Genomic DNA, 57,671 nt, shown 5'->3' on the forward strand with positions numbered 1-57,671 from the left:
TTGGAAAGCACAAAAGATAAAAGAGATAGAAGACATTATTACTGCTTGCGCCGGTATATGGATTGACGTATCGACAAAAGCGGACCAGTATCCTCTTAACAAAGATTTTGATGTCTTGTTGGAGGTAATAGCACGACGTCCCAATCTTGCGGTAAAACTACTTAAAACCAGCTTGGGAGAAGTTCAGGAAAACCTAGCAACAAATGTTAACTGGTCCTTATCAAGACAATACAAATTTGCCCAAATAACTCAACCTTACTGGCTTTTAAAGGGACATTCCTTAGGTAAATTTGATGTCAACCCCGCTGATGTAGGATACCCTACCAATCCCAACCCTCCGAGTGTCACCTTTACATTTGAAATCAATGGCAAGATTCTGAGCAGAAATCAAGAGATACAATACCGGGTCGTGGATCCTGTGCGCGGCGAAATACACAGCCCTATAACCATAATACCGACGCTAACGGCAGAATTGTCTTCCTCCCTTTTACTAAGTACAAATATGGAACAGAAAACAATGGAGGTCACTTTCTATCGTCACGACGAAAGCCAAAACAATTTTGTTGTAGATATACCCCAACCTGAAGGTTGGCAAGTCTCTCCTAAACGTATCAATCTAGAATTCGGAAAAGAAAATAGCCTTGTCAAGCAGATTGCCGTAAAACCGGATAATTCAAACAGTGCTAGTGGTTCAATATCCTTCCAATGGAATGGTGAACTTCTGAAATCGATAAAAACAATAGATTATGACCATATCCCTCGGATCACCTGGTTTCCGTTGGCTACAGTGAGTTGTAAGAGCTTTGCGCTAACAAACCCGGTGAAAACTATAGGCTATCTCCCTGGTGCAGGAGATATGATCCCGCAATCGCTAAACGAGATAGGTATAGCGGTAACCCCTTTGAATAACCGTCCATTGTCGGCCTCTTCATTAAGCCAATACGACGCCGTCATAGTCGGTATCCGCTACTTCAACATCAATCCACAGGCTTCCTCTACACAGAAGCTACTTATGGACTACGTAAATCAAGGAGGTGTCGTGCTCGTGCAATATAATGTAAACACGAAGCTTTTTGTCGACCAGATAGGTCCCTATCCGTTCGCTATCTCGAGAGATAGGGTCACTGAAGAGCATGCAAAGGTCAACTATGATTCGAAAGACGTCGCCTTAACCTACCCGAATAAGATCTCAACGCTCGATTTTGATGCATGGGTACAAGAAAGAGGTCTTTACTTTGCCGATAAGATCGATAAAAGATACCGTACTCCACTACGGATTAACGATAAAGATGAAGAATCGAAAAACGGCTCACTCTTGATAACAAATTATGGAAAAGGCAAATTTGTATATACCTCCCTTTCCTTTTTCAGACAATTACCGGCCGGAGTTCCCGGAGCTTACAGATTATTTGTAAATTTGCTCGCAAAAGAAAAAGTAAATTAACATTATATATGGAAAATCAAGTAAACGATGTACAACCTCTTAACGTAAAAGGTTTAATTTTATTAATCGGATCTGTATTGGGCGCACTAACGGCTTTTGCTTCTTGCGGATCATTTTTAAGTCTTATTGGGGGGCTAGTAGGCGGGTTTATTTTCGCAGTTTTCTTCAATACAGTGCTTTTACCACAAAAACCTCATGACAGATAAGGGACTCCCTCCTTTAGTACGTAGTTGGCGCCAGTTCTATTGGATATTGGTGATCTGGCTATTGTTATGTATTGTATTTATGTATTTATTTACGGTGCATTACTCATGAGTCCTATCGATTGGATAGTACTTTTCTCTACCCTGCTTTTGATTATCACCTACGGTATATTCAAAAGCAGGAATATTCGTAACATAGACGGCTATTTATTAGGCGATCGCGAATTGCCTTGGTACAATGTGGGGCTCTCTGTAATGGCTACGCAGGCCAGTGCAATCACTTTCCTATCCGCACCAGGCTTGGCTTACACCTCGGGAATGAGCTTTGTCCAATTCTACTTTGGACTGCCTTTAGCCATGATTGTGCTCTGTATTACTTTTGTCCCTATCTTTCATCGGCTTCGGGTATTTACCGCTTACGAATTCCTTGAAAAGCGATTTGACATCAAGACGAGAGCATTAACGGCTTTCCTATTTCTTATCCAACGTGGCATATCTACCGGGATTACTATTTTTGCCCCATCCATAATACTATCTACTATTTTGCATATTGATGTTACCTATACCACTTTGGTCATGGGAAGCGTGGTGGTACTCTATACAGTATATGGGGGGACCAAGGCTGTATCTTATACGCAGTTACTGCAAATGGGAATCATATTTGCAGGGCTTCTAGCGGCTGGTTTTATGGTTATCCGACTTCTCCCGGAGGATATTGGATTCCGTGAGGCGCTACATATTGCAGGTAAATCGGGTAAAACCAATGCTATTGATTTCACGTTGGATTTAAACAACCAATATACCGTATGGACAGGCTTGATCGGAGGTTTTTTCCTTCAATTGTCTTACTTTGGGACGGATCAAAGTCAGGTCGGGAGGTATCTAACAGGGTCTTCTATCCGTGATAGCAGAATGGGACTTCTGATGAATGGATTGTTAAAGGTACCCATGCAGTTTTGCATTTTATTGATTGGGGTATTGGTATTTGCGTACTATCAGTATCATACCCCACCTTTATTTTTCAACTCGATAGAGACCAAAAAACTGGAAAACAGCAGCTATAAGGCTGAATATATGGATCTGTTGCAGCAACAGGAATCTCTCGGCGAAAAAAAATCGCAAACAATCCACGAACTTACGAAAGCGCTATCGCATAATGACAAAGCAGGAATAGAACGTAAAGGCGAAGAATTGAATGCGCTAAACACAGCGTCAACATCACTAAGGGAAGACGTAATCAAACTCATCAAGAAAAATGATGAACACGCCGATGTAAATGACAATAACTATATCTTTTTATCGTTTGTGACCTCCACCTTTCCAAAGGGCTTTATCGGTCTGCTGATAGCGATCATCATGCTTGCCTCGATGGGCGCTACCGCCAGTGCAATAAACTCGCTCGCTTCGACGACCGTAATCGACATCTATAAGCGATTTATCAATAAGCAGGGTTCTGAGCGCACTTACTTAAAGGCTTCGCGTCTCTTTACGCTGGGCTGGGGCATATTCACGGTAATTATTGCACTATATGCCAATAAGCTTGGTAATCTTTTGGAGGCAGTTAATATATTAGGCTCTTTATTTTACGGTACTATCTTAGGAATATTCCTTGTTGCCTTCTACTTCAAGAAAATCGGAGGGAAAGCCGTATTTTGGTCTGCTATAATTACCGAAGTTATAATCATTGGTATTTGGAAAGCGGATATAGTAGCTTTCCTATGGCTCAACCTTATTGGGTGTATACTTGTTATTTTATTTGGATATCTACTACAGCAAGGAATAAAGAACAATGATTGATGGTTAATGGTTTATTAATAGAGACCATTCATTCTCAAATCTCTCATCTCTTAACTCAAATCTAATCCCTAATAATACTTACGGTACAGATCATAAAGTACAGCTTGATCATGCGCTGTCAGCACTCCATTTACTTCCTTGACAATATACTTGCGCTTAAATGCGCGGATTGCCCCTTCGGGGTTACGCATATCATATCCCATGATCTTCAGCGCGTCAATAGGGTTAAAATTCGCTGGGGGCGACATCAAATAATCTTCATTATACCAGATACCAAAGCCGTTTTGCGCCAATGACTTCCATGGGAACAAAACATTGGGATCGTCTTTTCGCATAGGGGCGATATCTGCATGACCTATAAAATTGAGCTGAGGTATAAGATATTTTGTCTTCAATGTATCCAAAAGGATGAGTAAGGCGTTGATCTGAACATCTGGAAACGGCTCCTTGCCATTGTTGTCTAATTCGATCCCGATAGATACTGAATTTAGATCATCAATGTTTCCCCACTTGGATTTACCGGCGTGCCAGGCACGATCATAATCATTAAGCATCTGGATAAGCTGTCCCGTCTTACTGATGACATAATGTGCGCTAACTTTTGAATGTGGAACCTGAAATGTCCGAACGGTCTGAGCGACACTATTCTGCGCGGTGTGGTGTATAATGACAAAATTTGGCTTACGAAGATCGTAATGTATCGCAGCGGCCCAATCGGCACCTTTGTACACACCAGTTCGTTTTTGTTCAATGATCCGTTCCTCGGGTGTTAACTCTCGGGGGACCTGAACAAGTGAGCTGTCCATTGCATTGTCTATAACCAATTTGGGTGCTTCAATTATTTTCGCTACCGTATCTAGCTTTACCTGATCTATGCTAGAGACGGTCCTTGGCGACATCAAGGTCTTCTTTGATGTACCGCAGCCCACAAGTCCGAATAAGCATATCCCAATAACAACACCCCTCAACCGCATATCAATTCCTATCTTGGCAATGCGTATATAACCCCCAATGTCAGCGCCTGACTATACTGCACCTTTGACGATTCATCTGAATTATAAACAAGAATACCAGTAAGGCCTACGTTAACCAAACTCGTTACTTTAGCACTTAATGTTGCATCTAAACGGTGATCCGGATCCGAAATATCTTTATAATCTGCAAATAAGTTATAACGAGCTTTCAGATTAAGATTTTGAGATAGGTTACGATCTAAATTAGCTGTCACCTGAAAAGCGAGGTCATTTTTAAATTTTTTCCCCGGCTCAACACCGTAGACAGGTTTAGTTGCTTCTATCGGCGGAGCAATTCTTTTATCTGCAATAATAGTCTGCCGAGCAGTACCTGTACCCAATCGTAATGAAAATGTCTTATCTGGTTTATATTCGAAACCGAATGACTCTGTAAAATATCCCGGCGCCAAAAATGCGGAGACCGTATCGGTAATATTTTCTCCCTTTGCATCGTACTTATAACCTATATCAAATTGAGATTCGAAAGTAAATGAAAAATAAAGCGCCCAAGTATCCGTAAACTTGTAGGCTAGCTTATTATCCCAAAAAAGCCTATCCAAATTTTTCTTAGCCAACTGATCTTTATTCCAGATTTTCCCATATTTGAAATCAAATTCGGTAACAAAATTGAATCGATCTTTATTATAATCAGACTTATGCCAAAACGTACCTCCTATAGCGACAGAATTTACCCCTCCCGCATTCCAGTTTTCACTAAACGATGCTTGATTTGCATTTATACCAAATTTGGTCCAATGCTTCCAATAATCCACTTCTAATCCGAGCTTAGGTATCGGAACATTAATTTGTTTGATCTGAAGGCCTTTTGCTGTATCTGCAGTCAATTTTTCGGTATTAGGTTTCTCTCTCAGGTCCTTTAGATTTGCTTGAGAAAACACCTTCGCGCTGACGGACAGCAGCACAATGCTTAAAAACAAGGGTAAACGTTTCATCATAGACTATAACTAATCGTTGTTACTAATATCAATTTTATTCAAATCTGGTAAAGGCTTAATATAAGGCACATATTTAAAGTACTCATACTTCGACTTTATATAACTTACCAGTTGATAATGTGTTGCCAAAGATACAAAATCATACGAAGGTCTGTACCTTACCATAAAATTGTCTAGCGGTTCGCCTTCTAATCCTATAACCGACTTGACTAACTCTTTAGAAAAACGCATATCGACAATATTTTCCTGATATTCCCTTTCAAAATACCTGGTCAACCGCCTCGCATTTTTCGCTTCTTTACTGAAGAGGCTATAAATCGCATTAATACTCAGACCTGCACCTGTCGGCCCTACGCTTAGGTAACTCCCTGGATCGGCCAATTTATAGGCTTTATCATAGTCCCTTCGACGTTCTGCTAAAATTTGCTCCGGTGTCTTACGCCCAAGAACCGTTACAGGATCTATATAAATAGAAGTTTTCTTTAAATTAAAAATCAACACGCTTTGACCTTCATAAGTCAAGGTATCGCTAAAATACTGCTCTCTTTGCGCGATAATCTGATCGCCGGGAGACATATCTAAAGCAAACTCTCCTCTTGAATTATTAAAGATATTTGCGCCGCTGGTCTTATTAATCATCAATACACGACCAATCCGCTGCTTCGTATCCTTATCAAAAATCAGGCCTTCCACCTTTTGCTGCGAATAAGTCGGCATACAAAAAGAAAGAAAAAACAATAATGATATTATGTTTAGATTGGCATTCACAACCGTAAAGCTACATTATTACCAACAAAACGCCATATTTTTAACAAGTTTTAATATCACTTGGTAATTACCAAAAGCTGCCCTATAGCGATCTCATCTCCAGAAAGACCGTTCAATTGTCTTATTTGATCAATTGTAACATTGTATTGACGACTAATACTGTATAATGTCTGTTGAGGTTTTACTTCGTGAATAATCATCGCAACCGGTGATTTTATCTGTTCCGGTTTAGCAATAGGCTCTGACTCTACTTTCGTTTCAATAGCATGTACAACCTGCTCTTCTCTTCTTTCCTTTTCGACATAGGTCTCTGCCCGATCATATTGATATAGAGCATATCTTTCTATCAGGTCAATAAGTAAATCTGGATAACGCGGATTAGTCGCATAACCCGCCTCTTTTAGACCTTTGGCCCAGCCTCTATAATCATCTTTGTCAAGCGCAAACAACTTCTCATAGCGCTTACGTAATAAAAATTGGGAATGATCCTTAAACGACTGTTCGGGATTGTCGTAAACACGGAAACAGTCATTCGGGTTATCATCAGCCCTTCTTACACTTTTTCCGGTCCAGACGCCACCACACTTTATTCCAAAGTGATTATTCGCTTCGCGGGCTAAATAAGAGTTTCCATTGCCCGATTCTAAAAGTGCTTGCGCTAATTTAATACTCGCGGGAATCCCGTATTGATTCATCTCTCGGATAGCGATCCCTTTATACTGTTCAATATACGACAGACCTGTACTAGAGACCCCTCCTTTGGAAGGTGTTTTTTTTGAGCCATAAGAACTGGATGAATTGGGATTGGACAACACTGTGCCTCTTTTTGAAGCACAAGAGCTCAACAGTCCTAAGAGGACAAAAAGCAAAAAAACAGATCTCATCAAAAAACAAAAAGTATATAATGTATTATTTTACATCCAGATCATCCAGATCATAACGATCGATAGTCCCCAGAACCTTGCGACTCCAGTCGCGGGTTGCTGAATATCCCGACCGTGCAATTCCTTTGACCCAAGCGCTGTAATCTAACGGAGAATACTTATCAAATAATCCCTGCGTTGATTTCCTCCGCTGCAGTAAATCTACAAAATCATGGTAAGATGCCAAAACAGATTCATAGCCTTTGTAGGCAGACCTGATGGTCTTACTATTGTTTTTTCCCTTAATTCCGAAATGATTGTTCAAGTTTGTTGCAATTCGGCTATTACCATAGGCACTTTCATGAATAGCGATTGCTAAGATCACAGATGCTGGCACACCTGTTTCGCGCATGAGTTGCTGTGCAACGCTCTTGTGCTGCTCGATGTAACTTGAAGGACTAAATTTCTTTTGTCCTAACAGTGTCGTTACAGAAGCAAAACACAATACTAGTATTAGCAACATTTTGCTGCATAAACATTTTTGCATTTTCTACTTTTTAGTTCAACAATTACTTTTTGCGCAATACAAAAAGCCCGTCTCTAATCGGCAAAATCAACTTTTCTACACGGTTGTCTTTTGCCAGGGTAGCATTTAATTCCAAAACCTGTTTTGTCTGGCTATCTGGATTCTCTTCAAAAACCTTTCCTTTCCACAAAACATTGTCTATCAAAATCACTCCCCCTGAAGGAACACGATCTATTAACATCTCGTAATAAACCAAATTCCTTTTTTTATCGGCATCGATAAAAACTAAATCAAATTCTCCTGCGATGGCAGGTATCACTTCAAAGGCATCCCCAATGTGATATTCTATGTGAGCAGCGTATGCAGACCGCTGAAAATAACCAGAGACTCGCTCTTCCTGCTCTTCATTAATATCTATGGTATGTAAGATACCGTCTTCTTTTAACCCTTCTGCTAAACATAACGTTGCATAACCTGTAAAAGTACCTATCTCTAAAATTTTTCGGGGAGACAGCATCTTACTGATCATGGACAGTACCCTTCCTTGGTAATGACCAGACAACATATGCGGCATTGTTTCTTTTAGATACGTCTCTCTGTTTATCGTACGGAGCAACGAATTCTCTTCGTCACAAGTACCTTCTAAATAACCACTTACCCGTTCTTCATTTTGAAACATAACTGCAAATCTACGGAACTAATTCAAAAAAAAAACTTTTTTTACGCCTCCACATAGACATCAGGATGATAAAAAGGTTTAATAAATAACTAAAAAAGCCCTGTTTCCTATCGAAAAACAGAGCTTTTTTTGAATTCTAAAACCAGATTATTGATTAATCTAATGAGGCTGTAATTAACCTTAAGAACTCAGATCTTGTAACATCATTTTGAAATTCACCGGTAAAAGCCGACGTTGTCGTCACTGAACTTTGCTTCTGAACACCACGCATAGCCATACACATGTGCTTACACTCCATCACTACGGCTACGCCGGCAGGATTCAATGTTTCTTGAATACAGTCCCTAATTTCATTAGTCAATCGTTCCTGGACTTGTAAACGTCTAGCGAAGGCATCTACAATACGTGGAATCTTACTCAATCCTACGATATGTCCGTTAGGAATATAAGCGATGTGTGCTTTCCCAAAAAAGGGTAACATATGGTGTTCACACATCGAATACACTTCTATATCTTTAACAACTACCATCTGGCTATAATCTTCTTCAAACATCGCGCTACGTAATACTTCTGCAGCATCAACATCGTAGCCATGTGTTAAGTATTGTAAAGCCTTAGCCACCCGTTCTGGAGTTTTGATCAAACCTTCCCGATTAGGGTCTTCACCTATGGCAGATAGAATATCGTTGTAGTGTGAGGCTATACGGTCTACCTGCTCTACATCATACTGTTCTACTTTTTTATAGCGATCCAATTCTTCATTGAAATCCGTAGAATTACTCATTTTAGCTAATTATTTTATGTGATTAATCGCCGAAATACTCGACGGAATTATTTTCTGTTTCGTATAGCTTTACGCTATGTAACTGAACCTGCTCTTGTTCAAAATGAGGCTTCAATACTTTAAATATCTCCATAGCGATCACTTCTGTGGAAGCCATTTTACCCTGCATAAAATCGACATCTAAATTTATATTCTTATGATCCATTGGAGTAATGATGTAGGTATTTATAATACGCTTCATCAACTTCAGGTCGATCAAAAACCCAGTTTCTGGATTTACCTCTCCTTTTACCGTAACATACAATTCGTAATTGTGCCCATGCCAATTGGGGTTTGAACAATAACCAAAAATGGCTTCGTTTTTCTCTTCCGACCAATCTTCGCGATGCAGCTTATGGGCGGCACAGAATCGCTCTCGCCTTGTAATGTATATCATATACGCAAACTTAGATAAAAATGCTTTGATAAACAATCCTATATATCCCATTTGTACAGCATAAAGCTTATTACACACACAGTCCCTATTATTGGGTGTTTTTTATGACAATAATATCACGCAAAAAACTCTATTTTAGCAACTACAAAGCAAAGTATACCTGCATTAAAGTTAAAACACAGAAAAATGAAACCTCTAGTCGTCGCCGCTACCGAAGGGGAAATTGCCCCGAGTTTGGACTTGCTATCGCAGTTACAGATCCCTTATTTAATTACGGGGGTCGGAATGACAGCTACCGCATACCAGCTGGGAAAGAGGATCACGCAGTCCCGCCCTGATTACATCTTAAATATTGGAATAGCGGGTTCATTCTCTAAGGATATTGCTTTAGGAAGCGTAGTCAACATTGTAGAAGACCATTTTTCGGAACTCGGAGCAGAAGATGCGGAGCAGTTTCTCTCTTTGGAAGATCTTGGGTTTGGCAACAGTATGTTCCGTTCTTCACCCCCTCCAAATATTACGATCTCCCTCCCACAAGAAACAGCGATCACAGTCAATATGGTACATGGACATACTCCATCAATTCATGTCCTGAAAAAAAGATTTCCCGGAGCAACAATTGAAAGTATGGAAGGTGCGGCCGTGCTTTTCGTCGCTACCGAAGAAGGCTTACCTTGTCTTCAAATACGTGCTATATCTAATTATGTCGAAAAGCGAAACAGGGATAATTGGGAAATACCGCTAGCAATCCAAAATATAAACAAATGGCTGCAAGATTTTCTAATACAAAACAAATAACCCAGGCAAAGTACACGAATGGGGACAGCAACATTACCTATCGCACGTGTGAAATATCCATATAATGTAAGCCGCGCAAATACGGATTAACACGAAGTAGTGCGCACACTAAAAAAACGTGCGTAATATCGCTTGGATACGCAAGCTACCAGATCGCCTCTAAAAGGCAGTTTATATGCATATGAAATATCATTATTAAATAGTATTTTTGCATATCAAAGGTTAATTAAAACGATTTCAAAACTAATGAGAGAAATTCAATTCAGAGAAGCGCTTCGTGAAGCAATGAACGAAGAAATGCGTAAAGATGAAACTATATTTTTAATGGGCGAAGAGGTTGCAGAGTATAACGGTGCTTACAAAGTGAGCCAAGGTATGCTAGACGAATTTGGCCCAAAACGTATTATTGACACTCCTATTGCTGAATTAGGTTTTGCAGGTATCGCTGTCGGAGCCGCAACACATGGCTTGAAGCCAATTGTGGAATTCATGACATTCAACTTCTCATTAGTTGCAATAGATCAGATCATCAATTCAGCAGCAAAAATCCGTCAAATGTCCGGTGGTCAGCTTTCTTGTCCGATTGTATTTCGTGGCCCTACAGGTAATGCAGGACAGTTGGCAGCACAACACTCTCAAAACTTTGAGAACTGGTATGCGAACACACCAGGATTAAAAGTAGTAGTTCCTTCCAACCCTTATGATGCAAAAGGTTTATTAAAATCATCCATCATCGATCCAGATCCGGTTATCTTCATGGAGTCTGAAGTCATGTATGGCGATAAAGGAATGGTACCTGAAGAAGAATACTATCTTCCTATCGGAAAAGCTAATATCATACAAGAAGGAACTGACGTAACGGTTGTTTCTTTTGGAAAAATGTTACCAAGAGTGGTAATCCCTGCGGTAGCAGAGTTAGAAAAAGAAGGTGTTAGTGTAGAATTAATTGATTTACGTTCTGTACGTCCTATTGATTACAAAACAGTAGTTGACTCTGTTAAGAAAACGAATAGATTAGTTATTGTTGAAGAAGCATGGCCATTGGCCTCTATCTCTTCCGAGATTTCTTTCCATGTTCAGAAAAATGCTTTTGATTACTTAGATGCTCCTGTATTGCGTGTAACATCTGCAGACGTTCCTTTGGCATATGCACCTACTTTGGTAGAAGCGACTTTACCAAGCGTGGCAAAAGTGATTAATGCAGTAAAAGAGGTAACTTATAGTAAAAAATAATTTGTACAAAATATACAAATCAAAGGAGTCCTTTAGGACTCCTTTTTTTATACCCTATAATATGGAGCAATAATCTGAATAAAAAGAGTTATTTTAACATAATCATTGCTAAACGCTGTAACAAAAAGCTTGGTTCGACGACATATCATAGTCCGAGTATTCAACAGATTTTTGTTATACCTAGTAAGACTTATACACAATCAACAATTAGAACTATATGAACAGACTTTTCACTACATTATTCATTGCTGCTACAATCACGCTAAGCGCACAGGCACAAGAGAAGATCACCTTTAGGTTAAACCCAGAAAAAGGAAAGGTCATCCCCATTGAAATGATTATGAAGTCGGATATTGAAGGTGCGCAAAACATGATCATGGATATGACTATGCGCATGAATATGACAGCAACAGAAGTTACGGAATCATCGGCGAAGTACGAAGCTAAGTATACCCAGGTCAAGACCGATATCAATGCCGGAATAGTTACTATCTCTTATGACTCTTCCAAAGAACCTTCCAACCAGATGGAGGAAATGATGTCTACACAGCTGAAACCTCTCTTGGAGAATAAGCTTAGTATCACAATGGACAAAAACGCCAAGGTATTGGAAATGGATTTTCCGAATGTTCCGGCAGAGGCCTTTGATCGATCTAGCATTCAGGGAATGTCCGTTGCCTTTCCGGATAAACCTTTATCTATCGGAGACTCTTGGGAAAATGAAATCAGCTTGGCACAATTAGGAGCAAAAGGAAAGAATGTAAATACCTTTGCAGAGAAGACCGCCGATGGCTATAAGATTAATGTGACAGGTACTTATACCGACAACGCGGGCACTAGTATTGGAACATCTACAGGTTACTATATCCTAGACCCCAACACCTTTTTTACCAAACACTCTGTTGTCAACACTACCATTGAAGTACAAGGAAATAAGATATCTTCCAGCATAGAACTAAAAGAAATAAAATAACAGAAAAGTCCCTCCTAGGAGGGACTTTTCTGTTATTTTATATACGCAACATTATAGACTAAGCGTTAATTTCAGATTTATAAGCATCTGCTGTCAACAAGGCATCTATGTCTGCTGGATTCGTTAATTTTACGCGGATGATCCAACCTTCACCGTATGGATCAGAGTTCACTAATTCAGGAGAGGCATCAATTGCATCATTCACGGCCAAAACTGTTGAGTTTACGGGCATAAACAAATCAGACACAGTCTTTACTGCTTCGATAGTACCAAACACTTCATTCGCAGTCACCTCTTCCCCTACAGTGTTAATATCAACAAAAACAATATCACCCAACTCGCGTTGAGCAAAGTCTGTAATACCGATTACGGCTTCATCGCCTTCTACACGAACCCATTCATGATCCTTTGTGTATTTCAATTCTGTTGGAAAATTCATTCTTTGTTCTTTTTTTCAAAAATATCATTAACAATTGACATTACCAAAAGCGATTATATGTATTTTTAGAATATGAACAGCCAAATTGCAAAGCTTTACGAAATAAGCCGAAAGGAAAGTCGGTTAATCATTGGTCTTATGTCTGGAACCTCTTTAGATGGTCTCGATATTGCACTCTGCAAAATTCGAGGGAGTGGCTTTGACACTGAATTGGATATTCTTCATTTTGAAACATTACCTTATGAAGACCAGTTCAGAACATATATCCGAAAGATCTTTGCAAAGACTGAAATAAACCAACAAGATCTCTGCGGCATCAACCCTTATGTGGCGATTACGCACTCGAAACTTATCAATCAAGCGTTAACCCAGTGGGGAATTGATACAATGGAAGTTGATCTGATAGCCAGTCATGGACAAACTGTATATCATGCTCCTCAAATACTAACGAAGGACTATAATCTCCCAAACAGCACACTTCAGATCGGAGACGGGGACCACATAGCTGTTCACACCGGAATCATTACCTTATCCGACTTCCGACAGAAACATATTGCGGCAGGAGGAGAAGGAGCTCCTTTAGCAGCCTATGGTGATTTCCTTTTATTCACTGATACAACTGAAACTCGAATATTACTCAATATCGGAGGCATTTCGAATTTCACTTTCCTTCCCAACAAAGGTTCATCGAGCCAAGGATTTGCAAGCGACCTCGGTCCTGGAAATACGATGATGAATCAATATATGTTTAAAAACTTCGGTGTAGAAATGGATGCAAACGCGATGAAGGCGCAGTCAGGAAAGGTCAATGACAGGCTACTTCTTCATTTGTTAAAAGAAGATTTCTTAGATCTAGCTTTTCCAAAGACAACAGGTCCAGAACTCTTCAACCTCAGCTATCTCCAAAGAAAAATAGAGGAAGCAAATTTAGACAAGCTGTCTCACGAAGACATCATGGCTACACTCAATATGTTCTCTGCCAAAGCTATCGTTCAAGGAATTAGGAAGGTGTCCACAGGCCTAGATAATATCGCCGTATATGTAAGTGGCGGAGGCATACATAATCCTCTTTTGATGAAAAATATCCGTACCGAATTGCAGACTGTAAAAGTCGCTTCAATGGATGAGATAGAAATGAATCCTGATGCCAAAGAAGCCTGTCTGTTTGCCATATTGGCAAATGAAACTGTTGCAGGAAGCCCCGATCATGTTTCTTGGCTAAAAGACTCGCCCGCTGTATGCATGGGTAAAGTTAGTTTCCCCTACTAAAGCTCTACATCGATTGCTTCTTGAATGAATTTCTTAAGGGGATAAATTCTTTTGCAAAACCCTATAACCTGCTGTAGAGCATCTGCTTGGGTGAGATCCTCATTTGCTAGTGATTGATGGATGATAAAGCTTTTCAGCTTGAGAACTTCAATATTCGGATCTTCTGACGAATATCCTGCGGGAGGTCTACTAAGCTTGTCTTCTTGGGAAAGATCAGAAATCTTCCATTGGCCATTTTGCAACGCCTCCTCCAGCGCTTTATAATTATAATCAATCTCTTGTCGGATCGCATCAAGATGTTCCTTTTTAGGGCGCCAATATCCAGCAGCTATAAACGAATTCTGAGGTTCAATATGAATGTAGTACTCCGGGCCCTCAAGCTTCCTGCCATCTATAGAGATACCGGCTGCAAGCCAAGACTTATAAGGAGATTTATCTTTAGAAAAACGTACATCTCTATAAATCCTAAACATACATTTAGCTGCTTTAATATCCGTATTGATCAATGGATCGAACTTTGACAACTCGGCAATCATTGCTTCGATGAATAACTTTACATTCTGCAAAGCCTCATCGTAATGATCTTTATGTTCCTGAAACCACTCTCTTGAATTATTTGCTTTAAGTCCCGAAAGAAAATCGATTGTTGTTGCTGAAATATTCATATGTAGATAATTATCTTAGACGAGCTCGCAAGCTCGGTTTGACTTTTAATGGTCATATGGAATATCCAAAGTATATTATGCACGTTTTTGTGCAGTTCTGCTACATGGATATTTCATAACTATTGTATCATTAACAGAAACAAAAACACCAAAGGAGCAGCCATCAACAGACCATCGAAACGATCTAAAAACCCACCATGTCCCGGCAAAATATTACCCGAATCCTTTACCCCCAAACTACGCTTTAACATAGACTCTACCAAGTCACCTAACGTGCCGAATACACCTATAATCAACGCCATAAATGCCCACTCCCATTTAGCTAAGGAGCCAAAATACTGCTCCAGGTTGAAGGCAATAGCCATAGCAAATACAACTCCACCGATAAAACCTTCCCAGGTTTTATTAGGAGATATCCGCTCAAACAACTTACGCTTACCAAAGCTTCGACCAGCAAGGTAAGCACCTGTATCATTAGACCAAAGGATCAACAAGAAACCAAGAGGAATATAATAGTTAAAAGTTCCTTTCACAAAGCCCAATGCCACAAAAAACAAAAATGGGATCCCTGCATAAATAATCCCTAACAAGGTATATGCAATATCATTAAATGGAAATAAACGCTTTTGGAACAAAGCGGCAATAAACAATGCCGAGAAAAAAGGAACAAATAACCAAACTTTGATAAAAGGGATCAACCCTATGCAATGCAAACCTACAAGGCCGGCCAAGATTGCCATAGCAAGAAGACCTAATACCACCATCGGTTTTACTTCTTCTCTACGGACTATACCGTAAAATTCAAATAGACACCAAAGTCCGATCAAGGAAAAAAAACATACAAAAACAGCTTGCCCTAATAGATGGGCTCCAATCAATACTGCTATAAAAAAGAAACCTGTAATTGCTCTAGTTAACATCGTCTCCTACTGTATTAGCTCCTTCACCAGCTTCAATTAACTTCAATGCTTGCTCCTCCAAGTCCTCATGGACATACAGTTCTATCCTGCCGAACAAATAAGAAGAATCCTGCTTATTCATCGCGACAGACGGTATTTCATTTTCCACCAGCATCTGCTTCACGATCTCTGCTTCGATAGCACTACTGTATATCTTAATCTTTTTCCAACCCTTCTCCATTATACTTCTTTATTTTTTGAAATTTTATAAAACCATACGCCCAACAATATTGTTAGCATCAAGCTGCCAATATACACAAATATTGTATAGCTCTCGTATGTTTGCAAATCGGCATATGTCTTCCCTTGTCGTGTATAAACAAAGGCTATTACAGCAACAGTGGCATTATTAACAAAATGTGCCAATATAGGAATCCAGATATTCTGCGTCCAAACAAACATATATCCAAAAAATACACCTAAGAGCATACGCGGAAAAAAACCAAAAAACTGTACATGTATAGCGCTGAAAACAAGAGCTGACACCCATACGGTAAGGTGATAGTTTTTTGTCAATCGCTGGATCATATGCATCAAGGATCCACGGAAATAATATTCTTCTGCGATAGCAGGCATCGCCGCCATGACAATGATATTGGCAACTAGGAACTCCCAACTATCGACCATAACTATCCGCTCTGTCAATACAGCCATGCTATCTTCCTGCGTTCGCATCCACACTTCTATTTTATTCCAACTCTCAGGTAATGTCATCGTCATGTTTGCTTCGCCAATTAATTGCATGATAGGACCAAAAGCAAATAACAACGCAGCAGCAACAACATATGGCAACCAGACCCTTTTATTCTCAGTGGGAAAATAATTAAAATAGGGTTCAAGTCTCTGCAACACAAGGGCAGGTAATAAAAAGGTTCCGAAAGAACTGGAAACCAATAGGGCGTATAAAAAAAAAGGGCGATCAGCAAAAGAAGATAAATCTCCTCCACTGTCTAATATTTCTCCCCCCCACCCATTTGAAAAGACACCAAGGATAAGCACTAATAACTGGACAACAACACTACATCCTAGTGTAAGTCCCAATAAAATCACGAAAGAGCTCCATGGTCCATTGGGTTTACCAACATATTGATTCATGGGCTAAAGTTACTTATTATTTAGAATAAGAAAAGGGGGCTAGGCCCCCTTTTATAACTTTTAATTAGCACGGTTTGGATCCGCTGGCTTTTTGACTTCTTGATATGGATAAGTCTTGATCTCATCTAGAAGAATCTTAACTGTTCTCTCTAACTGAGGATCTCTTCCTTCCAATAGATCCTTTGGCATTTGTTCGACAAAAACATCAGGTGCAACACCTTCATTTTCGATAATATAGTTACCCTTCAGATCGTATACTCCAAAATTGGGAGAGGTAATGCTACCACCGTCCAATAGTGGCGGATAGCCCGAAATACCAACCAATATCCCCATTGTCGTACGACCGACAAGCTTACCTAATCCTTTGAAACGGAACATATAAGGCATCATGTCTCCTCCAGAACCTGCATTTTCATTAATGATCATTGCCTTTGGTCCATAAATACCATTTCCAGGTGTTGTAAATGATCTTCCATCACGTATACCCCAGCCAGCGATAAGCTCTCTAGACAATAAATCAATGACGTAATCTGCAACAGAACCGCCTCCGTTGTTACGCTCGTCCAACAAAAGTGCCTTTTTGTCCATCTGTGAGAAATAATATCTATTAAAATTAGTATACCCCTCTTGGCCCGTGTTCGGCATGTAGACGTAGGCAATCTGCCCATTACTTAATTGGTCTACTTTTTTACGATTCGTTTCGACCCAATCCATACGGCGCAATTCAATCTCATTCGCAAATGAAATAGGTCTCACGATAACCTCTTTAGCGCCGTCAAAAGAAGGCTTCGTGTTGATTTTCAAAACAACTTGTTTGCCTACTCTATTTTCCAATAGCTTGTATATACTTACAGCCGACGTAAGCTTTACCCCATCTACTGCGACAATATAGTTCCCCTCTTTAATATTTAATCCAGGCTCGGCCAATGGTGCCTTAAAGGAAGGATTCCAATCTAAACGGGTGAAGATTTTGTTGATCTTATAGTATCCATCTACTTGCTCTAAGTCGGCACCTAATGCTCCTGTACTCACGGATGGTGATGATGGCTGATCTCCGGGGTAAATATATGCGTGCCCCACGACCAACTCGCCCATCATCTCATTCAATAGGTATCCTAAATCTGAACGGTGATTGACGTAAGGTAAAAATTTCTCGTATTTCACCTTTACAGCATCCCAATTTGCGCCGTGCATATTTTCTACGTAGAAAAACTCTTTCTGCATCGACCACACCTCATTGAATACTTGCTTCCATTCGGCAGCAGGATCTACTTCGAATTTAAAGTTATCGATATTAACCTTTCCTGAACCTGGCGCTGGCTTTTGCCCCGCTGCAACGATAAAATAATCCCTGCCGGTTGTGTACATCATCTTTTTGCCATCTGCACTGATACGGAATCCCCGCGCATTCTCTACAAGGGCTTTATCCTCCATTTTGGAGAGATCGAAAGCCCCAATAGTACCTCCCCTCTGGTAGGTCAGCGTATTTTCGACACTGCCATCCAATCTGTAGAAGTTGGCCGGAAGCGGTAAAGCCACAATACGATTATTAATATCACCAAAATCTACTTCCAACTTCTTCTCTACCGGTTTTGCGGCCGGCTTTGACTCTTTTTTAGTTTCTGGTTTTTTCTTATCTTTCTTATCAGCGACCTTCTCTTCTTTTTTAGGTTCTTCTACTTTATCTTCTTTTACTGTTTCCTCATCACTCTCGTTTTTAAGTAATGACGGTGTTTTTTTGGATAAGATAAATGCATAGACATTATACTGTGGATTGCGCTCGTAGGCAGACATATGTAGACCAGAGTTCGTCAGCCCTGTATTCGTACTTGCGGTAAAGAAAAGATATTTCCCATCCTTACTAAAAGTAGGTTGTGCAGCGGCACTCATACCATCTGTAATCTGATGTGTCTGTTTGGTCTTCAAGTTATACATAAATACAGCGCGGACACCATTGTTAAGACTCTTTACGTAAGAAATCCAATTGGAATCAAACGACCAAGATGGTTCAAAATGGTTACGTGTACGCCCGGTAATAGAAGCCAATTTATCAGAATCTACCAACACCACATTCTTTGTAACGATATCGACATAATATAGATTTAAATGGGCATCATTGAAGAATAGCTTTTTACTATCTGGCGACCATGTGGGTTCAAAAAAGAATAAACCAGTACCTAAGTTGATATAAGTCGGTTCATCTACGGCCTTTTGGTCACGGAGGACAAGCTGATACTTACCGCTTTTGTCCGAAAGATAGGAAACCCATTTTCCATTTGGAGACCAAGAAGGGAATCGTTCATGACTACCAACGGAATTAGAAATATTTCTTGCATCGCCTTTTTCCTTAGGAACTGAAACAATTTCACCTCGGCTCTCAAACAATGCACGTTGTCCTGTAGGAGAAATATCAAAGTTGCGGATATCATCTCTGAGATCTACATACTTTGATCTCTTGAACATAGGATCTGCTGTTACGGCGATATTCAACGCATTCACCTTATTTGATCCTAAATCAAGAATATGGATTCTTCCAGCATACTCGAATGTAAGTTCTTTGCCCACACCCTGCAAGGTACGAACATCGTAATCATTGTAATTTGTAAGCTTCTCTACCTTTTTCGATTTGGTGTCGTAGCTATAGATATTTACAATCTTATCTCTATCGGATAAGAAGTAAATTTTCGACCCCAACCATACCGGCCTTACATCATTACAGTTTTCACCTGGGATCACTTCTGTATTTTTAGTTTTGGTATCGAAGATCCATATAGACGGCATACCTCCTCCACGATAACGCTTGAAGGCCACACGATCCCGCTCTGTCGGATCAGCGTTTTTGATATATGCCCAGTACCGACCATCATCAGACGGTGTTCCTTGATATGCTTCAGGCATCATCAACGGCGTAGAGTTCTCTGCGGCAATTCCTGTTTTGTATAATCGAGACCCCAGTGAGTACTGAAACTCACGTGTTGCCTGAAAATACACTTCATTGTTATTCAACCATCCCCTCACCAAATCCACTGTCGGGTGAAACGTGATACGCTTTGGCTCACCACCTTCTACAGGAATAGTATATACATCTGTATTTCCGTCATAATTACCTGTAAAAGCAATTTGCTTACCATCAGGAGAAAACATGGGGTTCATTTCGACTCCAGGATTGGTGGTTAGTCGACGTGGATTCTGCCCGCTTTTATCGGCAATCCAAATATCCCCACCATAGACAAATGTGACATGTGTCTTGCTAATGCTGGGATTACGCAACAGCAATGTTTCCTGTTGAGCATGAGCCGCAGACAGGCTACCGACAGCCAGGACTACGCTCAGTAAATTAGAGACTTTTTTTAACATAAAGATATTTTCAAGGTTATTGAACGACAAAGATATTTGATTTTATAGGAAGAAAAAGAGTTATATCCAAGTTGTTGCAATAAGATGTAAAATACCTCTCTATCAGAAACACTTCTCTAGAGTCTGCCCAGCTGGCGGATGACAGATGAAAATCAAACTGGGGCCGTTGAAAAGGCAGCCCCATGAAATAATTATACACATATGAAATAAACAAAAAAAAGGCTGTCCAAAATGAACAGCCTCTAATATTGTCTTGTAATTGACCACGATTAATCTTCAGATGCGATCTCTTCGTCAACGATAATACGTCCACAGTGCTCGCAGATGATAATTTTCTTGCGTTGACGAATCTCTGATTGCAACTGCGCAGGAATCTTATTATGACATCCAGAACAACTATCACGTTCGATAGAAACTACAGCCAATCCGTTACGGTAAGAGCTGCGAAGTTTATTGTAAACCTTCAAAAGGCGCTCTTCGTTCTTACCAGCAGCGGTATCCGCTTTCTTCACCAACGCTTCTTCTTCAATCTGCGTCTCCGATGTGATTGTTTCTAATTCTTGTTTTTTAACATCAAGTTCTCCTTTAGAGTAATCTAAATTCCCTTTTGTCTTTTCGTAAGCTTCTGTTTTATTTTTAATTTCAAACTCAGCTTCTTTGATACGTTTTTCACAAACTTGAATTTCTAGGCCTTGAATCTCAATCTCTTTGGATATCGCATCATACTCACGATTGTTCTTAACCTCATTCAATTGACCTTCGTATTTTTTGATTGCAGACTGTGCATCTTTAATCATATTTTTACGTTTTACAATTGAATCCTCTAAGTCGTCTAGGTCAATACGGATCTTTTCAAGACGCGTTTCTAACCCAGCCAATTCATCCTCCAAGTCGGCAACCTCTATAGGTAGCTCGCCACGTACTTGACGAATCTTATCTATCTTTGTGTGGATCGATTGCAATGCCCACAATGCTTGTAATTTTTGTTCTACGGTTTGTTCCATTAACTGTAGTATTTTATAGGATTTGTATCTATTTCTGTCAATAGAACAGCAAAGTTAACAAATTTTTTCTGAATAATCTCCAACAATAATTCTTGCGTAAATTGTTCGGATTCGAAATGCCCGATATCCGCAATTATTAGATCTCCCTCAGCGTCAAAAAATTCATGATATTTATAATCTGCAGTGACAAAAAGATCAGCTCCTGATCGCTTAGCCTCATTTAACAGAAACCCACCTGCACCACCACAAACCGCTATACGCTCAATCGGCTGGCTCAACAGTTTGGTATGGCGAATTACATTTAGTTTTAGTCGATCTTTCAAATAGGGCAGAATGTCTGCTGTTGCTATAGGCTCAGATAAGTTACCAATTACTCCAGATCCCACTTGCTGTAGATTATTTTCCAACGCTACGATGTGATAGGCGACCTCTTCGTAAGGGTGTACTGCCAACATGGCGACCACGATACCACGTTCTGCTGGCGCTGGAAAAACAACTTCAATCTTAGTCTCTTCTACCCGCTCTTGCACACCGACTTCCCCTATGGCAGGTTTCGCTCCATCTAAAGGCCTGAACGTACCATATCCTGCAGTATTATAGCTGCATTGGTCGTAGTCGCCTATGCTACCGGCACCTGCTTCAAATAGTGCTTGACGAACCTGTTCGACATGAACTCGAGGGACATACACAACTAGTTTTTTCAGCAACCCCGATTTCGGACTTAGTATAGCTTGGTCTATTAAGCCCAATTTGTCCGCTATTTTGGAACTGACACCGCCAGTTACATTATCCAGATTTGTATGTATAGCATACAGTGCAATGTTATTTTTTATTGCTTTTATCACCGTTCGCTCTACATAATTCTTATTATTGAATTTTTTCAGTCCTTTAAAAACAATGGGGTGATGTGAAATAATCAGGTTACACCCTTTGGCCATTGCCTCATCGACAACTTCCTCTGTACAATCTAGTGCTATCAATGCCTTATTAACCTCGTCATCCGGATGCCCGACAATTAGACCAGAATTGTCATACGATTCTTGATAAGAGAGAGGAGCTATCTGTTCAAGATATTGTGTTATTTCTTTTAGCTTCATACGATTCGCATTTATAGATTTTCTTCCTTCTGAAAATCTTCATCATCGGTTTTAGTATCATCCCGATATTCAAAAGGCTGCTTTAATAGCTTTTTATACTCATATATTTTAAACCAATACAACACAAAACCTACAAAGGCAATAATGGAAGCCATAAATCCGACAAAGGCCGGTAGTGGAATATTACTAACCATATAGCCTCCTGCATACATATACCCCTGCTTCTGTGTGGGGTCTTCTTCTACAGCGACCTGCCGATCATAAAACTCATTATTGAGGGAGTCGGTAAGTCTGCGAACAACCACAAAATTCCAATAAATATTAAAGAAGGGCAAGGCAACAAACCAGGCTTGGCTTGGCAATAGGCACCTGTTTTCTTTTTTAATCAAATTTAAAGTCGTCCGTATCGTATTTGCAAACAGAATCCAGACAAACAACTGGATAAAGAATGCTACCACCAAATAAGGAACGAGTTTTTGAAAATCAGGATTTTGTAAGAGTTCTTCCATTTATTATTTTTTCACCGCTTCCTACCCCCCTTCAGTCAATCTGAAGCGAGCACAAAACGTGTTTAATTTATTTTTAAAGATAAAAAGAGTTAGGCAAATAATAAAAATATAGCGGGTATCTTGTGTAGCTCTATAGACCGCTGTTTCCAATCTGCTACAGACATACTATATATCATTTCCTCTGATCCCGTTAAGTTTGCCGCAACACAAATCCTCGTACTAGGTTTGCATACTTTCAACAGTTCTGCCAAAAGCTGATTGTTACGAAATGGCGTTTCAATAAATATCTGGGTTACTTTTTCGCGAAGACTCTGTGCCTCCAAGTCTTTTACTTTTTTACTCCGTTCTCCCTTATCAATAGGTAGATAACCCTGAAAAGTAAACTTCTGCCCATTAAACCCCGAAGCCATTAAGGCCAACAGAATAGCACTGGGACCTACCAACGGAACGACCTGTATATTACGTTTATGTGCTTCCTGCACCACTTCTGCACCTGGATCGGCCACACCTGGACAGCCCGCTTCGGACATCAACCCTATATCTTTGCCTTTAAGAACATTAGCAAACATGAGGTTATAATCAATTTTTTCCCGAGCGTGCTTACCAAAATCATGGATTATGAGTTCACTTTGGGGAATAGTCAATCCTGCCGTCTTTAAAAACTTCCGGGCAGTCTTTTCATTTTCGACCACATATTCGTGCACTTTTGCGATCACATCTTGATGCAATAGCGTATATGATGATCTTTCGGCACCTTCAGCCAAAGGAACTGGTATTAAATAAAGCTTGCCCTTTTCCATACTGCAAACCTAGCTATTTTTTTCTGAAAGTGTCCGTATTCAATGAACATCAAGAACTTTCATGTATGTTGGTGATCCAAAGGAACCATGAAAGTTTTATCCAAAAGCGCCTGTTTACTTTAGAAAAATAGACACTTTTCCCTACTCCCTTTTTAGCAATACACTTCCTTTGTACAACCGTGAGTCACCTCCCTTAAATGCTGTCACATTGTAGAAATAAGTCCCCTCTTTTAATCCCTCTCCAGTCCATTCATTTGTATAGCTATCCGCTCTAAATAACTCCTTCCCAAATCTGTCTACAATAATTAATTCGACACGATCGTAAGCCTCTAGTCCCAAAATCACATAATTATCGTTCTTGCCATCACTATTGGGCGTAAACACATTTGGTATATATAGATCCCTAGGTATGATTTTCATATATACCTTTGCTGTAGCCGTAAGGCCATTTTTATCTGTAATTTTATACTCCAATACGTCATTACCCAAATAATCATCATTGCCCACACAGACTATAGCACCATTTTCTACATATGCCCTGGCATGTTGAGGTGGCTCTATAATCTCGATACTATTCGCCAAGATCGGTGATGAACCCGGTTTGTCGTTATCCAACACTTGAACAACTCTGGATTGTCCAAAAACAATTATCGCATGATCCAGCTTAGCCTGAGGAGGTGCGGTTGCGATTTTTGTAAACCAAGTACCGGAGAGTGTTTTCGATGATTTAGTCTCTACATCTTTTCTTGTATGAGTCGCGTTTCTGTCTAAACTCTCAAGGTTCGTAACATTGCCTATCCAGTTTCCCCCTTCGGCATCCTGCATGATCTGCGCCTCGGGATCTACAAAAGCTACTCCGTTTGAAGATACTTGATGTATCAACGTATAATCCATGATCATCGGCTTATCAGAAAAAATATTCCAAACCCGGTCCATTCCAATCTCTTTGTCTTTAAATTTTAGCCCAGATGCTAGATAATCGGTAACAGCAACATAAACTTTATTTCTTTTCAAAGAAGGCGTCAAGCTAGCTGGGGTATAATCGCCAATTTGCTTACCTACAGGAAACAGGAAAGCAGAACGTCGATTTCCGAACGCTTTAATCAAGTGCCCTGCAAGCGGATTATTGGTGACGACAAATCGCTTATGGTTATAATTACGTATCGAGGCTTCTTCTCCGAGTTCCAAATCGTTACCATCAAGAAAAATATGTGCTCCGTCAACGGCCAGATCTATCCCTCTACTCAATCTTAGACCAGCGCGTTGTTCGGTCACTGTAACAGGTTTTCGTATTTCAGGTGATTCCGCAATATTTGCTAGTTGTAATCCTTTATTATTTAATACGACCAAGTCAATATCGACAGCGTTTCCCCCATTTGCATCGATACGCGTGGGCTGTGCTCCCCAATTATTGTAGAATGGGTTTTTCTCCGGACTGTGTATATTAATAACGCCTTGTCCCGATACCTTAGCTGTTGGTGCAATCCAAATATTCTTTACATATAGATCAATTTGACCATCGATTCGCCACTCCGCATTTTCTCCGATAAATAACGATTCTGTATATATAGCCTTGAATTGATTTGATGTTAAAATAGTATTCCCATTACTATAAAGCGAACTCCCCGCACCTTGTTGGCCATATAAATTAAGCACAAATAAAAGGCTGGAACAGAGAAAAACTAACTTCTTCATATCTATCTTTTTATTTTGCTAGGAATGGTAGGATTGACGACAGATGGACCTAGAATATAAATGCGATGATCCTCTACTTCTCCAAAGTTTACATTGTCAACAGGACTCGTAGTCTCTTGTTCAGAAACATCAAAATAACGTAAACGGACATAAGTACTATAAGGTCTGCGGAGTGCGGGCACAACCCAATTTAGCTCTGCCACACCGTCTCCATCATTACCAATGTCTGCCATTGCTCGCTCACTATCATCAAATTTCCCGTTCAGATCAAAATCAATCCAACCGGCGATCCTACTTCCCGCCTTAGCTCCCTTATAAGGTATTCTTGCGCTAATCTTATTTCCTGGCATGTAATATTGTTTGTAGGAAAACCGCTTGTACTCTTCGGGCCATGCGTCCTCCTCATTCAACAAAAGACTTGTCGTAGGACTATTATCGTCTCCAAGGGCATCTTTAGAAAACATGGCCCCACTATCTTCATCTGGAGGAGCTGTCCCCAAATAGCTCCCTTTTGTTAGCTTAAGCTCACCTGCGCGATATTCATCAGTGTTGATATTTACTGTCGCTTTAACCTTTTCTTTGTTTTCTGCTCCTGCTAGTACTGGACTAATATTATCTTCCGAGAAAGTTAGGTTCTGCAACAAATGTATGGGACTTCCATAAGATGCCGGTGCATCTCCCAAGTCAGCAGCAGGATTAAGCAATCCTAAGGCCAATGCAGTCAAACCGCCTCCTTTTAACGTAGCCGTGAAGGATACCCCTAGATCCGGAATTGTTCCAGACTTATTATAAGCCTGTTCGCTAAAAGCCAAGAAAGCAACTGCCCCCGTTTTCTTATCGTTACCTCCTAAAAATTTAATGGTTTGTGTTCCATTGGAGTTAATCTCCTTTCGGATATTATATGCAGCCTCTTTGGAATTCTTTTGCACCTCTACCACATGCCAAGATCCGTATGCTTCAGCATAGATATATTCCCTATTTGGGTCTCCGTTGCTATTCATATAGCCCGCTAGTGACTCAGCATCTGCCACCACCATCCCAGGCAAACGAATCGGTATATCACCAATCTTGGCTTTACAGCTGATTGTTATTTTCGCACCACCACCAGATTTTGTATTCCTGATACCAGAAACCATTTTATTCTGGCTCTCATTATCTCCGGTTCGTCCGCCACCTATATTATAGAGAATATCTAAAAAGTCTCCAGAGGTAACACCATCCCCCGTATATGTTCCTGGAATATAGGACTGGATTGCTCTTTCGTCGGCATCATTTCCTGAAACATTTTCAATAGATATAATCTTTGCCTCTATACAAAGATATTTACCTTCTCCCAGGTCGATGGAAGCTCTTGAGACGGCTCCTATTGCCAATGCTTCGTCTGTTTTTCCATAGGGGGAATTGGCATCTCCTTGCCCCCCCCAATTCAGCCAAAGCACCTTTTCTTTATTGGGACTCGTGCCACCAGTTGCAAACGCCGCTTTAACAGTGGAGTTTTCGTAACATTGAGCTCTTACCACCTCTGCGGAAGAAGAAAAGATAAGAATCATACACAACAAGAAACTTCTATTCGTCATTTTCATCCTCATTAAGGTCTCACTGCGAACACAATATTCATAAATGAACCGATGGTAATATCTGCATCCTGCTTAATCCTATAGCTCAGATCTCCCTCGTTCGATATGCTGACCCCCTCGAAGACGGTCTTATCGTAGAAAGTCACATAATAATCGAGCTGGTTTGCTGGCAAAACCGGAAGTTTAGTTGCCCTGCCCGCATTGACTGCGCTTGATGAGGCATCTGTAAGATTAAATTGCTTGGTGTAACTGTTGTATAGCTTTATTGTAAATACTCCCGCGTTCTCTTCCATAATCGTCGGATCTGAAATCTGATCTTTGGAAGTCGGCATCACCATGGATGGCATATAAAAAAACTTAGGCATTGCCGATTTCAATATTTTGATCAGATCATCCGTAACCTCAACCTTGTAGTTCTTAGTATTATTGTTTTCTTCCAATGTAACTACCGTGCCTTTTCCTCCAGATACTGTTGTCTTTTCTTGATTTGCATGAATATCTTCTGCAATCAGCAATGCTCCAAAGTCACCATCAACTTTAATGATATTCGCTGTATTTGCGCTGACGATCTTCGCTTTATGAACCACTCCTTTCTCATCCTTATATTGCAATCCTGTTGCATCTTGATCCAATGATGTCAACGTTTCATTGCTCGTTACCAGCGCGGACAAACCGATACTCTCTGTCAAGCCCTTCGTATTTGTGTAATGCAAAGCATTACGCTCCGTATCGTAACGAAGGTTCGTCGTATTCAGGATCAATTCTTTGGGAGTGCCCGTCGCATCGGTATAGGTCAACCTATTCTCTGCCGCATCATAGGTAAGCGATCCCGTACCCAGATCAACAGTATTCGCTACACCTTTCTCATCTTTATACGTCAGCTGATTCGTGGGCTTATCGTAACCCAGTACAGTCAACGTTTCATTGCTCGTTACCAGCGCGGACAAACCGATACTCTCCGTCAAGCCCTTCGTATTTGTGTAATGCAAAGCATTACGCTCCGTATCGTAACGAAGGTTCGTCGTATTCAGGATCAATTCTTTGGGCGTGCCCGTCGCATCGGTATAGGTCAACCTATTCTCTGCCGCATCATAGGTAAGCGATCCCGTACCCAGATCAACAGTATTCGCTACACCTTTCTCATCTTTATACGTCAGCTGATTCGTGGGCTTATCGTAACCCAGTACAGTCAACGTTTCATTGCTCGTTACCAGCGCGGACAAACCGATACTCTCCGTCAAGCCCTTCGTATTTGTGTAATGCAAAGCATTACGCTCCGTATCGTAACGAAGGTTCGTCGTATTCAGGATCAATTCTTTGGGCGTGCCCGTCGCATCGGTATAGGTCAACCTATTCTCTGCCGCATCATAGGTAAGCGATCCCGTACCCAGATCAACAGTATTCGCTACACCTTTCTCATCTTTATACGTCAGCTGATTCGTGGGCTTATCGTAACCCAGTACAGTCAACGTTTCGTGGGCGCTCACGATTTCCTTAATAGAAATCGTCTTCGTATCACCTTCTTTAGTAAGATAAGTAAAGTTATTACCATCGTAATAAATATTCCCGCCTACACTCTTAATCAACGAAACGATTTCATTTTTGACATTCTCATTTTTGATGATCTGTTCAAACTTATTAGAGACATCTCCTGTCACATTGATTGTAGTCTGCAATCCAGCTTCAGAAGTATAAACATAAGTTCCGTCCCCGTTATCAATCAGGCTTGTTACCGTTTCATTGCCCTTTACTATATTTTTAAAATTCAGCGTAACGGGATTACCATTTATATCGATAAAAGAAATTTCGTAAGTGCTTGGATCATATGAAATACTTGTTGCTTTACCACTAGATGCGAGCACCCATTTCGTTCCGTCATTGTAATAAATCCCAGGAACAACATCATTACGCATCTCTGTATTAAATACCATAAGTCCCGCAACATGGTCTTGCATCGGAGCCGCCTTTGTCGTCATTTCCAACGCTATCCTAGTATGCAAAAGCCCCTTGTTTCTACTAGCTAGCTCTAAAATTGCATTTTGATTTATTGTCAGACCACTCTTGTCAGTTCCATCGGAAAGCCGCTCTTGGGCAGCGGCGATCGTTACTAGTGAAACAAAAACACCGGTTAATGTAAAGTTTTTAATATTCATAATCTCCTAATCCTAGAAATAAAGCAGTTTGGCAAACCAATACATAACATGCACCAGAAAATCAACAATACAACAACACAACCCCATCAATCGACTAAAAACACCAATAGCACAGATGCTCCATTAATTAGAGTTACTTCGTTATCAAATTGTTAAATAAGAAAATAGAACATTCAAGACGCCATAGGTATGGTACGTCTTCAAAAATGGACTTTTTCATAGTTGACTGCATAAACAGTCACGGTAGATGTAATGATGATTACACGATAGCTAAGGTAGAAAAACGTATAATTCAAAAAAAAGCGTATCATACAAATGATACGCTTTTTAACCAAAAGATAATTTTTAAGAATAGCGCTATTCCGCCGCTACCTTCTCGGCTTTTCCCAGAGCTTCACGTAGCCACTTCTTTATTGTTACAGGAGACAATATTCCATATTTGATCATCGCTTCATCAAGTAACAGTCGCCCTTCCAAAATATCGCGAACTGCCCCCTCTTTAATATTCTTACTGTATTTTGACACCTCTATTGATAACTTATTGTAAATATCAAATCCACAAACTTAACACAACATTATCTTAGTAATCTAAGACCTCAATCTCCGTTCTTCGGTTTGCCTGATGCTCAGCCGAACTACACTGCACACCATTACTGCATCTATTTACCAAACGTGTTTCACCGTATCCTTTGGCCACCAGTCTATCCCGCGCAATACCTCTACTTACAATATAATCCACCGCTGACTGCGCCCGACGCTGCGACAACTTCATATTGTAAGAATCTGCCCCACGGCTATCCGTATGACTCGATAATTCAATGCGTAATGTCGGATTATCTCTAAGTGTAGCTACCAACTTATCCAATATTTTGGCAGCATCTGGTCTAATATTATGCTTATCAAAATCGTAGTAGATGTTTTCAAGGACAAATTTTGTTCCCTTTGTAAACACCGGCTGCAGCAATAGTGTATATCTAACTACGGTGTCTCTTGTCGCTTGAATTCCTGTGATAGCTAATGAATCTGACAAATAGCCTGATTTCTCTCCTAACATTCTAAACTTGGTATTTGCTGCTACCTCAAAACGCACAAGCCCTTCTCCATTCGTGATATCTTTGGACACAATACGTCCTCCTTCTTCCCGAAGACTCACTGTCGTACCTGTAAGAATAGCTCCTGTGGATTTATCCTTAGTTATCCCCTCCAAGATGATGGTTATTTTTGGCGTTACATAGGTATAAGAATAAATATCATCTGACCCTATACCTCCAGATCGATTAGAAGAAAGGTAGCCTCTCGAACCCTGTAGATCTGCAAACGCTTCAACAAATGCAAAATCATCTGAAGACGAATTGATTGGATATCCTAAATTGATAGGAGTAGAAAATTGACCATTCTTTATCTTTACTTTAAAAATATCAAGTCCTCCCATCCCCACAAGGCCATTACTTGAAAAATATAAGGTGTTCCCAAACACGGACGGAAACATTTCGTCACCTTTCGTATTAATATCACTTCCCGCATTCTTTGGACTTCCCCAGCGACCATCTACCTGTAGCTCACTAAACCAAATATCGACACCACCTAATCCTCCAGGCATATCCGAGGCATAGTACAGCTTCTTTTCATCTGCACTTAGTACCGCGTGCCCTAAAGAATACTGTTGCACATTATTGTAAGGGAAATCTTCTTCTAACCATTGATCACCCGACTTCTTGAAGATCTTTAATTCCAAATTATGCTTTTTCCATTTAGAACCTACCGCCTTAAACCTTTCAGTATCTTTACCCGTGTATGTTCTCGTAACGTACAGCACATCTTCGGCTGCATTAGTAGATACAGGCCCAACATGATATTGCGAATGATTAAAAGCACCAGACAGGATATTTGGATAGTTTAGGCTACCATCTTTTTGTTGTTCTGCAGAATAGATCCTCAGATATGCCTGTCCTGTCATACCACTTTTTGCATCCAAAAGACTATTTGGCTCACCGGCATAAAGCACTCCCCCACTCGTCGGGATCAAAGCAAATTCTGCAAGAGCTGTATTGATATTCTTCTCGTTATACAACTGGTGTTTTGTAGGTGTTTTCATCCAAGCTATAGCAGAGTCGGCGCCCAATACAGCACGATGTAATATATCCTGATCACCATATGATGCTATATATCGCAGATACTGTTCTTTGGCTTCTGCGTACTTACCTTGCTGCTTTAGCACATCCGCATAGCGCAACCGGGCCTCTTTAGATGCGTCCTTTTGCGCTACCACACGTGCATACCAATTTTCGGCCATTTCATATTGATTGATATAAAAATAGCTATTGGCCAGTCGCTCCATATCTATCGTTCGCGGCCTCTTAACGTCAACAAGTCTTTCCAATGTGCTAGCCGCTCTTGCATACTCCATGCTGTTATACAACTGCTCGGCCGATGATCGACGGCTGGGACGCTCCTGTCCTTTTGAAACCACTGAGATCATTGAAAACAACAAGCACAGAATGCTACACTGTACAAAATATCTATTTATAAGAAACTTCATAATTTGAATTGATTGTGATTAAAAATAACGAGGACTTAAAATCTGTTTCCGTAACTGTCCACCAAACGTGATTCCAAAAGTAAGCTCGTGTGTACCATTCTGCAGTCCACTCATACGGTTAAGCATATGGTCATAGGAATAACCTATCCGTAGTTTTGGACTTACATAGAATTGGGCTACTCCACTCAGCGAATTCGTAGAACTCAATTTATTCACGGATACCTGATTGTATTTCCGATCAAAGATCCGAGCCCGCGTACGATAGCCACCACCAATCCAAAACTTATCGTTAAAGATAAACATGGCATTCACATCCAAAGACGTTGGTCCTTTAAAATCTTCCTTAATCAACACACTTGGACGTAGCAAAAGCCCAGGATCTAACTCAAACAATGCCCCCGCAATAAAATACCCGTGTACCTTACGATAAAGGCTCTCCAGCGAGTTTTGATTAAATTGAAAATCCACACCACTATTACTCCCTGCAAATAAATCCTGAACAGCAACCCCAGCGTACCACTTACTATTGTTGTAATAAACTCCTAATCGGACATCTGGCTTCCAGGTGGTTATTTTACCAGGAGGAATAAATCCGTCTCCATCATCCACATACTCGAGCTTATTACCATCCAGACTGTACTGTGTAACACCTCCAGCTACTCCCAAGCTCAAGCGATGCTCATCAGCCCTATCCAATTGCAGACGTAAGGCATAGTTAGCATATATACTTGTCGCTCCTTGCGCTCCAAGCTGATCGCCCGTTACCTGAAGCCCGACTCCATGGCGGCGACTCTCGGGATCCATGACACCATCGATAGAGATCGTTCCAGTCTTTGGAGCCCCGGTCCATCCCGACCATTGGCTCCTTAAGCCCACCTGCCCAAACCACTCCTCTTTATACCCCGCATAAGCCGGGTTGACGGACAGTGAGTTGAATATATACTGGGTAAACTGTATATTCTGCTGCGCAAATGTTTGTAAAGCAAATACCAGGTTAAACCCTAAAAGTGAAAGTATCTTTTTCATTATTTCTTAATCAAAACATTTCCCTTAAACACCCGCACATCATTGCTTTTAGCAGCTGTTATGATGTAGAAGTAAGTGCCTTCATTTAATCCTTGTCCATTCCACTCATTCTTGTAGTTTGAGTTTTTGTAGACTTCATTACCCCATCTATTTACGACAATAAGCTCGATTCGATCGTATGCTTCGATACCAACAATCTCAAACGTTTCGTTTTTATCATCTCCATTTGGTGTAAAGACATTTGGAATGAACAGTTCTCGTGGTGCTACCGTAACAAATACACGAGCCTTCGCTGTTAATCCATTTTCATCGGTTATCTCATATTCAAACTCATCCGTGCCTATAAAACCAGGATTCGGCGTATAGATGATCACTCCATTGATGACTCTTACCGTTCCATTTGCAGGAGGCAGCACCACAGTTACGCTATTTGTCACGATAGCAGCAGAACCAGGCAAATCATTTTCCAATACATTGATTTCTTTCTCCTTACCAAATTCGAGTGTCACATAATCATCCACTGCTTTGGGAGGTGCATTTGCAAATTTTGTAAACCAAGTTCCCGATAGCGTTTTTGCAGTACGGGTTTCAATATCTTTACGCGTATGCATCGACTGCGCAACGCCACCTGGCCCAGATTCCTCGTTGAATATAGTCACGTTACCGATCCAATTACCGCCATCCGCATCTTGGACGATCTGGGCCTCAGGATCGACATACGCCACTCCATTAGAGGAAACATTATGGATTAATGTATAATCCATTTTCATTCCCTTATCCGCGTAGATACTCCACACACGATCCATACCAATTGTCTCATTTTTAAACTGCATTCCTGAAGCCAGGTAATCCGTCACCGAAACATAGACTTTACTTTTATTCACCGAAGGCGTTAACCGTGCAGGAGTATAATCCAGTTCTTCTTTACCCACAGGGAATACGAAGGAAGAATTACGGTCACTGAAATTTTTGATCAAGTGCCCCGATACCGAGTTACCCGTAACGACCAAACGTTGCGTGCTATAATTTAAAATTTGTGCATTTACGTCCAGTTCAAAATCATTCCCGTTTAGAAACACATTTGCCCCGTTGACACGAAGGTCTATCGCTTTAGATAGCTTAAGGGCTGCTGCCTTTTCTTCGGCCGGATAAGAATTGTCTTGGTAGTCCCTACCGGATATATCCTTTAGATGTAACCCGTTATCATTCATCAACACGATACGCACATCGATATAGTTTCCGTTGTTGGCATCGATATAGGTTGGTTGATCTTTCCAATTATCGTAGAAAGGATTTTTGCGCGGATTGTGTATATTGATCACTCCCGATCCCGAAATCTTCGCTGTAGGCGCTATCCAGATATTCTTTACATAGAGGTCGATCTGTCCATCGATAATCCATTCTGCCTGCGGACCAATGAATAACGACTCGGCATAGATAGCATCAAATTGGTTTTCGGTCAATATATTGCGTCCATTGTCGGACAGGAAGCTTCCCTCCCCTTGTTGTTGGGCGTATAGCTCTCCCCACGAAAGCAATAAACATATATATAGAAAAAATAATTTCTTCATGGTAGCTTTTATTTTTTTGCTTTACTGCGGAGCATTGGATTACTTATTATTAGACAGTTCTTTACGGTGATTGACACTTCTTTGGATATCGCTTCTGGTCGACAAGCACTTTCCTTTCCTGCAAATACCGGTATAGCCACACGGCGGTATTTCCATACACCTACAGTAGTTTCAGCTGCTGGGGTATAATTTGCCGCTGTAGCTCCTTGGATTGTTGTCCAGCTCGATCCAGCTGTAGGAGCGAGTTTTTCCCAACGGTAAGTGATTGTTGTTTTATCTGGCCAGTTCGGTGCTGTAGCATCCTCTGTTGAGCTTATCGTACTTGCTGCTGTGCCGATACAAATTTCTCTATCTCCAGATATTGTTCCTGCTGTAGGCGGAGGTAAAACCACGATCTGGATCTCTACCGCTGCACTCTCACAAGAACTGTTCGTTTGTGAAACAAAATATGATGTTGTTCCTACCCTAGTTGTTATCGGTGTCGGCACATTGTTCAACGGCACACCACCTACGCTGGAGTACCATACGACTTTGTAGTTTGGATTCGTAGGCAATATTTGCAACGGCATTGCTTCCTCGCCCTGACAGTAGTAGAAAGTATTTTGTGTCAACGTTGGTACAGGAGGAGTAATTAAGACAGACGCACTAGCGGAATTATTCCCTCTGTTTTCCTCAGGTTCTAGAGTAGAGGTTTCATTATTATTTTTCTTAATAGTCCATGTACGATCCTGCCTATTATAAGTCAAAGTACCATTTTCCTGAACCAACCTAACCTGCACCTCATTTGTATAAGAAGTATTACCTTTTAACTTGAAAGTAAAGGCAGGTAAAGTACTTCCTGATGCAAGCGTATTAGAACTGGGAGTTGTACTTCCAGAAGTAGGATGAGTAAACTTCGTTTGATAAATGTAAGTGGTATAACCCACCTTTGGTGTATTAGTTTTGGTATCTACCAATTCCCATCCGTCTGGAACTGTAGACGACATAATCGTTGCTCCTGGTGGAACAATCTCCGAAAGCTCTAAACGATTCGTTGTATAAGATCTTGGGTTATTGTCATTACTTCTTGGCACAAATGCCCCCCCATAATTAATGCCACTACTTCCCATATTCGCTATGGTAACCGTAAATGTATTACCTGCAGGACTCAAACAAGCTTCTGTCACTTTGTTCGAGACGATCAAGTCAACCCCCTCTGCAATAACAGGCGTAGATACCGTACTTGTATTATTTTCTAAGTCGTCATCCCTTATATCTGTAGGTAGTGCGGTTGCAGTATTAACCAAAATATTTCCTACAGGAACCTTTAAAAGCTTTCCCTTCACTGTAATCCGTTCAACAGACTTAGCCGCAATATTTAAAGAGCCTATAAGTTCATTTGGATTATCTGGACTAGGCTTTATTCCTGGGTGCGAAATACTCGTAATAGTAAACATTTCTGGCGTAACCAAGTTACCAGCCCCATCTGTAATACGGTCCTTAAAAACTACATTCGTAAGCGCCGCATCGGTATCGTTATTGACTTCGATAGTATAGGCAATATCGCTTTCAGCCCCATTATTAGCTCTTAAAATATCTTTATTAGCCATTTTAGTAACACGTAAATTTCCCGGCGTAGTAACGACTAAATTTCTTATTTCATGATACTGTCTAGCACCGCCTGTTGCCGCTCCAAAACCCAACTTGAGTAAAGCTGGAGGTATATCGTTTGTCACACTCTCAAACAATGGCTCAAACGGTCCTGTTGGAGACTTTGCCCAACGCGCAGTAATCCGATAGCTCTGACCTATTACTATTGGATTTATCTCAATCTGCACCCTTCTATAAAACTCCTTATCAGTAGGACGTTGTTGAATTAAAGGGAAATAGTGAACCTCAGACTGATCTCTAGTAGTATTCGCATTAGAAGATCTTGAACCTAATTTCTTTCCGCTTAAATATCTATTTGTAGGTTGAATCCCATTGATAATCTCAGATGTTCTATTACTTGTAGTAGGACCTCTCAAAATTATTGAGTTTGGTCTATAGGAGGAGGCGGAACCATTAGCTTCATCAGGTTCTATACTTCCGAATCGTCCCTCTACTTCATTCCCATAGTTTCCAAAAGAGTCAAACCCTAAACCAATATACCCCCCAGTTAATCCCGGAATATCCCATGGGCTTCCTCCAACTAGTGGCGCATAGTTTAATGCCCCTCCGTAACCTCCTGGTTTAAAATTAGAAGGTCCATACTGGCCGTCAAAAAGAAAAATTGAAAAACCATCACCAGCAGTAAATTCGTTATTATTTACTTTCCTCCATAGCTTATACTCAAAATCAATAACAACTCCGAGGGTAGAAGGAAATGTCCTATTGATATAAGCATATCCTCGCTGATTAGCTACCCCACCAGGTGTCAAGCGCAACCAACCTGCTCCTATTGGATCGCCGACTCCAGAAGTAAGAGCCGCATCTCCTCCAATAATTATATCTGCCCCTACTTGCCCTTTAAAATTTTCCGTGATGGTAAACTGCGCTTGCGCTGTATTAAAAAGTATCGAAAAAAAACTTATCAAGAATAGGATAGCACCTTTGACGAAACTATTGGTATATTGAAATATATTCATTTCTAAATTACTAGTTAGCTGGATCTTCTTTTACTGCGAACACAATATTCATAAAGGAACCTATACTCACGTCTGCTCCAGACTTTATCGTGTAGTTCATTACTCCTTCCGCAGTAACATCAACAGTATTAAACACAGCCTCATCAAACCAAGCGATGTAATAGTCTAACTGATCTTTGGGTAATACGGGCAGTTTTCCGCCGCTTTTAGAGGAGCGCATCGGAGTACCAAACTGCTTTTCATAAAGAGCATACAAGTCGATTGTTCCAAATTTTGCCGGATCTTGTACTTGAGAACTATGTGTAGGGATTATAATAGACGGCATATAGAAGAACTTAGGCATAGCAGCTTTTAAAGCTTTAACTACATTATCACTTCCTACAGCCAATAAATGTTGCGTAATACCATTCGTAGCATCTGTAGCTTGTACTTTTTTCTTGTCTAAACCAGATACGACAAATGGACTCCCACCAGTTACAATCTCCAATTTTTTACCATCTTGAGTAATTTCAGTATCTATAATCAAATCACCTCCCAACTGGATATTATTATTCGTTTTGGTCAAGCCATTATCGGCAGTTGTATTATCGGCTAGCGTCGATTGGTCTACCCATTGTGTCGTAGCTGTCGCTCCCGTACCTGTAGTGATTAAAATCTGTTTATCGCTACCTGGGTTTATTTTTCCAACAGTAACAGCCTTCTCTGCTAGATCTGTTGTTTTTACTTCTCCATCTTTAATCTTAGCAGAGGTAATCGATTCATTTTTTACACGTAAACTTGCATCAACCAATGTAGCACCTGTTCCAGACAAAACCTCAATAGTTGCGTTATCTCCGTCTGCTGCTGTTAAATTTTTTGCATCAACTACGCCATGTGGACCTTGGATACCTTGATCTCCCTTTTCGCCTTTCGATCCTTTAAGGGACTCTAAGTATTCAACGATTGTTTTACCGTCGTTACCTGGCTCCCCTTTCCAAACTTCGTAAGCTGATTTACCATCAGCACCTGTAGCGCCAACTAAACTCAATAACCACTCTACTTTTGTACCTACAAAGCCATTCTCCAAAGCAACTTCGTAAGCTGATTTGCCATCAACTCCGTTTGTCCCGTCTTGTCCTGTAATAGCTGCAATGAAATCAGCACCGTCTTTACCGTCATTTCCCGGTAAACCTTGCCAAACCTCTAATGCGGATTTACCAGTATCTCCTTTGGGGCCCTGAGCTGCAATACCCGTATCTTTAGTTCCGACAAACCAATTACCATTGCTTCCGATCTCCGGAGTAACTCCATCGATACCGTCTTTACCTGTAATAGCGGCTATAAAATCTGCTCCGTCTTTACCATCATTTCCCGGTAATGATTGCCAAACCTCTAATGCGGATTTACCATCAGCACCTGTAGCACCAACTAAACTCAATAACCACTCTGCTTCTGTACCTACAAAGCCATTCTCCAAAGCAACTTCGTAAGCTGATTTGCCATTCAAGCCCGCAGGACCAGTTTTCAGATCAATAGTTACTGGTTCACCTTCCTCATTATTATAGGTTATCGTTCCATCTTTGTTATCAACCAAAGTAGTTATCGTCTCATTTCCTTTAATGATTTCCTTGATCGTGATCTCTTTCGTCTCCCCTGTATTAGTCACATAAGTAAACTTCGCACCATCATAATATACGTTGCCGCCAACATTCTTGATCAAGTTCGTGATTGCATTGTTAACATTCTCTTCTTTAACAATAGTCTCAAAGTTCTGAATAACATCAGAAGGTACATTAATTGTTGTTTTTGTACCATTTTCTGATATATACTCATATTTTCCTTGGCCTAAAGGTGTCAGCATCGTCACCGTCTCGTTAACCTTAACGACCTGCTTAAAATCGATCGTTACAGGATTACCGTTCACATCCACAAAAGAAATTTCGTAAGTCGTAGGATTGTATGAAATACTCGTCGCTTTACCACCTGAGGCCAAAACCCACTTAGTACCATCGTTGTAATAAATACCCGGTATCACATCATTGCGCGTCTCTGTATTATATACCATAAGGCCGGCAACGTGTGCACTCATTGGATAGGCTTTGGTCGTAGCCTCCAAAGTCACTCTCGTATGAAGCAATCCCTTATTTTTACTAGCAAGTTCTAAGATAGCATTTTGGTTAACGGTCAACCCATTATCACCTGTACCATCAGAAAGTTTCTGTTGTGCATTAGCAATAACAACTGATGACAATAAAAGCCCGGTTAATGCAAAGTTTTTAATATTCATAAATTCCTTAATCTAGAAGTTTGTATGGAGAGTCTAGTTCAATCTATAGCGAACTATTTATCTCGCAGGCAAAAGTACCTCTAGATAACAGATAGTTACCATCATTCAAACGGGAAAACCTTTTGTTTTGTAGACGAAAGACTACTTGTCTCCGAAACACATATCTCCCTTATTAAACACCCTATTTTCCTGTAGAACTATAGCCACAGAAAAGAAAAAATATCCAACAAAACTCTAGTTATCTAACTAACTATATACAGTAAAAAACTGGAGGACGACCAAAAAAAAGGCTGCACCAAAATGGTGCAGCCTTTAAAATATCTACAGAATCCGTTACTATGCTTCTGCGTATTCTTCGATCGAAGGACAAGAACAGATAAGCGTTCTATCACCCTGCGAATCATTTACTCGGCCTACAGAAGGCCAGAATTTATTTACTTTTAGATAAGGAAGTGGATAAGCCGCCACCTGACGAGAATAAGATCTATTCCATTCGTCATCGATAACAACAGCTGCAGTATGCGGTGCATTCTTCAACACATTATCCGTTTGATCAACTTCTCCGGCCTCTACTGCTGCAATCTCTTGACGGATAGTAATCAAGGCATCACAGAAACGATCTAACTCAGGCTTAGACTCCGACTCCGTAGGCTCGACCATCAATGTACCCGCTACCGGGAACGATACTGTAGGTGCGTGGAAACCATAATCCATTAGACGTTTTGCAATATCTGCTACTTCAATACCTACATTTTTGAATCCACGACAATCCAAGATCATCTCATGTGCACAGCGCCCATTGGCACCTGCGTATAACACAGGATAATGTCCTTCTAAGCGCGCCTTAATATAGTTTGCATTTAAGATGGCAGTTTTGGTAGCTGTAGTCAACCCTTCGCTACCCATCATCGCAATGTAGCCATGGGAGATCAAAAGAATAGAAGCAGAACCAAAAGGCGCTGCCGAAACAGCAGATATACCTTGCTCGCCAGATACTTCAACAACTTCATGATTTGGCAAGAATGGCACCAAGTGCGCTGCCACACCGATAGGTCCCATACCTGGACCACCACCACCGTGAGGAATACAGAAAGTTTTATGTAGATTTAGGTGACAAACATCGGCACCGATCAAGCCTGGACTCGTAAGACCGACCTGAGCATTCATGTTTGCTCCATCCATATATACCTGACCACCATTCTCATGAATAATGTTACAGATTTCGATAATAGTTTCTTCAAATACACCATGTGTAGATGGATAAGTAACCATCAAAGAATTTAAATTAGCAGCATGCTCTTCGGCTTTCGCTCTCAAATCAGCCACATCAATATTTCCTCGCTCATCCGTTTTTACCACGACAACTTTCAATCCTGCCATCGAAGCCGAAGCTGGATTTGTTCCGTGTGCAGAAGCAGGGATCAAACAGATGTTACGGTGTCCTTCACCTCTACTTTTTTGATAAGCATCGATCACCATTAGCCCTGCATACTCACCCTGAGCTCCGGAATTCGGTTGGAAAGACATCTTAGCAAATCCTGTGATCTCGCTCAACCAGTCGTTTAACTCGTTGATCAACTGCATATAGCCTGAAGTCTGATCTGCTGGTGCAAATGGATGCAATCCTCCGAAACGTGCCCAAGTAACCGGAACCATCTCTGTAGTCGCATTCAACTTCATCGTACACGATCCCAATGGAATCATAGAGTGACAAAGAGACAGATCTTTTGCTTCCAACGATTTGATATAACGTAGCATCTCGTGCTCCGAACGGTAACTGTTGAAGATAGGATGTGTCAGATAGCTAGAAACACGCTCTAATTCAGAGGGGATAGAACTCGTCAAGTTATTTACCAGACTTTCTAAATCTACATCACTTTGGTGCTTTCCTTTAACTTTGGCAAAGACCTTAACTAATGTTTGTATATCAGCAAATGTAGTTGTCTCATCGATGGAGATACCCACAATACCTTCATTGTAATAGAAGTTCAGCTCGTGGTTTAAAGCTTCAGACTTCAAGCCGTCAACTTCTTTACCCACGTTGAAACGTAAGGTATCAAAATAGGTCTTATTCAACTGCTCATACCCCAATGATTGAATAGCTTTGTCGGCCAATTTTGTCAGATCATTGATACGAGACGCAATGTTTTTGATTCCTTCTGGTCCATGATACACCGCATAGAAAGAGGCCATAATAGCCAATAATGCCTGTGCAGTACAGATGTTAGAAGATGCTTTATCACGACGTATATGTTGCTCACGCGTCTGTAAAGCCATACGAAGCGCATACCCACCGTTTGAATCTGAGGTAACACCAATAATACGGCCAGGGATATTCCGCTTATACGCATCTTTCGTCGCGAAGAAAGCAGCATGCGGGCCACCGAAGCCCATAGGCACACCAAAACGCTGCGAGTTACCTACAACAACATCAGCACCCCATTCGCCCGGAGGCGTCAATAACGCCAAAGACATCAGATCTGCTGCAACACAGACTGTAATATTCTTAGCATGTGCTGCTGCTGTGAAGTTTTTATAATCTGCTACTGTCCCATCTGCCGCAGGATATTGGATAAATGCAGCAAACACATCATCCGCAAGATTTGCTTCATTGATATCAGCAACGCGGATTTCAACACCAAATGGTACCGCACGCGTACGCAATACATCCAACGTCTGAGGGTATACATTTGGTGACACCAAAAATGCATTGGCATCTTTGTTCTTACGTGCACTGTACAACATGAACATACCTTCCGCAGCAGCCGTAGCCTCATCCAATAAAGAAGCATTCGCAATCTCTAGCCCTGTAAAGTCGCAGACAACAGTCTGGAAATTAAGAAGAGCCTGTAAACGTCCTTGCGCAATCTCTGCCTGATAAGGCGTATACTGTGTATACCATCCTGGATTTTCGAAAACATTACGTTGGATCACACCTGGAAGGATAACGTCAAAGTATCCTTGACCAATGTACGATTTGAACACCTTGTTCTTTTCAGCAATTTGCGCTACTTTCTCCAAGTAGGCCACCTCACCTAAAGCGTCTGGAAGATTTAATGCTTTTTTTGCACGGATTTGAGCCGGAACGGTTTGTTCAATCAACTCATCTAGCGAACCTACACCTAAGAAACCCAACATTTCTTCTACTTGTGCGGCACGAGGACCATTATGACGGTCCTGGAATTTTTCTTGGTAATATACGTTACTCATTTGCTTTACAATTGCAAGGACTATATGTAATTAACTCTTTGACAAACAATTTATTTATTCATCATAAACGGTTTGTTTTTCGATGTGCAAAGATACGCAATTTATAAGACTTTTTTGGAGGGGACCTATCAGCAGAAACTTTTATAATAACATCAATCGATTGCACAATATATTATGCAAAAAACAAATAAAAGGGAGTTTTCATACAAATAAAACATGCAAACTAGCAAAACCGTTCATAAAGCCAAAGTTTCACACCGTACACTACATCTTCGATCTATGAACTTTATGACTAATATAAAATCGTAAACTTGAAGGCTAAGGGATCAAAATGTTTTACCAGTTCTGCGATAAGGTCATCACCGTATTTGACATAGAGTACGGCAAAATTTTCCGTACGTTCCTGCAATCCTCCGCCCGGAAACAATTTCTCCTTGATCCGTTCGATCTGTAATACGGCATCCTGATGGTTACGTTTGTCCGCCTTAAGCAACTTCTTCTCCAGATTGTTAATTGCCTTTTTAAGACGTGCTTTCACAGCATCGGTACTAGGTCCCAAACTCGGGTCTATCTTATGCGTACGTAGTTTTATCTTTCCAAAAATAGCATTCAGCTCCATCCACTCATCTTTGAGGTGTAGTCGATGTGTCGTATGCCGTCTCACGTATTCGTTTTGCAAAGCCAAGGTAGACTTAAAGACAGATTTGAAGGTCAGGTCCAATCGATATATTTTGCCTACGATATTATCTTCGGTTATCAATGCCGAGTTACGAGGTATTAGGACAGGAAAAGGAACATGATACTGGTCAAAATTTGCTTTAAGCTGGAGCCAGTACACAATCTCTGCCCCACCACCGATATAAGCGAGATTGGGCAATATTACCTCTTGATACAGAGGTCTCATCACCACATTAGGACTGAAGCGTTCCGGATATTGTTCGATTTCACGGCTCAACTCTTCCGGAGTGAAGAGCAGTCCCTGATGTAACACTTCATAATTACCATCAGCATTCTTCTCTATCCGCTCTCTAAACTCATCTGTCAGGTAGAAAAAATTACAGGGTCTAGCATATACCTGTGCAGTATATCCCTTTTCTTCAAGTTGGGCAGAGGTTTTGGAAATTGCGGCAAAGCTCCTTTCGTGCAGAACATCTTCTTCAATAACTGGTGCGTACAGCTTTTTCAACTCCCGCCTATCGGCATCAACAATAACAAGTCCGTAAGACTTAAAAAGCTCATGTACCAATACACGCGTCGCATCAGCAAGGCTTCTCCCTCTCAAATAAGCTTCTTCGACAATAGCGGTCAACTGCGTTGAGTTTTCCGAGAGCCCCAACATCCCACAGTACTGCCGCACCACTTCGCCCATCGAACCCGTATCCATACGCCCTGTACCGGACACCTTTGGAACATCCCATACAATCTTTTTGCCGTATACCCGTGTATTATTGATCTCGTCAAAATCATGGTCCTCTGTCGCCATCCAGTAAACAGGCACAAAATTATTTCCCGGAAATTTTTCCTTTAAATCTTTCGCTAGACGGATTGCTGTAGCGATCTTAAAAATAAAATAAAGCGGTCCTGTAAAGATATTCAATTGATGCCCTGTCGTGACCGTATAGGTATTCTTGTCGGCAAGCAGCTTAATATTCTGCTCCACCTCGATGGCATCTTCCAACAACCCAACATATGAAGACCGAAGTGACTCCACCAAGACTGCTCTATGAGCAAAGGATTCCTTTAAACGAATCTGCGCCGCAAATCCGTCCATTGTGGGCTTATTGCCGTAAAATGAATCCAGATTGTCTTCGCCTGCTAAATACGCCAGCAGTGTCTTCGAAAAGCTGTTCGTGTCTTTGTATTCGATATAGGTTGCCTTCATTTACTAGAAAATGTTATCTTTCGAACACACAAGTTACACCTTTTTACAAAAAGGCAAATGCCAAACCAGAATTATAGCGAATATTTGACAATTACACAGTTTTCACGTACTTCTCATCGTAATTTTCAATATCGATGATATAGTGATTTTGGATCAGAAAATCATATAGCGGCTTTGCTTCGTCAGACACCTTAAGATTTTTTGTCGTTATAATCTTATTCTCCTTTTTATTAAGGTAAGGATAGGCATACAGCTTTACATTCTTACTGAACATCCCAGAAATATACGAGAGCAGCTCGTTTGTATAGTTTTCTTTGTTATAATTATCCGAGTTAAAGATATTACGCAAATTTGAAACGTTAGTAGCGATACCTACATTACGAGGTTTAAATGTCTTTACAAACTCTGCAAGGTGATTGTTCCGTCTGAAATTCGAGACCATAATGTTGTTTCCTGTGGAACAGAGTTCTTCAGCACGTTGCGCAAAATACTGCAGGTCTTCTCCCGTCAGGTCGAGATCTTCGTCCAGCACATTCCCCATCAACACCTCGATCAACACCACCGTATTTTCAGGGTCTGCCAACGTATTCTTTTTAAATTGTTCGACAGCAAGATTAAACAGATCAAAGTTAGGTAAAGACTTTTGTCTGTACTTTGTCCGCAAGACAATAATATCTTTTTTGTATAGGAAATCTTTGATTTGGGCTGCCCTACCATCCGGTCTAAAGATCGCCGCGTTGGCAAAACCCTTAGCAATAAGATACAAGTTCAAGAGACGCTCGTTCGCATTCTCGAAAACTGGACCACTCACCTTGACCAAATCTATCTCTACCGAACCAACCGAAAGATTGTCGACCAGCGACTCGATCATGACCTGTGGATCCTGTGAATAGTAGTATGCAGCAAATACAAGATTGACACCCAATATACCTAGCACTTTCGATTGCAGCCGGTTATCGCTATCTAACAAACGAACATGAATGATAATATCATTGGTAGGCCCGTCTACTTCACTTTGAAACCGGATTCCCAACCAACCATGTGGATCATTTGTCTTTGTAAAATTCAGTGTTGTGACCGTATCAGCAAAAGCAAAGAAACGCTTATTGTCGTATTTTTCCATATGCAGACGTTCGGTCAACAGATTGAACTCATGCGACAACATCTTCGTAAGGCGGGCACGACTCACATACCTTCCCGACTCCTCCACACCATAAATCGCATCACTAAAAGCCATATCATAAGCAGACATGGTTTTTGCTATTGTACCGGAAGCTGCTCCCGCCTCGAAAAAATTACGAGCTACCTCCTGCCCCGCGCCAATCTCGGCAAACGTACCGTAGATTGCCGCATCTAGATTTATTTTTAACGCCTTTCGCTTTGTTTCGAATATCTCTCTTGCCATTTGGCAAAGTTAAGAAAATACAACAAATTATTCGGAAAACAGTTCTTCCGTCCGCATAAAAACCGTTGACCAAATCATACCGAACAGAAAAACACCTCCTTAAAGCAAGTTTAATCTCCTTAAGGCATAGAATAAGGCAGCGCTGTGCAACGCCTGCCCCACTTTATTCGCAAAGAGAAACTCCTTAGCTTCTTCAATAGATAGCTCAACGACTTCAATATCTTCCGAAGCATCTAATTCTTGGTCCTGAATCTTCCTCCCTCCCTGTAAGAGATAAGTATAGGTCAGGTTGCCGCTCGTAGCCGGATTAGCATACAGTTCGCACACATATTCGATACTATCAAAGGCATACCCCGTTTCTTCCAACATCTCCCTTCTTGCCGCGTCTACAGGATCTTCACCATCCTCCACTACACCCGCTGGCAATTCAACCATTATTTCCTGTGCTCCATGCCTGTATTGCTTGACAAACAGCAGTGTTCCATGCGCTGTCAGACCAACCACATTCACCCAGGTAGGATATTCCAGCACATAATATTCGTCCTTTATTGTGCCATTGGGCAACTCCAACTTATCGACGCGAAGAGTTGCCCAGGGTCGCTGAATAATATACCGAGAATCCAATAACTTCCAATTCTCCATACTACCCCTTTACAATATCCGCCATAATACGCGCTACTTTCTCCTCAAGACGTTCTGCGACGATCTTAAAAGAAGACTTATCCAACAGACGCTCTTTAACCGAACAATAAAACTTAATCTTAGGTTCTGTACCAGAAGGCCTAGCGGATATAACATCTCCATCCACCGTAATAAACTGCAGTACATCAGATTTCGGCAAATCAATTTTATCCATACGACCTGTAGAAATATCTTCCGCCTGCAGGCGTTCGTAATCCCGTATCTCTTTTACTGCCACTCCGCCTAAAGATTTCGGCGCGTTACGCCGAAGGCTCACCATCATGTTTTGAATCTCTTCGGCACCAGCTTTACCTTTCTTGGTCAACGAAATAAGCTTCTCTTGATAAAAACCATATTCTACATAAAGATCCAATAAAACCTCAAACAAAGTCTTACCCTGCTCTTTGAAATAAGCTGTCATCTCAGCAATAAAGGCACAGGAGTTGACCGCATCCTTATCCCGTACCAGATCGCCGACCAGAAAACCATAACTCTCTTCACCACCCACGAGATAGTTCTCTTTTCCTAAAAGTTGGGTCATCTTTTCCCCAATAAACTTAAATCCAGTCAATGTTTCATAACATTTAACACCGAAGCTAGCACTGATATCACTTATCAGATTTGTAGTCACGATAGTCTTGACCACATAATCATTCGCTTGAAGTTCCTTCTTATCCTTTTTCGATGACAACACATAATACGCCAAAAGGCTTCCGATTTGATTGCCATTCAACAGCTGAAACTGTCCTTCCGTATTTTTAACTGCGACCCCTACGCGATCCGCATCAGGATCTGTCGCCATAACGACATCCGCATCTAATTCTTGCCCTTTTCGCATCGCCATAGACATTGCATCCTCTTCCTCCGGATTAGGATAGACCACCGTTGGGAAATTGCCATCGGGATCCTTTTGCTCCTCTACCACAGACACATTTTCGAACCCCCAAGCATTTAACATCGCTGGCACAACAGTGATACCCGTACCGTGAATCGGAGAGTACACGATTTTTAAGTCCGTATTGTTACGAACAGCTTCTGGGTGTATACTTAGACGGGTATTTGCAGCAATATAAAGCGTATCAAAATCCGATGTCACCAGCGTTACGTTCGCACTATTTCGGTCAAACTTGATCTCAGAAACCGACTGTATAGCGTTCACCTCAGCGATCACATTCTTATCATGAGGCGCTACGAGCTGCCCTCCATCATTCCAGTACGCTTTATAACCATTATATTCTTTCGGATTGTGCGAGGCCGTCAACATCACGCCACCTTGACAGGCATAATGACGCACAGCATAGGACAGCATCGGTGTCGGTCGCAATTCGTCAAATAGGAAGACATGAATGTCGTTAGCTGAAAAAACATCAGCAACCAAGTGCCCCAAAGACTGGGAGTTATTCCTACTATCGTAAGACACAGCCACCTTAATCTGCTGATTCGGAAACTGCTGCTTAAGATAATTTGCCAACCCCTGGGTTGCCTTACCTATAGTATATTTATTTATCCGGTTTGAGCCCACACCCATTATACCGCGCAATCCTCCCGTACCAAACTCCAACTCTTTATAAAACGAATCGACCAACTCTGTTTCTTCATTATTGTCAATCAATTTCTGGACCTTCCCTATGGTTTCTTGATCATACTCCGATGAAGTCCAAGCATTAATACGTCCTTGCGTTTCTTTATCAAAATTCATTATACTCTATTTTCTAAATTTCTATTCTATCTACTGGCTCCAAAACACAGACTTAGGCATCACAACCTGCATATGCCCGATCCAACGTCGTCACGTACCATATCCCTTTATAGCGCCGAACGTGAAACACCAAAGGGGTAGCGGTCGTCACGATCACCCGAAAACTCTCAGCTTCGGCCACTTCTATTGCTTCCAACTGTTCTTCTGAAAACATCGTCTCATCAAACTCCTTCTCAAAAGCTACAATATTAGACAATTGATTGGGATGCGATGTCGTATCGCAGAAAAAACCAAGTTTATTCCATTTTTCAGTACCACAGTCAAATTCTGGTAATTTCTCAAAAGTCAGCGTATAATCATTACTAAAGTCTGGGTAAGGAAAATAATCCGGCATAGGCTTCGCAAAATCAATACTGTCCAACTTGACAAAAGTATCGGACGCTCCAGGACGATAAATTATTGTAATCCCTAGATCAGGATGAACAAGTCTGTTAACCTTATTGTTATCCTTGCTTACATACGCTCTCACAAACCTAGTTACGACCTCTGTAAGATCATTTTTCTCTTCGACTGTAACAGGTGCTACGACTTCAACACTATCCTTTGTTGTGCGCTCTTCTGAATGACGCTGTCCACATGATGTCAGTAATGCCAACAGCAAAATCACAATACCTAAAAATCTATACATTATATTACTTATTGTTTTTCTTTATTGTACTTTCGATCACATCCCACATCTCTTCAGGGATGGCTTCCATTCCATTCATCTGTCCAGCCCCCTGCAACCATTCTCCTCCATCTATAGTAACCACTTCCCCATTTATAAAGTTAGCAAAGTCCGACACCAAAAATGCGGCCAAATTAGCTAATTCTTGGTGATCTCCCACTCTTTTTAGTGGAACTCTATTTTTAAAATCAAATTTGGCGGCCAGATCCCCCGGTAGCAACCTATCCCAAGCACCTTTCGTTGGAAAAGGCCCCGGCGCTATGGCATTATGGCGGATACCATACTTCCCCCACTCAACTGCCAAAGAGCGGGTCATTGTCAACACTCCACCTTTTGCAACAGCCGAAGGCACCACATACCCCGATCCCGTATAGGCATAGGTAGTCACAATATTCAATACTGTCGCAGCCTGCTTAGTTTTTATCCAATGCTTCCCAAAGGTTAGCGTACAGTTTGCTGTTCCCTTTAATACAATATCAATAATCGTAGAAAAAGCGTTAGCAGAGAGTCGCTCTGTGGGTGATATAAAATTACCAGCGGCATTATTAACCAACACGTCCACCTTGCCAAATCGACCTATACTCTCTTGCATAAGCTGCTCCACCTCATCACTATTCCGAATGTCACAGGCCAATGCTACGACAGGATTTCCAGTTTTACTGTTAATCTCAAGCGCAGTAGCCTCCAGTACCTCAATTTTCCGACTTGAGATAATCACATCCGCCCCTAATTCGGAAAAGTAAGTCGCCATAGCCTTACCAAGGCCAGTCCCACCTCCAGTCACCAAAATGGTCTTTCCCCTTAAGGCATCTTCTTTTAACGCTCCTTGTACCATAATATGTTTGTTTAGTTACATGCCCTCTTACGACCGTTTCTGTGTCAAGTTGTAAATAATTGTTTTCAGAATCTCGCGTGTACTCGGCTTCCACCATTGCTCCAACACCTGCTCCACCGCCGCATTCTGATCCTGCTCCATAGCCCGGATAAGCTCAGCTCTCAAATTTAGTTTGGTAGTACGCCATGCATTTTTCTCAAACTGCATTACCGCCTTTAGCTGTCTGATTGCAGCATTCTGTATCCGGTCAAAGGGCACAACTTCATCCACCAACCCCACAGAAAGAGCTTCCTCTGGCTTGAACAACTTCCCCTCCAACAAGTTGCGATAAGCCGCACCTTTACCCAACCAAAAACTATAAAGGGTAAATATGGACTCAGGCACAACTAGGCCTACTGGCACCTCATTCAGTCCAACAATATAATCACCCTGCGCCATCAACCGATAATCACAACACAATGCCATCACGCATCCGCCAGCAGGACTGTGCCCTGTAATTGCTGCCACAGTTGGTTTAGAAAAAGAGGCAAACCGTTGAAGAAGAGTCATAAACCTACTCCAAAACTCACGCATCTCCTCCTCGTTATAAGCAAAAAGAGTGATCAAGTCCAGCCCAGAAGAAAAGAATCCTTCCTTACCGGACAATACAACACCTTCTACAGCAGGATCCTGTCCAGCCTCCTCCAGCGTATCAATCAACTCATTGACCAATTTCAGATCCATTGCATTTGATTTACCACGGTCCAGTAAAACATGTAAGATATGATCCTCCTTTTTCGTACGTATATAATCCATAGTTACTCGCTTAAAATGATATTACAAGATAAAATATTTATTTCACTTCCAGTTCCACAACCTTACGCAAAATCCTTCCCGTAAGATCAAGCCCTTCGATTACCATGAGATATTTCCCCTTACCATCCGAGGTAAAAAAGTTAAAAGATGCCTTTCCTTCTTTATCCGCGACAAGACTGGGCTCCCAATGTATAGTTGTGCGAAGATCCCGACTCAACAGCATCCCATCCACAACATCATAGACCGGTTTATAAAATGTCCTATTAACATGTAATCCCTGAGGCTGCACCGTCAAAATACCCTTAGGAACATAGCTACGCATTGCTGACAAACCCGTTTTTGACGTAATGATAATCAACCCATTACCTCCATTCACTCCATATATCGACGTATAATTAGCGTTCCGAAGCACCTCCACACTCTCCACATCACTCACATTAATCATAGACAATTGATCCGCTTCGATATACATTCCATCCAAAACAACCTGCATCGGCACATTACCCCTAGTATTATAAGGAATTCCCCCGTTAAAAATCACCCCCATTAAGCGCCCAGACAGACACATATCCAATGTAGGACAGGTTTCGAGCTCCTCACTCGTAATGATCTGATCAGCATTTCCAGGCCCGTTGAGATTACTGGAATTTTCTGCTACTTTCTTTTTCTTCGTAGCGCGTACCACAACTTCCTCGATCGCTATCGCTTTTTCCATTAAACCACGACTTTCCAATTCCGCAAAAAACTGCTTTGAGAAATTAATTTGATCCACATACGATGCATTCACATCCCAACGCTCATCTGCCCAATTTCGATTATCTCCGACAGCAGGTCTTTCGGGGGTATTTATTACAATATCGATATTGTTCTTTCCCTTATTCTGGTCTCTTGCCGAGATCAGAAACTTGATACTATCAGGAAACAAAAGATTATCAAAAACAAAATACCCGTCCTCATTGGATGTTGTATCCACAAAATCCATGTAATTTTTCGTAGATATCAATTGCACTTTTGCATGAGCTTCCGGCTTGGTACGTCCTAGTTTTTTAGTATATCCGCTTATCCGCTGTGATTTTTCAACTTCAAATTTCGGCTTAATTTCTTTCCCTAATGTGCTCCAATCAATATTCCGCCAACCTTGGGTTAACATCAACATATCGATTTCTCGCATCCTCTCATTCCCCCCATCAAAATAGTATCCCGGGTTTTCGATGTATCCCTTTAGATCCGCACTCAACAACATCGAAGATAATATATTGGGTGCCAATGTCGGGTTATCCTTAATTTTTGCCAGATCGACTACAGCTGCCGAAAAAGCCCCAAAACGAACAGAATCCTCCGCCTCGCCGATCATCATATCCACCTGTACCTTATCTCGGGTAGTAAAACTCGTCTTATTCAGATTCACGACAACCGGCAAAGCATCTTTAACATTATAATTAAAAAATGGTCGTTCTACAATGGGCAAGAATTGATCATTCAATATACTAATCGTCAATACGCCCGAAGGCAATACCTTTTTATCTACCGAAAAAACAAGTTCGTCTTTGCTCAGCTTCTGCTTAGATACAAAAATGACCTCTCCCAAATGATGCACGACAAAATAGGCATCCTTCTGATTCACGAGATCTTCAGAAAGATTAAGTTGCGCAAAAACCTTATTTTCATGCTGAACGTTGACCGCTATCGAATACCCTGTCTTATAAATCTCGGGCATCTGTACACTCATCTTAGCCCCATCTTCAAATTCTGCTTGCACATCGAATACACTATTGGGCTGAACAAAAAGATAAGTCACCCCCATTCCAAGATCATTTGTCTCCGCAACACCAGCCGTATCTGCCCCTACTTTGAAAATCACTTTAGTTTTAATCCCAAGTCCTTTCGGATTCACCGCTTTAACGGCTATGTTGTTAATTTTATTTTCCAGCAACTTTCCTCCTTCTGGAAATAACTGCACATCATTCTTCACCTCCGGAGGCAGCATCTTTAACAACTTATTTACAGGTATTTTCTCAAAGTTATCAAAGCGCAATTTAATATGAGCATTGGTATATTTCTTACTTAACTCCACAGTCAAGTTACCATTTTCATCCGTATTGCTTCGTTTTCGTTCCACAGATTTACCATCTGATATCACTTCATAGCGCACCTGGGTTTTAGCCAAAGGAACTCCCGTCAGACTTCTTAACTGAATCTGGTAGGTATTATCTTTCTCCCCACTTCGGACAGAGGTCGTAGTTATGATATTATCAGATCGACCATTGGCCACTTGAATCGTACGGTCATAGAAATACTTTTCATCAGCATTGCGCATCCAATTTGTATAAGCCCGTAAACGATAGGACCCTTCCGTTATAGTGTCTGTTAGCTTAAAATCCCCCATACCAAGCCCCATAACAATAGGTATCGTCATGGAATTGACCACCTTTTTTGCCCCATCGATCAATTCCACATACGCAAGACCACTGTGGTTAGAAAACAAATTCTGTAGCCCTATTGTCGCATACGCTTTAAACCAAACAGTCTCTCCAGCGGTATAAGCATATTTATCAAGATGTAGATATAACTTTTCTTGCGGATTATTTCCACTATACACAGCCATATCGTCTAAAACCTTTTGAATATCCTGAGAAAATAAAGCGCCACTACTGAACAGCAGTAAAAAAGGAATAAGAAGAAATCTCATAGTCGTCTCAATTGATTTTTAAATTGTTAAGGAAAGATAACAAAAATTAAAGCATATTTCTCTAAGTTTGTGGCATGAATATCTTAATCGTTGGATCTGGCGGTCGCGAATCCGCCTTTGCCTATAAAATAGCACAAAGCCCTAAACTTACCAATCTTTATATTGCCCCCGGCAATGCTGGAACTGGACAATACGGTCAAAACATTGATCTTAAAGTCACCGATTTCGACGGAATAGCAACATTTGCACTAGCCAACGACATCAACCTCATACTTGTGGGACCAGAAGAGCCATTGGTAAAAGGTATCCACGATTTCTTTTTAGAAAGAGAAGACTTACAACATATTGCTGTCATAGGCCCTCAAAAATTGGGTGCTCAGCTTGAAGGATCTAAAGATTTTTCAAAAGAATTTATGTTTAGACACAATATCCCTACTGCGGCTTACAAATCGTTCGAATTATCCAATCTGGAAGAGGGGTTGGCCTACTTAGAGACACAAAAACTTCCGATCGTTTTAAAAGCAGATGGACTTGCTGCAGGCAAGGGCGTTTTGATCTGTGAGACACTGGAAGACGCTAAAACAGAGCTAACAGCTATGCTTGCTGACGCCAAATTTGGACAGGCCAGCTCTGTTGTTGTAATTGAAGAGTTCTTAAAAGGGATAGAGCTTTCTGTATTCGTATTGACAGACGGAGACTCTTACAAGGTATTACCTTCTGCAAAAGATTACAAGCGTATCGGTGAAGGAGACACAGGCCTTAATACAGGAGGCATGGGATCCATCTCTCCAGTACCTTTTGCCGACGAGGCGTTTCTGACGAAAGTCGAAGAACGAATTATAAAACCGACAGTTGAGGGACTAAAGATTGATAACATACCGTATAAAGGGTTCATTTTTATAGGTTTGATGAATGTAGGTGGCGATCCTTATGTTATAGAATATAACGTACGTATGGGCGACCCGGAGACTGAATCCGTTCTCCCACGTATTGAGTCCGATCTAGTTGATCTATTAGAAGGTGTTGCTCAGGGCAATTTGGCAAACCGCTCTTACACGTTGAGTCCTAAAACGGCGGTAACAGTCATGTTAGTTTCTGGCGGATATCCCAGTGATTATGAAAACGGCAAGGTAATCAGCAATATCGAAAATGTAAAAGAATCTATTATCTTTCATGCTGGAACAAAGCTTGTCAACGGAGAAGTCGTAACCTCTGGGGGCCGTGTTATTGCAGTCACCACATTACAAGATGACTTATTCACCGCACTTCAACAAGCGACAGCTGATGCTGGCCGGATCTTTTATCAAGGAAAATACTTTCGTACTGATATTGGCTTTGACCTTATTTAAAAATAATATTTTAGCTTTCAATGCATTACAATATTTGGATAAAAAATATTTTGGATAATAGATAAAAGCGTCTATATTTGCATCACCAAAGCAAAAGGGCCCGTTCGTCTAGGGGTTAGGACGCCAGATTTTCATTCTGGAAACAGGGGTTCGATTCCCCTACGGGCTACTAAAAAGCGACTTTTAATAAAGTCGCTTTTTTTATTGTCCCCAAAAAAAAGCAATACAACCTATTTCCTTCCTAGTTACTATATTTGTAATATTTGTCTCGGCAAAATAAATCGAGATCAGTTTTGTCTCTCTTGAAATTTTAGTCATATAATATTATGCTAACAGTAATCTTTACGGGACTAGTAATTATCACTATAAATGTCATTGTACAGGCATTCTCGACAATTTACTTCTTCCGTATTTTTATTCCACAATACCTGCGGCAAATGGAACGCACCAAGACCATATACCCCACGCTTTGGATGTTGGTCTACCTTGTGTCCTATCTTACGCTCCTACACGCCTCCCAATGCACCCTTTGGGCCGCAGCCTATTATTTCAATCCTTATATCTCCGATCTTAGCAGCTTTGAACAAGCCATCTATTTTTCGCTAATCACATTTACGACAATTGGCTATGGTGATATAACAATCAATTCGGAATGGCGTATTTTGGCGGGCTTAGAAGCTGTAAATGGAATTATGTTGATCGGTTGGTCTACGGCCATGATTTTTGCCTTCCTACAGATATTATACCGACAGAGCTGGAGCACACTTAGCTTTGGATTAAAAGACCATCACAAACTCTTCCCGCATGAAGACTCCAATGAGCACTCGAGCAATAATTATGAAAACAAAAACTAAATAGTCGATTTAGAAAAAGCTTTCGGCAATTCGGCTTTGTTTTAAGATTCATTTTTATATCTTTGTATTCATCAGATGATATGATGATACAAAAAAAATCTCTAGCACAAGAAGTCTCAGACAGCCTTAAACATAGCATTGAAAGCGGGGCATTTGCTATTAACGAAAAGCTTCCTACAGAACCGGAGCTTATGCAAAAATTTGGTGTGGGCCGCTCTACTATCCGTGAGGCTATCAAATTCCTATCTCAACTAGGTTTTGTCAACGTGCAGCAGGGACTCGGCACCTTTGTTGTCAGTCATAGTAGCAATAATGTTCTAGACGAGAAAATTGAACGCGCTAACTTTACAGAGATATTTGAGGTTCGACAACTGTTGGAATTAAAAATCGTAGAGAAAGCCGCCACAAACAGAACGGAAGCACATTTACAGAAAATGAAAAGAAAGCTGGAAGAGCGAAAACAGTATGCCGAAAATGGAGATATGCTGCATTGTATCCATGCAGACGTAGACTTTCATATCACTGTTGCAGAAAGTTGTGGCAATACCATTCTACATGAGCTCTACAAAACAATGTCCGTACACGTCAGCAAATTCTTCCTGACCCTCTATAATGATACCGCTACATTTGTCGAGTCACAAAAGATTCACGAAGACCTATTGCAAGCAATCAGCAATAAAGACGCTATCAAGGCAACAAAAATCGCTATTAAAATAATTGGAAGAATTTAATCTTTTTACCCTAATTCATCAGATGACCTGATGTTTTCTTATACTATCTTATGTCCACTTTATCCGCAAACAAAACCGTATATCCTATACTATTTGCCATCAGCTTTTCGCATCTACTCAATGACCTAATGCAATCGGTCGTCCCTTCCGTATACCCGTTGCTCAAGGACAACTACGCACTATCATTTACGCAAATCGGAATTATTACGTTAATCTTTCAATTGACCGCATCCGTGCTTCAACCCTTTGTCGGAGCATATACAGATAAGAAACCAAATCCAAGATCATTAGCCATCGGTATGATTTTTTCATTGTCTGGATTAATATGCCTTGCCTACGCGTCCAATTTCTACCTTATTCTTACCTCAGTAAGTCTTTTAGGTATCGGATCATCCGTATTTCATCCGGAGGCTTCACGTGTAGCACACCTAGCCTCGGGCGGCCGCAAAGGACTGGCTCAGTCCATCTTTCAGGTGGGTGGAAATACAGGCAGTGCCATAGGCCCATTACTTGCAGCCTTAATTGTAATACCGATGGGGCAAACCTATATCGGCTGGTTCGGCACCCTCGCTGTATTAGGTATGTTTATATTGACTATCGTGGGCAATTGGTATCAACAGAATGTTATTGTCAAGACAGCAACTACAAGTGGAATTATAAACACAGCTCCACAACAGGCATTACCAAAGCGCACTGTTATCATCTCCATTATCATTCTGTTAGTACTCATCTTTTCAAAATACTTCTACATGGCGTCCATGACGAGCTACTTTACGTTCTATCTCATCGAAAAATTTGATGTCAGTGTTCAACATTCACAGATCTACCTATTTGTATTTTTAGCGTCTGTCGCAGCAGGAACGATCTTGGGTGGTCCATTAGGTGACAAATACGGACGTAAATTGATTATCTGGATATCTATATTGGGTGCTGCTCCTTTCACATTATTACTCCCCCATGTAGGCCTGTTACCGACTGTTGTATTAGCTGGTATTATCGGTTTGATCATTTCTTCCGCTTTTTCTGCGATCCTTGTTTATGCCACAGATCTTATCCCCGGCAAAGTAGGTATGATTGCCGGACTTTTCTTCGGTTTTGCTTTTGGAATGGGAGGCATAGGTTCGGCCGTCTTAGGCTGGCTTGCCGACCACACAAGTATTGAATACGTATTCTCCATCTGTGCGTTTCTACCACTGATCGGAATAGTTACCGGATTCTTGCCAAACATTAGACGAAAAGCCTAGTTCAATTATCATAAAAGCCGGTCTAGACCGGCTTTTATGATAGTTACTTAAGCAGCAATGGCTGTCTTTTGCTCCGATCGCGATATATACACTAATATAACTACACTTGCAAGCGCGTACAAAAATAAGAGTCCCAAACTCAGATTCCCTACGGCCCATTCTGAGGGAAGCAACTCATTCAGTACTGTCATAAACGACAGTCCGATACCTCCACCCAAAAAATAACTGGTACTCGTCAAGCTGGAAACTACGCCGTAATTGGAAGGATCTACATCACGTATACTCAATACAGCCATGCTTGTAAAACAAAAAGTAATTCCAACACCCGAAATACAGGCTGCACCGATCAATACCATGGACAATGGATGCCCCAAATAAAGAGCTCCCCACAACACAATCGCACCTACAAGCAAGAAAGACCAACCCAATACGCCCATCTGAGCAGAATTAACACGCTTAGAGACCGACGG

At 41.0% G+C, this 57,671-nt stretch carries 48 protein-coding genes and 1 tRNA gene (2 of these 49 cut by a window edge); 12 read left to right on the forward strand and 37 right to left on the reverse strand.

Going from position 1 to position 57,671, the window contains the following annotated elements; genetic code table 11:
• From G7B20_RS07460 to G7B20_RS07470, 3 genes are all read left to right on the forward strand, one after another.
• Positions 1-1,444 carry the 3' portion of a PIG-L family deacetylase gene (locus G7B20_RS07460; protein ID WP_240465990.1) on the forward strand. It extends 995 nt beyond the left edge of the window, so the window shows 1,444 of its 2,439 coding nt (coding positions 996-2,439); the start codon falls outside the window, past its left edge; the stop codon is at positions 1,442-1,444.
• 8 nt (positions 1,445-1,452) lie between these two features.
• The gene (locus G7B20_RS07465) at positions 1,453-1,650 is read left to right on the forward strand and encodes a hypothetical protein (protein WP_164109812.1); all 198 of its coding nucleotides are present in this window, start codon (positions 1,453-1,455) and stop codon (positions 1,648-1,650) included.
• Between the two features lie 105 nt (positions 1,651-1,755).
• A complete protein-coding gene (locus G7B20_RS07470; protein WP_164110146.1) occupies positions 1,756-3,444 on the forward strand; it encodes a sodium:solute symporter in 1,689 nt (562 codons plus the stop codon).
• A gap of 68 nt (positions 3,445-3,512) precedes the next feature.
• Here G7B20_RS07470 and G7B20_RS07475 read toward each other — a convergent pair whose 3' ends face one another.
• From G7B20_RS07475 to G7B20_RS07510, 8 genes are all read right to left on the reverse strand, one after another.
• A complete protein-coding gene (locus tag G7B20_RS07475; protein ID WP_164109814.1) occupies positions 3,513-4,343 on the reverse strand; it encodes an N-acetylmuramoyl-L-alanine amidase in 831 nt (276 codons plus the stop codon).
• Between the two features lie 83 nt (positions 4,344-4,426).
• A complete protein-coding gene (locus G7B20_RS07480) occupies positions 4,427-5,413 on the reverse strand; it encodes a DUF3078 domain-containing protein (RefSeq protein ID WP_164109816.1) in 987 nt (328 codons plus the stop codon).
• Positions 5,414-5,422: 9 nt separating this feature from the next.
• Complete coding sequence (locus G7B20_RS07485; RefSeq protein WP_164109818.1) at positions 5,423-6,130, reverse strand: hypothetical protein; 708 nt, start codon at positions 6,128-6,130, stop codon at positions 5,423-5,425.
• A 107-nt stretch (positions 6,131-6,237) separates the two neighbouring features.
• Positions 6,238-7,065: a glucosaminidase domain-containing protein gene (locus tag G7B20_RS07490; protein WP_164109821.1), complete on the reverse strand. Its 828-nt coding sequence runs from the start codon at positions 7,063-7,065 to the stop codon at positions 6,238-6,240.
• 25 nt (positions 7,066-7,090) lie between these two features.
• On the reverse strand, positions 7,091-7,567 hold the full coding sequence (locus tag G7B20_RS07495) for a glucosaminidase domain-containing protein (RefSeq protein WP_240452831.1): 477 nt from the start codon (positions 7,565-7,567) through the stop codon (positions 7,091-7,093).
• Between the two features lie 46 nt (positions 7,568-7,613).
• Positions 7,614-8,249, reverse strand: a complete 636-nt coding sequence (locus tag G7B20_RS07500) for an O-methyltransferase (protein WP_164109824.1) — start codon at positions 8,247-8,249, stop codon at positions 7,614-7,616.
• A 154-nt stretch (positions 8,250-8,403) separates the two neighbouring features.
• Positions 8,404-9,033 (reverse strand): GTP cyclohydrolase I FolE, encoded by a 630-nt coding sequence (folE, locus tag G7B20_RS07505; RefSeq protein WP_164109826.1) that lies wholly within the window; start codon positions 9,031-9,033, stop codon positions 8,404-8,406.
• 22 nt (positions 9,034-9,055) lie between these two features.
• On the reverse strand, positions 9,056-9,469 hold the full coding sequence (locus G7B20_RS07510) for a 6-pyruvoyl trahydropterin synthase family protein (RefSeq protein WP_164109829.1): 414 nt from the start codon (positions 9,467-9,469) through the stop codon (positions 9,056-9,058).
• Between the two features lie 186 nt (positions 9,470-9,655).
• Between G7B20_RS07510 and mqnB the strand changes: the two genes are divergently transcribed.
• The 3 genes from mqnB (at position 9,656) to G7B20_RS07525 (ending at position 12,473) form a co-directional block, all read left to right on the forward strand.
• Positions 9,656-10,267, forward strand: coding sequence for a futalosine hydrolase (mqnB, locus tag G7B20_RS07515; RefSeq protein ID WP_164109831.1), 612 nt, complete (start codon positions 9,656-9,658; stop codon positions 10,265-10,267).
• A 246-nt stretch (positions 10,268-10,513) separates the two neighbouring features.
• Positions 10,514-11,500, forward strand: a complete 987-nt coding sequence (locus tag G7B20_RS07520) for a pyruvate dehydrogenase complex E1 component subunit beta (protein ID WP_164109833.1) — start codon at positions 10,514-10,516, stop codon at positions 11,498-11,500.
• A 217-nt stretch (positions 11,501-11,717) separates the two neighbouring features.
• Entirely contained in the window at positions 11,718-12,473 is a 756-nt protein-coding gene (locus G7B20_RS07525) for a DUF6263 family protein (protein ID WP_164109835.1), read from the forward strand.
• 58 nt (positions 12,474-12,531) lie between these two features.
• On the opposite strand, the gene gcvH is transcribed toward G7B20_RS07525, so the two are convergent.
• Positions 12,532-12,912, reverse strand: a complete 381-nt coding sequence (gene gcvH / locus G7B20_RS07530; RefSeq protein WP_164109837.1) for a glycine cleavage system protein GcvH — start codon at positions 12,910-12,912, stop codon at positions 12,532-12,534.
• Positions 12,913-12,984: 72 nt separating this feature from the next.
• Here gcvH and G7B20_RS07535 point away from each other — a divergent pair, with 72 nt between their 5' ends.
• Positions 12,985-14,181, forward strand: a complete 1,197-nt coding sequence (locus tag G7B20_RS07535; protein ID WP_164109839.1) for an anhydro-N-acetylmuramic acid kinase — start codon at positions 12,985-12,987, stop codon at positions 14,179-14,181.
• On the opposite strand, the gene G7B20_RS07540 is transcribed toward G7B20_RS07535, so the two are convergent.
• The 27 genes from G7B20_RS07540 to G7B20_RS07670 all read right to left on the reverse strand — a co-directional run bounded on the left by G7B20_RS07540 (position 14,178) and on the right by G7B20_RS07670 (position 53,023).
• Complete coding sequence (locus G7B20_RS07540; RefSeq protein WP_164109841.1) at positions 14,178-14,846, reverse strand: DUF2461 domain-containing protein; 669 nt, start codon at positions 14,844-14,846, stop codon at positions 14,178-14,180. The two genes, G7B20_RS07535 and G7B20_RS07540, sit on opposite strands and share 4 nt — an antisense overlap.
• 119 nt (positions 14,847-14,965) lie before the next feature.
• The gene (locus G7B20_RS07545; RefSeq protein WP_164109843.1) at positions 14,966-15,766 is read right to left on the reverse strand and encodes a phosphatidate cytidylyltransferase; all 801 of its coding nucleotides are present in this window, start codon (positions 15,764-15,766) and stop codon (positions 14,966-14,968) included.
• On the reverse strand, positions 15,756-15,986 hold the full coding sequence (locus G7B20_RS07550; RefSeq protein ID WP_164109846.1) for a putative signal transducing protein: 231 nt from the start codon (positions 15,984-15,986) through the stop codon (positions 15,756-15,758). The genes G7B20_RS07545 and G7B20_RS07550 overlap by 11 nt, the downstream gene beginning before the upstream one ends.
• Entirely contained in the window at positions 15,986-16,900 is a 915-nt protein-coding gene (locus G7B20_RS07555) for a CPBP family intramembrane glutamic endopeptidase (RefSeq protein WP_164109848.1), read from the reverse strand. Before G7B20_RS07555 ends, G7B20_RS07550 begins: the two co-directional genes overlap by 1 nt.
• Before the next feature lie 60 nt (positions 16,901-16,960).
• A complete protein-coding gene (locus G7B20_RS07560; protein WP_164109850.1) occupies positions 16,961-20,257 on the reverse strand; it encodes a S41 family peptidase in 3,297 nt (1,098 codons plus the stop codon).
• A gap of 269 nt (positions 20,258-20,526) precedes the next feature.
• Positions 20,527-21,261, reverse strand: coding sequence for a zinc ribbon domain-containing protein (locus G7B20_RS07565; protein WP_079645454.1), 735 nt, complete (start codon positions 21,259-21,261; stop codon positions 20,527-20,529).
• Complete coding sequence (locus tag G7B20_RS07570) at positions 21,261-22,358, reverse strand: Nif3-like dinuclear metal center hexameric protein (protein WP_164109852.1); 1,098 nt, start codon at positions 22,356-22,358, stop codon at positions 21,261-21,263. The genes G7B20_RS07565 and G7B20_RS07570 overlap by 1 nt, the downstream gene beginning before the upstream one ends.
• An 11-nt stretch (positions 22,359-22,369) precedes the next feature.
• Entirely contained in the window at positions 22,370-22,867 is a 498-nt protein-coding gene (locus G7B20_RS07575; RefSeq protein WP_205600187.1) for a hypothetical protein, read from the reverse strand.
• A gap of 89 nt (positions 22,868-22,956) precedes the next feature.
• Complete coding sequence (locus G7B20_RS07580; protein ID WP_164109854.1) at positions 22,957-23,667, reverse strand: SAM-dependent methyltransferase; 711 nt, start codon at positions 23,665-23,667, stop codon at positions 22,957-22,959.
• 141 nt (positions 23,668-23,808) lie between these two features.
• Positions 23,809-25,362, reverse strand: a complete 1,554-nt coding sequence (locus G7B20_RS07585) for a gliding motility-associated C-terminal domain-containing protein (protein WP_164109855.1) — start codon at positions 25,360-25,362, stop codon at positions 23,809-23,811.
• 2 nt (positions 25,363-25,364) lie between these two features.
• A complete protein-coding gene (locus tag G7B20_RS07590) occupies positions 25,365-26,939 on the reverse strand; it encodes a CshA/CshB family fibrillar adhesin-related protein (protein ID WP_164109857.1) in 1,575 nt (524 codons plus the stop codon).
• A gap of 11 nt (positions 26,940-26,950) precedes the next feature.
• Positions 26,951-29,092 carry a hypothetical protein gene (locus G7B20_RS07595; protein WP_164109859.1) on the reverse strand — a complete coding sequence of 714 codons (2,142 nt, stop codon included), beginning with the start codon at positions 29,090-29,092 and terminating at the stop codon, positions 26,951-26,953.
• Positions 29,093-29,449: 357 nt separating this feature from the next.
• Positions 29,450-29,617: a hypothetical protein gene (locus G7B20_RS07600; protein ID WP_164109862.1), complete on the reverse strand. Its 168-nt coding sequence runs from the start codon at positions 29,615-29,617 to the stop codon at positions 29,450-29,452.
• Between the two features lie 55 nt (positions 29,618-29,672).
• Positions 29,673-31,631, reverse strand: coding sequence for an OmpA family protein (locus G7B20_RS07605; RefSeq protein WP_164109864.1), 1,959 nt, complete (start codon positions 31,629-31,631; stop codon positions 29,673-29,675).
• A gap of 18 nt (positions 31,632-31,649) precedes the next feature.
• Positions 31,650-32,657: a type IX secretion system membrane protein PorP/SprF gene (locus G7B20_RS07610; protein WP_164109866.1), complete on the reverse strand. Its 1,008-nt coding sequence runs from the start codon at positions 32,655-32,657 to the stop codon at positions 31,650-31,652.
• Positions 32,657-34,228, reverse strand: coding sequence for a gliding motility-associated C-terminal domain-containing protein (locus G7B20_RS07615; protein ID WP_164109869.1), 1,572 nt, complete (start codon positions 34,226-34,228; stop codon positions 32,657-32,659). The genes G7B20_RS07610 and G7B20_RS07615 overlap by 1 nt, the downstream gene beginning before the upstream one ends.
• 8 nt (positions 34,229-34,236) lie before the next feature.
• A complete protein-coding gene (locus tag G7B20_RS07620; RefSeq protein WP_164109871.1) occupies positions 34,237-36,834 on the reverse strand; it encodes a hypothetical protein in 2,598 nt (865 codons plus the stop codon).
• 10 nt (positions 36,835-36,844) lie between these two features.
• A complete protein-coding gene (locus tag G7B20_RS07625) occupies positions 36,845-39,100 on the reverse strand; it encodes a hypothetical protein (RefSeq protein WP_164109873.1) in 2,256 nt (751 codons plus the stop codon).
• A 336-nt stretch (positions 39,101-39,436) separates the two neighbouring features.
• Positions 39,437-42,310 carry an aminomethyl-transferring glycine dehydrogenase gene (gene gcvP, locus G7B20_RS07630; RefSeq protein WP_164109875.1) on the reverse strand — a complete coding sequence of 958 codons (2,874 nt, stop codon included), beginning with the start codon at positions 42,308-42,310 and terminating at the stop codon, positions 39,437-39,439.
• 292 nt (positions 42,311-42,602) lie between these two features.
• Positions 42,603-44,192 (reverse strand): bacillithiol biosynthesis cysteine-adding enzyme BshC, encoded by a 1,590-nt coding sequence (bshC, locus tag G7B20_RS07635; protein ID WP_164109877.1) that lies wholly within the window; start codon positions 44,190-44,192, stop codon positions 42,603-42,605.
• A gap of 91 nt (positions 44,193-44,283) precedes the next feature.
• Positions 44,284-45,597 (reverse strand): nicotinamide mononucleotide adenylyltransferase, encoded by a 1,314-nt coding sequence (locus tag G7B20_RS07640; protein WP_164109879.1) that lies wholly within the window; start codon positions 45,595-45,597, stop codon positions 44,284-44,286.
• Between the two features lie 99 nt (positions 45,598-45,696).
• Positions 45,697-46,239 (reverse strand): NUDIX hydrolase, encoded by a 543-nt coding sequence (locus G7B20_RS07645; protein ID WP_164109880.1) that lies wholly within the window; start codon positions 46,237-46,239, stop codon positions 45,697-45,699.
• Between the two features lies 1 nt (position 46,240).
• Positions 46,241-47,977, reverse strand: a complete 1,737-nt coding sequence (locus G7B20_RS07650; RefSeq protein WP_164109882.1) for a phospho-sugar mutase — start codon at positions 47,975-47,977, stop codon at positions 46,241-46,243.
• Positions 47,978-48,029: 52 nt separating this feature from the next.
• A complete protein-coding gene (locus G7B20_RS07655; protein WP_164109885.1) occupies positions 48,030-48,665 on the reverse strand; it encodes a hypothetical protein in 636 nt (211 codons plus the stop codon).
• 4 nt (positions 48,666-48,669) lie between these two features.
• On the reverse strand, positions 48,670-49,539 hold the full coding sequence (locus G7B20_RS07660) for an SDR family oxidoreductase (protein WP_164109887.1): 870 nt from the start codon (positions 49,537-49,539) through the stop codon (positions 48,670-48,672).
• Between the two features lie 27 nt (positions 49,540-49,566).
• Positions 49,567-50,334: an enoyl-CoA hydratase/isomerase family protein gene (locus tag G7B20_RS07665; protein WP_164109889.1), complete on the reverse strand. Its 768-nt coding sequence runs from the start codon at positions 50,332-50,334 to the stop codon at positions 49,567-49,569.
• Between the two features lie 37 nt (positions 50,335-50,371).
• Positions 50,372-53,023, reverse strand: a complete 2,652-nt coding sequence (locus tag G7B20_RS07670; protein WP_240452832.1) for a TonB-dependent receptor plug domain-containing protein — start codon at positions 53,021-53,023, stop codon at positions 50,372-50,374.
• Positions 53,024-53,097: 74 nt separating this feature from the next.
• Between G7B20_RS07670 and purD the strand changes: the two genes are divergently transcribed.
• The 5 genes from purD to G7B20_RS07695 all read left to right on the forward strand — a co-directional run bounded on the left by purD (position 53,098) and on the right by G7B20_RS07695 (position 57,201).
• A complete protein-coding gene (gene purD, locus G7B20_RS07675) occupies positions 53,098-54,372 on the forward strand; it encodes a phosphoribosylamine--glycine ligase (protein WP_164109892.1) in 1,275 nt (424 codons plus the stop codon).
• A gap of 97 nt (positions 54,373-54,469) precedes the next feature.
• Positions 54,470-54,541: transfer RNA gene (locus tag G7B20_RS07680), tRNA-Glu, on the forward strand.
• A 157-nt stretch (positions 54,542-54,698) separates the two neighbouring features.
• Positions 54,699-55,226 (forward strand): potassium channel family protein, encoded by a 528-nt coding sequence (locus tag G7B20_RS07685; protein WP_164109894.1) that lies wholly within the window; start codon positions 54,699-54,701, stop codon positions 55,224-55,226.
• 80 nt (positions 55,227-55,306) lie between these two features.
• The gene (locus G7B20_RS07690) at positions 55,307-55,957 is read left to right on the forward strand and encodes a FadR/GntR family transcriptional regulator (protein WP_240452833.1); all 651 of its coding nucleotides are present in this window, start codon (positions 55,307-55,309) and stop codon (positions 55,955-55,957) included.
• Between the two features lie 50 nt (positions 55,958-56,007).
• Positions 56,008-57,201, forward strand: coding sequence for an MFS transporter (locus G7B20_RS07695; protein ID WP_164109896.1), 1,194 nt, complete (start codon positions 56,008-56,010; stop codon positions 57,199-57,201).
• A gap of 47 nt (positions 57,202-57,248) precedes the next feature.
• Here G7B20_RS07695 and G7B20_RS07700 read toward each other — a convergent pair whose 3' ends face one another.
• Positions 57,249-57,671, reverse strand: the 3' portion of a protein-coding gene (locus G7B20_RS07700) for an MFS transporter (protein ID WP_164109898.1). It continues 954 nt past the right edge of the window; the window shows 423 of its 1,377 coding nt (coding positions 955-1,377); its start codon lies off the right edge, out of view; the stop codon is at positions 57,249-57,251.

This window comes from Sphingobacterium sp. xlx-96 (assembly GCF_011007365.1).
GTDB classification, from domain to species: domain Bacteria; phylum Bacteroidota; class Bacteroidia; order Sphingobacteriales; family Sphingobacteriaceae; genus Sphingobacterium; species Sphingobacterium luzhongxinii.

Coding starts and splice junctions, on each gene's coding strand:
- G7B20_RS07470 (WP_164110146.1), top strand. CDS start 1,756: ATGAGTCCTATCGATTGGATAGTACTTTTCTCTACCCTGCTTTTGATT.
- mqnB (WP_164109831.1), top strand. CDS start 9,656: ATGAAACCTCTAGTCGTCGCCGCTACCGAAGGGGAAATTGCCCCGAGT.
- G7B20_RS07670 (WP_240452832.1), bottom strand. CDS start 53,023: ATGAGATTTCTTCTTATTCCTTTTTTACTGCTGTTCAGTAGTGGCGCT.
- G7B20_RS07615 (WP_164109869.1), bottom strand. CDS start 34,228: ATGAAGAAATTATTTTTTCTATATATATGTTTATTGCTTTCGTGGGGA.
- bshC (WP_164109877.1), bottom strand. CDS start 44,192: ATGAAGGCAACCTATATCGAATACAAAGACACGAACAGCTTTTCGAAG.
- G7B20_RS07525 (WP_164109835.1), top strand. CDS start 11,718: ATGAACAGACTTTTCACTACATTATTCATTGCTGCTACAATCACGCTA.
- G7B20_RS07575 (WP_205600187.1), bottom strand. CDS start 22,867: ATGGAAGAACTCTTACAAAATCCTGATTTTCAAAAACTCGTTCCTTAT.
- G7B20_RS07590 (WP_164109857.1), bottom strand. CDS start 26,939: ATGACGAATAGAAGTTTCTTGTTGTGTATGATTCTTATCTTTTCTTCT.
- G7B20_RS07580 (WP_164109854.1), bottom strand. CDS start 23,667: ATGGAAAAGGGCAAGCTTTATTTAATACCAGTTCCTTTGGCTGAAGGT.
- G7B20_RS07565 (WP_079645454.1), bottom strand. CDS start 21,261: ATGGAACAAACCGTAGAACAAAAATTACAAGCATTGTGGGCATTGCAA.
- G7B20_RS07520 (WP_164109833.1), top strand. CDS start 10,514: ATGAGAGAAATTCAATTCAGAGAAGCGCTTCGTGAAGCAATGAACGAA.
- G7B20_RS07465 (WP_164109812.1), top strand. CDS start 1,453: ATGGAAAATCAAGTAAACGATGTACAACCTCTTAACGTAAAAGGTTTA.
- G7B20_RS07645 (WP_164109880.1), bottom strand. CDS start 46,239: ATGGAGAATTGGAAGTTATTGGATTCTCGGTATATTATTCAGCGACCC.
- G7B20_RS07620 (WP_164109871.1), bottom strand. CDS start 36,834: ATGAATATATTTCAATATACCAATAGTTTCGTCAAAGGTGCTATCCTA.
- G7B20_RS07660 (WP_164109887.1), bottom strand. CDS start 49,539: ATGGTACAAGGAGCGTTAAAAGAAGATGCCTTAAGGGGAAAGACCATT.
- G7B20_RS07550 (WP_164109846.1), bottom strand. CDS start 15,986: ATGGAGAAGGGTTGGAAAAAGATTAAGATATACAGTAGTGCTATCGAA.
- G7B20_RS07665 (WP_164109889.1), bottom strand. CDS start 50,334: ATGGATTATATACGTACGAAAAAGGAGGATCATATCTTACATGTTTTA.
- G7B20_RS07595 (WP_164109859.1), bottom strand. CDS start 29,092: ATGAATATTAAAAACTTTACATTAACCGGTGTTTTTGTTTCACTAGTA.
- G7B20_RS07510 (WP_164109829.1), bottom strand. CDS start 9,469: ATGATATACATTACAAGGCGAGAGCGATTCTGTGCCGCCCATAAGCTG.
- G7B20_RS07640 (WP_164109879.1), bottom strand. CDS start 45,597: ATGGCAAGAGAGATATTCGAAACAAAGCGAAAGGCGTTAAAAATAAAT.
- G7B20_RS07555 (WP_164109848.1), bottom strand. CDS start 16,900: ATGAATCAATATGTTGGTAAACCCAATGGACCATGGAGCTCTTTCGTG.
- purD (WP_164109892.1), top strand. CDS start 53,098: ATGAATATCTTAATCGTTGGATCTGGCGGTCGCGAATCCGCCTTTGCC.
- G7B20_RS07540 (WP_164109841.1), bottom strand. CDS start 14,846: ATGAATATTTCAGCAACAACAATCGATTTTCTTTCGGGACTTAAAGCA.
- G7B20_RS07585 (WP_164109855.1), bottom strand. CDS start 25,362: ATGAAGAAGTTAGTTTTTCTCTGTTCCAGCCTTTTATTTGTGCTTAAT.
- G7B20_RS07475 (WP_164109814.1), bottom strand. CDS start 4,343: ATGTCGCCAAGGACCGTCTCTAGCATAGATCAGGTAAAGCTAGATACG.
- G7B20_RS07480 (WP_164109816.1), bottom strand. CDS start 5,413: ATGATGAAACGTTTACCCTTGTTTTTAAGCATTGTGCTGCTGTCCGTC.
- G7B20_RS07560 (WP_164109850.1), bottom strand. CDS start 20,257: ATGTTAAAAAAAGTCTCTAATTTACTGAGCGTAGTCCTGGCTGTCGGT.
- G7B20_RS07695 (WP_164109896.1), top strand. CDS start 56,008: ATGTCCACTTTATCCGCAAACAAAACCGTATATCCTATACTATTTGCC.
- G7B20_RS07605 (WP_164109864.1), bottom strand. CDS start 31,631: ATGAAGTTTCTTATAAATAGATATTTTGTACAGTGTAGCATTCTGTGC.
- G7B20_RS07485 (WP_164109818.1), bottom strand. CDS start 6,130: ATGCCGACTTATTCGCAGCAAAAGGTGGAAGGCCTGATTTTTGATAAG.
- G7B20_RS07625 (WP_164109873.1), bottom strand. CDS start 39,100: ATGAATATTAAAAACTTTGCATTAACCGGGCTTTTATTGTCATCAGTT.
- G7B20_RS07490 (WP_164109821.1), bottom strand. CDS start 7,065: ATGAGATCTGTTTTTTTGCTTTTTGTCCTCTTAGGACTGTTGAGCTCT.
- gcvP (WP_164109875.1), bottom strand. CDS start 42,310: ATGAGTAACGTATATTACCAAGAAAAATTCCAGGACCGTCATAATGGT.
- G7B20_RS07650 (WP_164109882.1), bottom strand. CDS start 47,977: ATGAATTTTGATAAAGAAACGCAAGGACGTATTAATGCTTGGACTTCA.
- G7B20_RS07535 (WP_164109839.1), top strand. CDS start 12,985: ATGAACAGCCAAATTGCAAAGCTTTACGAAATAAGCCGAAAGGAAAGT.
- G7B20_RS07610 (WP_164109866.1), bottom strand. CDS start 32,657: ATGAAAAAGATACTTTCACTTTTAGGGTTTAACCTGGTATTTGCTTTA.
- G7B20_RS07495 (WP_240452831.1), bottom strand. CDS start 7,567: ATGTTGCTAATACTAGTATTGTGTTTTGCTTCTGTAACGACACTGTTA.
- G7B20_RS07655 (WP_164109885.1), bottom strand. CDS start 48,665: ATGTATAGATTTTTAGGTATTGTGATTTTGCTGTTGGCATTACTGACA.
- gcvH (WP_164109837.1), bottom strand. CDS start 12,912: ATGAATTTTCCAACAGAATTGAAATACACAAAGGATCATGAATGGGTT.
- G7B20_RS07685 (WP_164109894.1), top strand. CDS start 54,699: ATGCTAACAGTAATCTTTACGGGACTAGTAATTATCACTATAAATGTC.
- G7B20_RS07500 (WP_164109824.1), bottom strand. CDS start 8,249: ATGTTTCAAAATGAAGAACGGGTAAGTGGTTATTTAGAAGGTACTTGT.
- G7B20_RS07570 (WP_164109852.1), bottom strand. CDS start 22,358: ATGAAGCTAAAAGAAATAACACAATATCTTGAACAGATAGCTCCTCTC.
- G7B20_RS07690 (WP_240452833.1), top strand. CDS start 55,307: ATGATGATACAAAAAAAATCTCTAGCACAAGAAGTCTCAGACAGCCTT.
- folE (WP_164109826.1), bottom strand. CDS start 9,033: ATGAGTAATTCTACGGATTTCAATGAAGAATTGGATCGCTATAAAAAA.
- G7B20_RS07545 (WP_164109843.1), bottom strand. CDS start 15,766: ATGTTAACTAGAGCAATTACAGGTTTCTTTTTTATAGCAGTATTGATT.